Raw genomic sequence first — 57671 nt, 5'->3', positions numbered from 1 at the left:
TACCTCTCCGCCAGTTTTTCTGCTTTTGGCAGGCTTCCTGAAAACCCCCCGACTTTCACCAGACTTTCACCAACGAAATTCTTGGTAAAAAGGAAGGTGTTTTGTTTTGATATCAATGTTGTCTTTTCCGAAGTATTCGAGGATGTTCCAGTAGTCCCTCCTGCTGCCTTGCGCCTTTCCCGCCAATAGAATATCTCTCCCACGATAATCTCATTATCCTCCAGCTTTCGTACTCCATACTAAAAACGTCACTCGCTATTGGCATTATTTATGCGTTTGTTGAGTTCCTATGATATGGCCTAATGTTTCAAACAGGCAGGAAAGCAAGATTATATAATGCATGCCAACTTTTTATAATTTCTGCTAATGCGCGTTTTAACCTAATTTAAATTAAAGTAGAGGTCAGGTCACCATGGGAAAAACTATTGTACGAAAAATCAGGGGAGTTAGCCTTAGAGCTAAGATAGCCTTGATAGCAGGATTTACCATGCTGCTGAGCACCTTTATTTATCAAGGGTGGTATAGCCCGACAAGCATCATGCCGGTAGTGTTATCAAAACCTATGTTTTTACCACCACGTCCGAAAGCTGGACCGGGAATGCCGGCATCAGCACCACCGACACGAATGTAACTACCGGTGGTAATCCTGGTGGCGCGATTCAATCCAGGATTGTCGGCAAAAACAAGCTCAATTCCGCGGCCGGCTGGTACCTCACCGGCATCACCTGGGAGTCTCTCGGTGTCCCTGCCGGATCCATCATCACGTCGGTCAACGCTTCCTATGATTGGAGATGCTCTGAGAATGTGTTGGGTGACCCCACCTCAGAATCTGGTGATTATATTCTGTCTGACGCTACAGATGGCAATCCAACTACCCTCGTTACGGGAACTCCCTTCAGCGCTACCACTTCATGGGCAACACGGAGTGCCACCGGTATTGCTGTCCCGGCTGCCTTGCAGCCATCAAACAGCAGCATCAAGCTAAGTGTCTTAGGGGTACTCGATACTACTGCCGATACCACTGCCGCTGTGACCAGAATGCTTGACAACATCTCCCTCACCATCACCTATTCGACACCTGCGGTCCCGGTTGAGGTTGCCGGCAGTCTGGCCGTTACTCCCTTGTCAGGCAACTATGTGGACTCACCCTTCACCATCACCGAGAATTTCACATCGACTCAGGCCGTAAATTCCTGCCAGTATACAATTAATGGGGGAACGGCCTGGACCAATGGAACGGTAAGTGGAACCGGACCGTATACCTGTACTGCTAGCAATGTGTCATCCACCAACGGAACTGCACTCAACATCCAGATGCGGGCTTCTAATACCAATGGTGCCAGCTGGAGCACCATCTCAGCATCCCTCAGCAAAACGGTGGATACGTTGGTCCGATCGATGGCTCTCTTATTGCCACTGCAGCTAGCAGCAGCCAGATAAGCCTTAACTGGACAGCAGCCGGCGATAGCGGGTCCGGGCTTAATACCACCACCTCATACAAAGTGGTGAGAGCAGATGCTACGACAACGCCTCCTGCTGACTGCTCTGGAACGGCCATATATCAGGGAACGGCAAACAGCTATAATGACAGCACAGGCCTCTCTGCAAGTACAGACTATGCCTACAGGGTCTGCGCATACGATGCGCTAAACCATTCCTCAGCGGGTGCCACGGCTACAGCCACGACACAGGCTGGTGGCACATGTACGACAAATATACCGGAACTGGCTGTTAATCCTTCATCGTCTCTGGTCGCAGCTGGTGCCAACATGCTCTATACGGTCACCGTGACCAATAGGGACATCGGCACAAGCTGTGGCAATGTAATCTATAATCTTGGTCTTGCCAACAGCAACACCACAGATTTCTCAGCCACGGCACTTTCATCAACATCTCTCACCATTGCAGCCGGAAATCAGGGGACGGCTTACTTTACTGTCACAGCAGGAGCAGCAGCACCAAATGGGGCTGTCAATACCTCAACAGTCAGTGCCAGTGCAGACCTTCATATTGCCCCACCCGATGCCACTGCTATAACGACGGTTAATAGCAACAATTCACCTTTAATGCATAGCAGTACCAATCTTGACCCTACAAATGCCAAAGGTTACGGTTCCTGGGGTACAGGATTTACTTGTGCAACATGTCACAACAAGGGCACCAGCAACGTCAAAATAGTTGCCGGACAGATTGAGACTTCCCTTGGCAGCAGGCCTGTGCTTTTCTCGCGCATGACAGCATCAATTGCCAATACCCAGGGGATTTTTGGTGATGATCTCAGGACCACCTATGCCAATGCTTCCCGCAACGTCTGCGAAGTATGTCACCACAAGACCCTGTATCACCAGTACAGTTCGACAAAGATTGCCAACCGGAGCACCGATCCCCATTATAACCGCCAGGATTGTGCTGCTTCCTGTCATCCACACAGTGCAGGCTTTAAAGGGTCCGGTTGCGACGGCTGCCACGGTAATCCACCTGTCAGTACGGCAACACTGGTAACCAGCCCCGAGGCGACACTGGCCCTGGGCGCCCCCCCGACCAGCGGAGGTTCCCATTCAGCACACGTGACAGGTGAAGGAATGAAGTGCACCACTTGCCACAGCGGCAATACCATGCCGGCGGTGAGCAAAACCATCCAGATTGGCTTCGATATCAACAATAGCAACTGGCCCGGCTTTGCCGGACCAGTTGCATTCGGCTCCTTTAGCGGACGTTCGCCCCTTGGCGGCACTCCTGCCTACAGCTTTGTTTCCAGCAAAACCGGCACCGTCGTCAATACCAGCACCAGCTACCGTACCTCCTGCAATGTCTATTGCCACGGCCAGTGGACCGGCGCCAATGGCTCAATAAATCCATCGTGGATTGTTACCGACGGCAGCCAGTCGGCCTGCGGTGCCTGTCACGCCGCTTCAGCGGCCAATGTTCCTGCAACCGGAAAGCATACTACCCACGCCAGCAGCAGTGCCGGCAACTATGGATTCTCCTGCACCAAGTGCCATCCGGGTGCAAGCAGCTTCAACCATGTCAACGGCAGCGTCCAGTGGCGGTTAAGCTCCTCCACCACCGGTCTCATCGGCTCTACCTCCAGTTATTCCCCGGCTGTTACCGGAGCCGATCCGGCAGGAATCAGCGGTAATACCAATAAATTAGCCCCTAGTGCCACCTACGGTACCTGCACCAACATCTACTGCCATTCCAATGCCCAGTCAAACACCGGTGCTGCTACACCTGTTGCCTATACATCACCAGGGTGGAACGATGCCTCCCTTGGCTGCGGTGGGTGCCATCTGGATATGGATAGCGATACATCCGCCCCCGGCGATCACGTCAAACACGCCCAAGGAACAGCCAACTTCACCTGTGCAACCTGTCATAACAGCTATACTGAAACATCAGTTACAACCTCTACCCATGTGAACAAGACCATAGAACTCTCCTTCAGTGGCACCTATGCCACCGGTACCGTTTATTCCCAGGGAAATGGCGCCGTCGGCAATGGCTTCGGCAACTGCACGGCAAGCAAATGCCACGGCCAGGGTGCACCGGTTTGGGGCGGTGGCTTGTACTCGGCAACCGTTCCTTGTGAGAACTGTCACGGCTCGGCCGCAACCAGTCCGTTCTACTCCACTGCGGCTACCGGTGCTGCGCCGACAAAGGTGACGGCTGAGAATGATAGCAAGGTCGGCGCCCATGTTCCTCATCTCACGGCACGAGCGGCATATACCGGCATCGTTGCTTGCGGGGATTGCCATACCGTTCCAGCTACGATTACTGCCGTAGGCCATATGAATGGTGTTTCAGCGCCTGTCTTTTCCGGCGATGCGGTACTGAACACAGCTAATCCGACCTATGCATCTTCAACCTGCACCGCCACCTACTGCCATGGCGGAAAGATGATCAACGGCTCAAGCAACGGAGTAGATACCAGCCCGACCTGGACCAATACTGCCTATCTTACCGGTATTCCGTCGAATACGGGTGATTGTGCCATGTGTCATGGCTGTCCCCCTACCGGTTATACGGGCAGTTCCCACAGCGGCACAGAAGCCTTGTCTGCATGTAACGGCTGCCATTCCCATGTCAATGCAGATGGCACATTTACTGCCGGCGCCAATCGTGCTCTACACATTAACGGTATAGTCGAGGCATCCGGCGGGGACTGCCTCGGTTGTCACGCCGGCCTCAAAAATAACACGGGCAACGCCGATATCGATAATAATGGTGTTCGCATAATCACAGCAGAATTTTCCAGAACCTCACACCATGTCACCGGTGTGACCTTGACCGTACGCCACTGTGCCATGTGCACATGGAGGGGGATACCAGCGGCGTCAAGGGAACACTGCATGAAAACGGCCAGATTGACCTGCGTAACGTGGACACCAACACCGCTATTGTCTGGACCGGTTCCGAGCATACCAATATGGATAATTTCTGTTTTGCCTGTCATGACAACAACGGGGTCAACAATACTACTGTTCGAAGCATTACGGGTGGAACGGCGACCAACCCCTTCAACGACACCCTGAAAAACAGTTACGATCAGGTCACACGCCCTGGGGTAATCGATGTCAAAACGCAATTCACTACCACCAACTACTCCCATCACGCCGTGTCCGGCCAGAAGTATACATCGTCGACACCACTGTTCTCGGCAAGTCCAAACCGGTTCGTATCCACCTTCACCCCACTCGGAGGTAGCGTTTCCATTCGCGATACCTCGACAATCCACTGCGGTGACTGCCACACCAGCGGTAAGTGGGCGACATCAGGCGGCATCGGCGCTCACGGTTCTACCAACGAATATATGCTGCAGACCGCTAGCGGCACGGACACAACCCATACATCGACCGATTATGTCTGTTTCAAATGCCATGTCGGATCTATCTACAACGATTTAGGTGGCAAAACCCTGGGCGGTACCGCTGCTCACATTACCGGCGGTAACGGGAGCGATTATACACACACTGCAGGGACAACCGGCCTGTCTGCCCGTACGAATGGCGATGGACACATCACCGGCATGACTTGCTCGGGCTGCCACAACTGCGGCCAAACCGGATGGGGGGGCATTCACGGTGGCAATGCCAGCTACACGGACGGTAACAATACTTCTCAGCAGACGAGGCGGTTCATGCCTGGTATGGGAAACTCCAAATACATCCCTGGGGGCTGGACATCGGGAACCGGTGCAACCTGCTATACGCTGAACAACTCAAGCTGGAGCACGTGCAATCAGCATCCTTCCGGCGGAAAATCTGTCACCAGAACGCCACGAGCAATCACCTATTGACTTCTAGCGCATTGTTGCATGAAAGGGGCCAGGCAACCGGCTCCTTTCTTTTATTTTCCTGTTTACTACGAGTGGAGATGCAGGTAAACGAAAGGGTGATGCACACAACCCTAAATCACTTTTTAAATTTATGATGACACGCATCCGTTTACTGGTTTCTCTGGTCGTTATCTCGCCACTTGCTTTTGGTGTATTCCTCATAATTCCGCTGGCGGTGGTTCTCCAGCGCATCAGCGGGGGAAGTTCCATCTCCCCGATAATCCTGCTGATCAACAACCTGCTCTGTCTGGCCTGGCTCCTTGCACGCCTGTTCATTGATGTGAGACGATTCCGTTCCGGGAAACGATATGGTTCAGAAGCGCTGTTTCGAGGACGGGCCGCAACCGTACCTTTTAGCCGGGAACAGCTACGCGAGCATCTCGTACGAACAGGCTATACCCTCGATGAATCCGGGCGTTACGGAGAGCGGCCAGACCGGGGGTATTGGGGAAGGCTACTCCTGCTGGCAGGGCTGTCATTCACCCTTCTGGTAGGGACCTACGACAACGTTCGCCAATTCTCCGGCACCATTCTGCTTGGGGTCGGCGGGCCGCTCAAGCTCTTCGAAGCCTCCTCCTACGGGATTCTCACCAAGGGCGCACTCTCCTCGTTCGATGAACTGCCGGTCAAGCTTCAGATAACCCGTCAGATCCTTCCTGATGGCAAGTATCCTCAAGGCGCTACCGACATCGTCATATGCGACCCGGACGGAAAGGAACTGCAGCGGGCGACCATCAGTCCAGGCTCTCCCCTTGGCATCGACGCCTTTGAGATCCACATGGCCCGCTTTTTGTTCGATGCCTGGCTGGTCGTCACCACCACATCGAACCACATCGTCTTCACCAATTTCGTCAAACTCCTTCCCTTGGACAAACCGAAAGAGGGATATACATTCCATGGCGAAATCGATGATGATCATTTCGAGAAGGTCAAGGGAGAGGCATGGCTCCGGCCACAGGACAAAGCCATGAAAGTGGCAGTGGACTACAAAGGATCTCGTATAGTGGATACCGAACTATTCCTCTGGGGAGAGAACAAAAAGGAATCGGCCGGCTATGTTGCCAAGCTCGAAGGACTGGGGCAATGGAGCGAGATCCATGTAACCCGTCGCCGCCACAAGAGTGCCCTGTTTGCCGGTGCGTGGACTGCCCTGCTGGGATTGTTGATACGTCTGAGCTGGAGGCCTCGACGGGTCTGGATTACAGAAACGCCCGACGGTATCTCTTTGCGCACTACGGATGCGAAAGTACTTAAAGCCATCAACGACTCAACCGTTGACATATAACCATCCCATTCACCTACCCACATTACAGGACCCAACCTATGACATTCAGATGCCTTGTTTTTTTCTCACTATTCATCACTATGGCCCTTGCTGCGTGCAGGCAGGAGACGGAGCCTCCCTTACAGAAAGGAGAGGCAGTGCGCCTTCTGGTAAGGCAAAACGGCAAATTCGGCTATATTGACCAAAGTGGAAAACTGGCGATCCCGGCCCGATTCGAGAACGCGTCACTTTTCTCCGAAGGGCTGGCGGCAGTGAGGATTGGTGGCAAGGATGGCTATATCGACACATCCGGCAAAATTGTCATCGAACCCCGGTTCAAGGCGGCTTCTATCTTTAACGAAGGGCTGGCGGCAGTTCTGGTTGGTGACAGGTGGGGGTATATCAACAAGGTCGGCAAGATGGTTATCCCCTCAAGCATTGTTTCGACCTTTGCTTTTACCGAGGGTTTGGCGGTAGTCGTGGCCGTCACCAAAGATGGTTACAAGGCCGGGTTCATGGATACAACGGGCAAGATGATCATTCAGCCGCTTTACGAAGATGCAAGGTTCTTTTCAGAGGGTTTGGCGCCAGTGAAGAAGGGAAAAAAATTCGGCTTTATCAATCGTTCCGGGACCATGGTGATCCAGCCGATGTTTGATGATGCCACCCCCTTCCGCGAAGGGTTGGCTGCCGTGAAGATCAATGGCAAGTACGGCCAGTGGGGCTTCATCGATACCAATGGCGTCTGGATAGTAGAGGCAAAATATAAAAACTGCCTCCGGTTCAAGGAGGGCGTGGCCGCAGTAGAGCAAGAAGGCGCCTGGCGGTTTATTGACCGGCGGGGCGAGGATGCCGTGCCGCTGACAATGGACGGACCATCGCTCTTTTCAGAGGGGCTTGCGCCGGTCAAGATCGGGGGGAAAGTCGGTTACATCGATCGCCAAGGACGAGAGATCATCCTCCCCGTTTCGAGGCTGCAACGATTTTTATCAACGGGTTGGCGGCTGTGCGCCAAGGGGACCTGTGCGGATACATCGACAAAAAAGGGAATCTGGTCGTTCCTCCCACCTACGAGTGGTACCAGCCAATTATCGACCAAGTGGTCACCTTCGCGGCAGAAATTGAGTAAGTCGTGACGAAATGCTAAAAGGCTGAAGGTTTAACAGGTTTACTTGTTAACGGGTGGCATGATATTTTAATCAAATCGGCAACGGTGCCGAAATTTGGAGGTTTCTCACTGTGGCACCTCTTGAGTCAATCCTTGTCTGGATATCCCTCTGTGGTTACGGAATCATCAGTGGCCTGTACATTTATGCCTTCGTCTTCAGGAAAGAAAACATCCTCCAGAAGATCATCTACCCCATTGCTGCGGTATTTCTGATCCATACAGCCTCCATCATCGCCAGGTATGTTGCTGTCGGGAATCTGCCCTGGGCAGGGGATTACGAATCTGCAACGGCAGGTTCCTGGTTCGTGGTGCTGTTTACCATCATCTTTATGTGGAAACACCGCAGCCTCAGTGCCATCGGCGTCGGCACTATTCCGTTCTCCCTGCTCCTGTTCGGTTTCGGTGTCATGCGTTCTCCCCAACTTATTCCCATGTCGGTTTCTTTGAAGTCTTTCTGGCTGGGAATCCATGTTTTATTTGCCTGGCTGGCTTTTGGCGCCTTTGCCATCGCCTTCGGCCTGGGAATCATCTACCTTCTTAAGGAGAAGAACCCCCGGAAGGAGTTTTACGCAAAATTCCCCGATCTGCCGATGCTCGATGAATTGATGTTCAAATATGTGGTCTTCGGCTTCATAACCGATGCCGTGATGATCCCGTCCGGAGCTATCTGGGCCAAGGATCTGTGGGGGAACTATTGGTCATGGGACCCGGTTGAGACTTGGTCACTGGTGACATGGCTGATATATGGTTTCGCCATTCACCTGCGTCTCACCATGGGGTGGCGAGGCCGCCGACTGGCCTGGATCGTTATTTGGGCATTGGCTGGAATGGTCATTACCTTTTTCGGCATTAATTTCTTTGTTTCATCAAGCCTGCACCTCTTCCGTGCGATGCAGGGGCAGTAGGAGCAGGCGTGCTGAAAAACTTACTTGCAGCCCTCAAGTCTTTGAAGGTCACTGCCGCACTGATCATTGCACTGGCGATGCTCTGCCTGTTGGGAATCATAGTGCCCCAGAAGTCCATTCTCGGCAGGGAGGCGTACTTGGCATGGCAGCAGGATCATCCCACTCTGGTCGCCTTGCTTGAGACCTTCAATCTCACGGAGTTCCATTCTTCCCCCCTGATGATGGCCCTGTGGGTGCTGTTTTTCGGAAACCTCCTGTTGGTCATGATCGACCGGCTGCCTGGGATCTGGAAACTCTGCAGGGAGATGCGGCTACCTGATAATGCCGGGTTCGTGCAAAGCTACCGCTGTTCCGCTGAGCTGAAAGGTGCATCGCTCGATAATATTGCATCGGTCCTGGACAGTCATGGCTATCGGGTGATACGTGACGGCGCGGCGTTGGCCGGCATTCGTAATCGCTATGCCCCACTGGCCACTTTGCTGTTCCACCTGAGTTTTCTGCTGCTGCTGGCGGGAGGGGTGCTAACAATCTATACCAAATTCCGCGCCGAGGTTGATCTGGCTGTCGGAGAGCAGTTTGACGGGAATTATAAACAAATTTTTACACGCCCCAAATTCGGTGCCGTGCCGTCCTCGAAATTCACCGTAACCGCTGTGAAACCGACCTACTACAATCAGGCGGTGCCGGTTGACCTGGAAGTTGATCTGGAGACCCGTCAGGGAAGGAAGAGCATCAGCATCAATCGCCCTTACTATGATGGCCGGTTATCCTTTCTCATCAAGACTGTCGATGTCGCCCCTCTTTTTGTCGTTCAGGATTCTGCCGGCAAAGAGATCGACGGTGTGTTCGTCAAACTCAAGCTTCTGAACGGTGATGAAGATGGCTTTTCTCTGCAAGGGTATACCGTCCGCGCCCGGTTCCATACCGACATCGTCGCCGAGCAGAGCCGGACGAGGGGCCTGTCGTCAAACCTGCCCCAGGCGCTGAAACAGCAGCCGAATGACAGCTCATCCAAACAGACCAGGGAAATCGTCAATCCAGCCATGACACTCTCCCTTGAAAAAGATGGGCAGAGGCTGCAGACCGTAACCCTCCGCCCCCATGAGTCCGTCTTGTTTGGCAATGGGCAGCGCCTGGTATGGCAGGACTACACCTACTGGATCAATTTTTACGTTGGGCAGGAAAGGGGGCTCATGATAATTTACGCCGCTTTCGTGCTCATGACCATTGCGCTGGTCATCCGTTTTGGCTTCTATCGCCGTGATATTCGAGCCCTGGCAGAGGAAGAGACGGTATTTCTTGCCGGCCGGTCCGAATACTTCCCGGTCATGTTTAGGGAAGAGTTCGCCGGACTGAAGGCGGCAATGCAGCTTCCCGGAACAATAGAGGTACAAGACGAGCCATGAAGCTGATTCTTGTCTCACCCCCATTCGGTGAAAAAGGGCAGAAATCGAAAGGACTTCCCATCGCGCCGCCGGTGCTGGAATATCTTGCCGGGCTGACCCTGCAGATCCGTCCGGACGTGACGGTTGAGCTGGTAGATGCCAACAAGGAGCAGTTCAACCCGGACCAGACCGATGCCGACCTGATCGGGTTTACGGTGCTTACCCCCCAGGCTCCCTGGGTCTATCGCATGGCTGACCGGCTGCGCCAAATGGGGCGGCAAGTGCTCCTTGGCGGCATACATGTGACGGCACTGCCCGATGAGGCGGGTCGCCATGCCGATGCTATTGTCCTTGGCGAGGCTGAGAAGATTTGGGGAGCACTGCTGGACGATGCTGAGAAGAGGCGATTGAAGCCGGTATATCAGGGCGGATTCCCGGAGCTGAAGGGGCTCCCCAGGCCAATCACCAACCTGTGGAAGACCAACTACGTTTACGGCTATTTTCAGACTTCCCGCGGCTGTCCCCATCGCTGCACCTTCTGCTCGGTTCACGAATTCTTCGGCGGCCGGGTGAGAACCCGCCCGATTGACGAGGTGGTTGCCGAGATTGCCCAAAGCAAACGGCGTCTGTTCTGGGGGATCGACGACAACGTCTGGGGTGTCAACATGGACTATACCATCGAGCTCTACCTGGAGATGGGGAAGAGCCTACGGGGCAAGTCCTGGTTCGGCTCAGGCGACTTGGTTTCGGTGGACCACCCCCGGGCGGGCGAGCTTTTGACCAATGCCCGCAAGGCCGGCTTAACGGCGGTGCTGGTGGGCTGGGAATCCAACAACATCGGCAGCCTGGAGGAGTATAAGGCGGTCACCAAGCAGGGGCGACAGCGGCGGGATGCCATTAAAAAAATCCGGGATCATGGCATCGAGGTCATGCTCTTCATGATGATCGGCGGCAGGCAGGACCGGCGCGAGGATTACGAAGGCATCCTCAAGTTGTGCGATGAACTGAAAGTCTCGGCCCATCCCGTTATGACCACTCCGTTTCCGGGGACACAGCTGTACGAGCTGTATAAGCCTTATCTTGTTCCCGGCCTCGACTGGGACAGCTTTGACGGCAATCATGCCGTCTTTACCCACGATGACCCACTGATGAGCATCGACTACCGGGAAGAGGCAATCGTCAAGCTGCGGGCCGAGCTTTTCACCATTCCACGAATCCTGGGACGTATCCCACAGATCTCCTGGCGCGGGTTTCCAATGTCCCACATCACTTCGTGGATGATACAGTATCCCCAGGGGCGGGCCTTTACCCAGTTTGCACGGGAGCGGGAAGCACTGAAGAAGACCGAGGCACCGGGATAGCGGAACTTGGCCGCGATTAGATCGAGGTTAGATGAAATGCTTGATAAAAGGAAGATCAGTGCCATTGTTCTCGTCTCCTCGTTTTTTTCCGGGGCTGCGGCGCTGATCTACGAGGTGGTCTGGTCACGGGCCATGTCGCTGGTACTGGGGAGCACCGTCTACGCCCTCTCAACTATGCTTGCCACCTTTATGGCCGGACTGGCTGTTGGAGGGTTCATCGGGGGGCGTCTTGGAGACCGGATGGACCCCGTGAAGGCGCTCGGCCTCTGCGAGATCGGTATCGGTATAGGCGGGGTCGCCAGCATTCCTATTATCCATGCGCTGCCGGAGCTTTACGCAAGGATGTACCAGTCACTTCATCTGAATCCTCCCCTGTTTTTCACGGTCCAGATTGCCCTCTGTGCTTTGGTGATGTTCTGGCCGGCGCTTCTCATGGGGGCGACCTTCCCCCTGGTGATCAAAAGCATCACCGGTGAGCTTTCCCAGGTGGGGCGGAAGATCGGCATCGCCTACGGCACCAATACCCTTGGGGCGGTGTTCGGTTCCCTGTCTGCAGGGTTTTTCCTTATTCCCACGCTCGGGATTAAAGGAGCCACCTTTCTACCGGCAGGAATCAACGTGATTCTTGGCATTGTTCTCCTGGTGACGGCACGGTCAGGCTTGCGCCCGGCGATTGGGATATTTACGCTATTTTTAGCCGTGGCGGCCTGGAGTGCCGAGACGAAGGAACGAACCACCCTGGTCAATTTCTACACTGCCAATCGGGGTAGTAGTTGGGCGAAGTTGCCATTGGTGCAGAGCCCTTTTTTGGAATCTGCCCGAGTTTTTTATGAGGAAAACGCCTCCGGTTCGGTAAGGGCCTTCAGGATGCCGGACGGGAACCTGATGCTGCAGGTCGGGGGGAAAATCGAAGGAACACTCCAGCCCGATATCGCCAATACCCGCCTCCTAGCTTATCTTCCCCTTGCGGCCCATACCGAACCCCACAAAGCTCTCATCATAGGTCTTGGGGCGGGCATTACCGTAGCCGCTGCCAAGGGGCATGTACCGGTAACGGACCTGGTGGAAATAAATCCGGCGGTGGTCAGGGCAGTGGCTCATCACGGAAAAAAAGGGCTGCTCGATGGGGTAAATGTCATTGTCAATGATGCGCGACAATTTCTTACGATGAATGATGTCCGATACGACGTTATCTCCTCCGAACCGTCCTATCCCACCGAATCAGAGGTGGCGAGCCTCTTCAGCAGCGAGTATTACCGTATCGCGGCCGGCAGGCTGAATGAGGGGGAGTGTACTGCCAGTGGCTTCCCTATTACGTGCTTGCCAATGATGATGTGACGATGATGATCAAAACATTTGCCACGGCATTCAAGCATGTGATGCTCTGGAAGGTGCCTGAATCACTTGATCTGATAATGCTTGGCCGGAATATCCCGTTCGAGCGCGGAGAGGGAGATATCAGGGAACGAGTTCACCGCATGGCCGGTGAAGATCTTGACTTTGTCCTGTCCCGGACTCCGGAGCAGGTGGCTGAGCTGGTCAAAAACGGGCGTATACCTATAAACACCGATGACAGGCCAATTCTGGAGTTCCTTCTGGCCCGTAATTTTCTTATGGGGGATATTGCCCGTATAGAAAAAGACGAGAACCCTTGAACAAGGTTCAGCGGAGTCTTGCAGAAGCAACTTTTTGTACCTTCTATATTTGACAATGAGTGAGCAAGGAGAAAATCCAATGCAGATCAGCCGGAGCTGGGTGTGGCCATCATGATGAACAATTATTTTCACGATGTGGCCACCGCACTTCTCGCCGCCTCCGCCTTCGTCATTCACGCCATCGTCAGGACCCAGGCAGTTATGGCAAGTCGGGAGGCAAGCCTCTTTTTCCTCAGGACCTATGACCAGATGGTCAAATTCTTCCGCTTTGCCCTCTGGTGGATCATTATCGGCGGCATTCCCCGGACCGTCTTCTACACCAGTTTCGAGTGGCTAACGCCGCGGACAAACTGCAGGTGCCTGCATTGATGGTCAAGCATGTGGTGATGGCAGTGCTGGTCATCTGGGGGGTCTATGCATGGCGCCGGCTCAAGGTGAAGGTTGCAACCCTCAGGCAAAGCGTCCAGGCCGCGCAAGGGTAGGCTCCATTGCTCCTGCGCATACTGAAAAGCTCGTTTCTCAAACGGCCAAAGGCGGTATTGTTCCTGTTGCTCTCCATAACCATGGGCGCTGCCGTGGCAACAGCCTTCCTTGGTATTTACGGAGAAGTATCCCATAAGATGGCCCTTGAGTTACGCAGCTACGGCGCCAACATTCTCGTGGAACCCGCCGTTACCGATGGTGCGGGGGAACTGGCCGAGGCCGACCTGAAAAAGATCAAAACCGTTTTCTGGAAGTACAACATTACAGGCTTCGCACCATACCTCTTTGGTATCGTCGAGCTGGAAGCCGGCGGCAGAAAAGAGCGCGGCGTTGTCAGCGGTACCTGGTTCGCCAAGGAACTGCAGGTGGAAGGGGCAGAGCCGTCAACCCAGGGGGTACGGCAGATTGCTCCATGGTGGGAAATAGCCGGTGAATGGCCTCAAGCTGCAGACGAAGCAATAGTCGGCGTCTCCCTGGCGAAAAGATTCGCCTTGAACCCGGGGAGCGAGATCATTGCCCGAAAGGACGGCAGAAGCCGGCGGTTCAAAATCTCAGGGGTCGTGACCACTGGCGGTTATGAAGAGGAGCAGCTCTTTGCCCCGCTGGCGACAGTGCAGGGACTGCTGGCAAAGGAAGGGCGCATCTCAAGAGTTCTGGTCAGTGCCCTGACGGTGCCCATGGATGAGTTCGGCTCCAGGGATCCGGCGACCATGAACAAGCTTGAATACGAAAAATGGTACTGCACCGCCTACGTCACCTCGGTTGCCAAGAATGTGGAGGAGGTAATGACCGGGAGCAGGGCCAAGCCGATCTGGCAGATAGCCAGTGCCGAAGGTTCCCTGCTTGAAAAATTCAATCTGATCATCATCCTTCTGACCTCCCTGGCGCTGACGGCATCGGCCATTGCCGTCTCCACCAGCCTCATGGCATCTATGGCCGAAAGGCAAACGGAGGTTGCGCTGATGAAAACCCTTGGCGCTGACCGCTTCCAGGTAATCGCCATTTTTATCGGCGAGGTTCTGATCATTTCCGTGATTGGGGGGCTGCTCGGCTACCTGCTGGGGGATCAGCTGGCAGAATTGATCAGCCGTGTTGTGTTCAACTCCAGGATCAAATCGCCCTATGGCTTTTCCCCACTGCCATCCTGTCTGCGTTTGCCGTTGCCGTGGCCGGGAGCGTAGCTCCGCTGCGAAGGGCGTTGCTCATTAAGCCGGTGCAGGTAATAAAGGGGTGATATGAGCAGGAAACGCTGGTTTTTTCATGTGGTAACCCGCTCCCTTGCCCATCGCAAGGGTGGCACGCTGCTGCTGTTGCTTGTTCTGACCATGGCATCGAGTCTGGTTACCGCTCTGGGGATTGTTTCCTTCTCCATGGAGAAAAAGATCGCTGAGGAGATCAGGCGGTATGGCGCCAACCTGGTTGTTGTGGGAGACAGTGCCGGAATGGAAGTGGGAAGTGGTGGCATGAATTTCGGTATGATAGCTGAACCGGCTTATGTAGCTCAGGGACAGGTGGAACAAGCCCTATTGCAGGATCGTACCGTACGGGCGGACTATTCCCCAAGCCTGCGGGGAACTTTCAATCTTAAAGGCAGAAATGTTGCTGCGGATGGCGTTGAGTTTTCAGCGGTACGCAGGCTCTTCCCCTGGTGGCGGGTGAGTGGCGGTTGGCCGCAGGCACACGAATGCCTTATCGGGAATGACATTGCCCTGCGTCATTCCGTAAAACCGGGTGATGAGCTGACTTTGACGGGTTCGGCCGGAAATCTGGTTGTCAGGGTTGCGGGAATTGTCTCCAGCGGCGGCGAAGAGGATGGGCTGGTTTTTGTTAATCTGCAGGCCCTGCAGAAGGCGCTGGGAGTGCCCGGGCAGGTAACGGCAGTCAGAGTTTTGGCTTCGGCGTCGGGTGAGGATCTCCGGCGGTTTGCGGACAACCTGCAGAAACGTCTGAATGGGGCTAAGGTGAAAGAGGTCCGCCAGGTTGCCAGGACCAGTGAGTCGTTGCTGAAAAAGGTTCAACTGTTGATGCTGCTGGTGACGGCGGTGGTGTTGACCGCCTGCGGCGGCAGTGTTGCCGGCACCATGGGCAGCAGTGTGCTGGAACGCGGCAAGGAGATCGGCCTGCTCAAAGCAATCGGCGCCTCCCGGAAAGAGGTCCTGCTGCTTTTTGGGGCAGAGTCTGCCTTCTTGGGTCTTACCGGAGGAGTGGCAGGATATGTTGCCGGCTATGCCATTGCCTTCCTGGTTACCGAAACGGTCTTTTCCGTGGCTGCCGACTTTTTGCCTGTGCTTTTCCCGGTTGCCTGGCGGCCAGCTGTTTCTTGGCCCTCCTTGGCAGCACGGGACCATGATCGCCGTCTACCGTCTCGATCCGGTTTGCAGCCTGAGGGGGGAATAGGGGTGACATCCGTGAAAACTGAGTCTTCGATCATCAAGACCGTTGGATTGACCAGAAGCTACGGCGAAATTTGTGCCTTGGCGCCTCTGGATTTGCAGGTAACCGAGGGGGAATGGCTGACTATCATGGGGCATTCAGGGTCCGGTAAAAGTACTCTGCTGAATCTTTTGGGGGGCCTGGACCGCCCAACAGCCGGCACTCTGCTGGTTGACGGGGAGAACCTCCTTTCCCTCAGTGAAGACCAGTTGGCCAGGTTCAGACGGGAATCCGTCGGCATTATCTTTCAACAGCACCACCTGATTCCCTATCTCACCTCATTGGAAAACGTGATGATGGCCCAGTATTTTCACAGCATTCCCGATGCTGTAGAAGCCCGTCTGGCACTGGAAAAAGTGGGGCTGGGCAAGAGGCTGGCCAACCGGCCGGGAGAACTGTCCGGGGGGGAGCAGCAACGGGTCTGCATTGCCAGGGCTATCATTAACAATCCGAAGCTGCTCCTTGGCGACGAGCTGACCGGCAATCTCGACCACAAAAGTACCCAATTGGTTATGGAATTGCTGAAAGAACTCCATGAGACGGAACGGTTTACCCTGGTGCTGGTTACACACAATCAGGAGGTGGCCGGCTGGGGACAGCGGACCATCTTCATGGATGACGGCACAGTGGTAAAGGATGTGCGGCAGGGGAGGAGTAATTGATGCCGATCCTTGCCAAGGGCTTGACGTTGCTGATTCTCTGGGGTGTCCTGGTAGTTGGCCTGACACGGACCTTTGCCGCGAGAAAGAGTGCGCTGACGGCCGGTTCCGTGCTTGGGCTGATTACCGGCACTGTTGCCGGTTTCCTGCTCTTCAATTCTTTCACCGGCGAACTACCCTTTGCCATCATTAAATCTCTGGTTGCCGTTGCCTTTATTTCCCTTTTTATCGTAGCCGCTTTTGCCTGGCACAAGGCGCCTGCACCTGCGATAACGGAGTTCTCTCCTTCTCTGTCCGACCATCCTGCTGTCACCGCAATGGCAGCCTTTCTCTCCGCTACGGTTTTTGCCATCCTGGCTGTCTGTCGTCTATCCAACAGCGGCGATAATGCACAGTGCTTGCAGTATGCTTCATTCTTCCGGCAATGGTGGAACTCTGGCTGGTGGTTTACCGGCTGGAGCCCCTCCTGCCATCGGTCCTCAAAATGCCCAGGGGAGGGCTACCCCTTCTGGCCGTCTCCCTGTTCCTGTTTATCGCTTCCTTTTCCCCCCGGCTCGACCTTTTTTCGCCCCTCAGCATGAAGGTGATGAAGCTTATCCATACTTCGTCCACCAGTTTTTTGAATCCATGCTCATTCCGGACCATCCCTTTTTCCGTACCGATGTCTGGGACTATATAGGAATGTTTTTCAGCAACAGTGTCGGTTTCTGGGGGGGGCTTATCATCTGGTTTATTCCGTCGGCTTTGATAGCAATTGCCGTATTCCGCCAGCCCCTTCCTTCCGTTGCCCATGTGCGACAGGCCGCCACACGCCGCAAGTTGATCGCGGGCCATCTCCGCGAACGGCGCTGTCTGCTCTTTTTTCCGTTTTTTGCAACTATATTGATGGCAGTGGCAGTATATGAGAGTGGCCACCCTTCAGTTGAATACTGGGACCCGAAGCCTATTGCCGTAAAAGCAGATGGTGCAGGCACGATTCACATCCCTGTCAAGGATGGTGAAACAGACCTTAAGGATGGGAAACTTCACAAATATATCTTCCTGCAGGGTGCAAAGAAGGTGCGCTTCTTCGTCCTTTACCGTTCAGATGAACTGACCGTCGTCCTCGATGCCTGCTCCATCTGCCAGCCGGAAGGGTACGGACAGAGCGAAGGTACAGTCATCTGTTATTATTGCAAGACCTTGATCCCGCTGGAGACGGTGGGCAAGCCGGGAGGCTGCAATCCGGTACCAGTCTCATTCACCGCCGACGCTGGTGGTGTGCATCTTTCTGCCGTGAGTCTTATCAACACCTGGAATGAACAGGTTCAATCGGCGAAAAAAGTCCCAGGGGGGCCAGAATGAGGCGCCTGCTCCGAGCTTTTCACAGTATCATCGCTTCACGTGCGGTAACTCCCATCATTCTTGGATGTTTCGCTCTCATCTACATTATCATCGCCTTTTACACTGACGAGACCTTGGTCGCTCTTATGGCCCTTGTCAGGAGTAACAGCCCCCTTATCCTGCTCCTATCCTGCATACCGGTAAATCTCCTTGCCGTTCTTTGCCGCGAAACGGCCCAGTTCAGCGACAGAAGGCATGCAGTAAGGCTTTCAGCGAAAGGATTACCCGTCGGGACTTATCAGGAAAGGGTATTTCTCGGCACAGTTCAGACAGGGCTGTTGGAGAAAAAAATTGAACAATCAGGCTATCATTATCGAATAAAAGGAGACTCTTGCGCTGCATGGAAGGGAATAAGCATTTTTCCCGCTCGATTTCTGTTCCTCATGGGCAGCTTTTGTCTCTTTGCGGGCATATTGGTCAGCCTGACCACCAGGGTTTCTCTGCGGGATGTCGTTATCGAGGGGGAACCCTTGCCCGAGGCAGTCGGGGTGAGGGGGCGAGTAGAGCAAATCACTCTTCGTCAACATAATGGCATCATTTTGTCCCATAGCCTCGACATGAACATCGCCTTAGGGGAGGGCGATGAAGCGAGCGTGAGAAAATTCGGCGTTTACCCCCCTGGCCGGATTAATGGTATCTTTTTCTATCCCCGTTACCTCGGCCTTGCCCCACTTATCGAATTTACTCCCCCTGAATCCGGACAGGTTTTTTCCAGCTATATCAAACTAATGATCTACCCTCCGGGAAAAGAGGATGGCGTCCAGATTCCCCGGTCTCCTTACAGGATATCCTTTACCATCATCGAGCCCATGACCGGGGCAGAGCCGTATATCACAGGCAAGTTCAATCTGCGCTTCAAGGTCTTGAAAGGCAACGATCAGGTTTCGGAAGGAACGCTGCCACTGGGGGGGACCGTGAGCAGGGGAGAGTACACACTTTCTTTTCCTGATGCAAAAAAACTTGTTGCTGTAGATTTTGTCAAGGACCCTGGCCTGCCGCTGCTGTGGATCGCCGGCCTTCTCTTCCTGGGAGCAATTGTTGCTTATATTCCTATCAGAATGTTTGCTCCACGCAGGGAGATTATCTTTATTCAACGTAATGGATCAACAGAGGTCTTTTCTCGGGCAGAAGGACGAGCAGCAAAACATCGCGGCATCCTCCACAATATGCTCGATCACCTCTGCCAAAGTCAGTGATTTCACATTTTTTCAGCAACCAGTATTCCTGATGGCCGGCAATTTTCTCTCTGTGAAGTTGCACAAGATGCTAAAATGCTGCTTGTAAAAAATTCAGGCTGAATAACCATGCAGGGGAGTGGAAATTGCAAAACAGAGGGTGGAGACAGTCCATGGAAGCAAGCAGAGCAAAGAAGATCCTTTTTGTCACCCCTCCGTACCACTGTGGCGTGGTGGAGGTCGCCGGGCGGTGGATACCGCTGAACTTCGTCTATCTTGCCGGTGTTGCCCGAGAAGCCGGTCTGGATGCGGAGATATACGATGCCATGACCAAGGATCATGGGTATCCGGAGATCGAACAGCGTTTGCGGGCCTCTACCTTCGATGTGGTGGCCACGACAGCTATTACTTCCACCATCAATGACGCTCTCAAGACTCTGCAACTGGCGAAGCAGATCAATCCCAATGCCGTCAGCATCATCGGCGGAGTCCATCCCACCTTCTGCTATGAGGAAGTTTTCAATACAACCGATGCGGTGGATTACATCATCTGCGGCGAAGGGGAGACAACCCTTAAAGCCCTGCTGATGGCACTGGAAAAGGGAACTGACGTGGCCGAGGTTCCGGGGATTGCCTTCAAAAGGGATGGCCGCGTCATCAAAACCGCCAAGCGCTGCTTTCGGGAGAATCTCGATGATCTGCCAGCAGCCTGGGACCTCCTTGACTGGTCTGATTACAAGTACTTCGTCATCCCCAATTCCCGTTTAGGCGCCATCAGCACCTCCAGGGGCTGTGATCACGATTGCATCTTCTGCTCACAGCAGAAGTTCTGGGAGCAGTCGTGGCGGGGTCGGGATCCGCAGAAGGTGGCAGACGAAATCCAGCACCTCTTCGAGATCTATGGGGTAAATGTCTTCCTCATTGCCGACGAGTACCCGACAAAAGACCGGGAGCGGTGGGAAGCCCTGCTTGATATGGTCATCGCAAAGGACCTGCCCATTTACCTTCTTATGGAGACAAGGGTTCCGGATATCATCCGTGACAGGGAAATACTCTGGAAGTACCGAAAGGCCGGGGTGGTTCACATTTATATCGGCATAGAAGCCACCGATCAGGAAACCCTCGATTTCATCAAAAAAGAACTTGATGTGGACCAGTCCAAGCTGGCCCTTGATCTGATCCACGAGCATGGCATCATCACCGAGACCTCTTTTGTTCTCGGCTTTCCCGATGAAACAAAAAAGAGTATCGAAAAAACATTGAAGCTGGCCCAGTACTATAACCCCGACAATGCCCATTTTCTTGCCATAACGCCCTGGCCCTACGCCGACATGTTCAATGACGTCAAGGACTACATCAAGGTCCATGACTACGCCAAATACAACCTCATCGATCCCATCATCGAGCCGAAACGGATGAGCCTTCTCCAGGTGGACGTGGCCATTGTCGACTGCTATCGACGTTTTTACATGAAGAAGCTACCTGAGGTCTTCAGCATGAAGGACCCGTTCAAGCGCGATTACTTGATGAAGGCGATGAAACTTATCATGAACAGTTCTTTCATTATCAAAAAACTCGGCAAAGGTACCTTAGGCAAGGTGCCGGCAATGATCGAAGAAATGATGTGCAAACTGTCCTGAAGAACGTGGTTCACGATTAGGAGGAACACCAGGTTAAGTATCTCCAGGAATTGGGGCTGAATCTTCCCCAGCAGAAGCCACAGTCTGCAATATTGCGTGATGCTTTCCAAATCTATCCAGCACAAATTAAAAAGCCCTCGGTAGCGCCGAGGGCTTTTTGTTTTGGTCGGAAGATTTGCGCTTTGTGTGCAATGGCCATCCAACTTCTGTTGAGTCGGTCTGTACCAAAGAACCCTCCCTTTTTATTTAAGATTAATATTGATTTATATTATTTATTGTTCATCTCATCAAAATTGCTTACCTAATCAATTTCTTAACTACCTGATTTTATAATGCTTAGCAAAGGCACTGTAAAAAAAATTTACAACTGTAAAAAATCTTTACACTTAATTAATGTTGATTTGTTAAGCGCATTAGTTTATGAAGGCAAACAAGTTTTGAACAATGATAAGAGGTTAATCGAAACGGCAAACCCTCGGGTAACCAGGGGACGCAAAGCCACCTATCCAGGCTAATGGAAAGAGGGGTTGTCGAAGTGGCCACACAAAGCCTACCCATTTCGACGGTAGGCTTTTCTCGTTTTTCAGTAGATCTATAACGGGAAGAGAAGAGGCACATGAAACATTAATTGGTGGTTTCAATGGATCATTGCTTTGCAGGTTATGCTCCTGCCGCCGCCCTTGACAGTAGGTAGCGCTTTAGCATCGGGCAACTTGTGGCTTGTTTTTGTGGTTTTGGCGTAGGGTTATTTAATTGCGATTGGGGTGATCCTCTTGAAAAAGACGAGACGCTTTATTGTGGGAGTGGGATTTTTTAGCGTAATCCTGTTCGGAATGCTGCTGTTGCAGTTTCGTTCTGCCGCTGCAGCGACCACCGTAGGTGGCAACATTGGGACAAATACGGTTTGGGCTGCGGCAAATGGACCATATGTAGTTACTTCCAATCTGACACTTATAGGCTCCGCCTCTTTGACTGTTGAAGAAGGTGTGACCGTATATTTTAACGCTGGCACACAATTAACGGTACTAAACGGCTCACTGCTTGTATCCGGTACTGCGGCAGACCCTGTTTTGTTCACCTCTTGGCGGGACACCTCAGGCGGGACACCGGTGGCTGGAGACTGGGGCGGAATTCATTTTCTCGACGGCACTCTCGATTCTGCAACTATCATCGAATATGCAACCATCAGATACGGAGCCACAACGACACTCGCTTCCGCTTCCCCCACATTCAATCACTGTCGTTTCGAGAGTAACAGCGGTTATGCCCTTTCCCTCGACCTGGCTTCGTTCCCACACGGCGCAGGAAACAGCGCAGTTAAGAACGATCATGATGCGATCCGGGTTCCTGCCGGAGAAATAATTACTTCCGGCGCATGGGATCTAACTTCCATCCCTTACTACATGGAAGGGGATCTGTCCATCGGGGCTGCGCCGCGAATCACCACGATGCAGCCGAGCTACCTTGAGCAGGGAAGTTCGGTAGCTGCAATCATTGCCGGAACCCGTCTTTCGGGTGTCAAGGCGGTCACATTCGGCAATCCTGGAATAACTGCCGCTATTCAGCCTGGCGCCACCGACACGTCGATCCCTGTGCAAATCACGGCCGACAAATCGGCTCCTTTTGGAGTGGCGAACGTCGGGCTATCCGTTGCGGCCGGGGATGCCACCCTTGCAACAGGAATCACGATCATCCCGCCGACACCGCATATCGACGGTATTGTTCCCGGAACCATATACGCCGGTCATTCGGAGACCATGGAGCTGACCGGAAAGAACTTTACCGCTAATTCCATCGTCACAATCGATGGTAACGACATTCAAACGAGCTTTATCAGCGCCTCTACCTTGCGGATTTCGCCTTCCGTGGCCACTTCGGGAACAAAATCGGTCCAGGTGAAACTTCCGGATCCTCGTGCTGCTGGAAGCTTTATCATCTCCAATACCGCTGCTCTGAACGTTATTGTGCCTTCTTTCACCATCACCCCTACTTCTGTGACGCTGAGACAGGGCGAAATGGTGCCACTTACACTTGGCATCCCATTTGCCGCGCCCTTTGGCGGCGTAACGGCGCAAATCACAAGCACTAATACCCAATCGGTCACTGTTCCCGCGACAGTAACCATTCCGGAAGGGGGGACGTCGGCTGTCATAAACGCTTCCGCAGTTAATGGCGCCAGCACCCGCGACGTAACGGTCGACATCAATGTCAGCCAATTCGATTGGATTTGTGCCAAGACGACTTTGACGGTCCGTCCCCAGCCGACGGTCAACCTCACCCCGACCACTCTCTTATCCGGCCAGGGCTTCTCCTTCTTCCTGACCATCTCCCTTACCGATCCTGCGCCGGCCGGCGGTCTTACCATGGCGCTCTCCGCCAGCCCCGCTAATGTCCTCTCATTCCCCGCGACGGTAACCGTTCCGGAAGGAGCGACGCAGGCACAGGTAACGGTCGTCAATTCCGGCACCGGCAGCAGCACCATCACCGCGACACCTGCTGCCGGCAAGGGGTTCATCGCTGGAGACATTTGCGCAGTTACCGTGAAGCCCGTTCAGACTTACAACATCGGCCCAACCCTGTCGCCGTCCGTTGGTGTTCAGGTGGGTACGCCGCCAGTGCCGATTGTCCCGCCGATTTCCGTATCTCCTCTTTTCAGCAATACAGTTGGAGTTGCGGTGGGTGCGGTAATAAATGGCGTCATCCCTGATCGGGCCCAGGTCGGTACCCAGAATCTCGTCATTCGCGTCTATGGTTCAGGACTTGCCGGAGCTACCGACATCTCATTTGCCCCAGCAGACGGAATCACGGTACGTGCCGGCACCCTGACAAGGGCTACCGATGGCAGCTATGTCGAGGTGACGGTCGACATTGCTGCAGATGCCGCTACAACTCCACGTGTGGCGGTCCTCAGATCAGGGACGACCACTGCCTCGCCTGCATCACCGGGAGCCGCCATATTTCAGTTAACCTATCCTGCGCCTGAAATCGGGTCGCTGATCCCGAACAGCTCTGTTCCGGGCACCTTCACCCTACAAATTAATGGTCGAAACCTGTTCAACGCTTCGGCAGTCACCTTTGAACCACCCGATGGCATTGCGGCTTCCAGCACGATTACGGTTTCGAGCGCTGGGACTCTGGCATCGCTGCCGGTTACGGTTGATCCGGCAGCGGCAAAAGGGAGGCGACTTGTCAGGATAACCACCCCAGGCGGGACATCGTCAGCGACAATGGCCCCCGCCAACGCCTTCGGCATTCTGTCGGCTGCGGGCGATGGTTTCACCCCGGTCGTTGCCCCACAGGTTGGAGTAATCGTACCAACGACGCCGGTAACCGAAGAAAATAGAACGTACAGCCCATTTACGTCCCTGCCAGTTGGTATTTCTGTAGGACCGGTGATGAACGGAATTATTCCGGGATCGGGTGCCATCGGCAGTACAGATCTTGTGTTACGTATTACCGGCAAAAACCTTGCTGCGGTTGATTCGGTCGCCTTCTACCCGGTCACCGGCATTACGGTGACAAGCCTCACATCGGCGGGTGATGGTTCCTTCGTGGATGTCCATATTGCGATTGCCGCCGATGCCCCTACAAGCGCCAGAAGCGTGATCCTCAAGGCCGGTGCGTATACAGTTCCGCCTGCGGCACCAGGGTCAAACATCTTCCGCGTTACCCTGCCGCAGCCGCTGCTTTACGGCATATCCCCCATCAGGGGCATGGCCGGCAGCAGTTTCACCATGACCCTCAGCGGAACGCTCCTGTCCGGTGCCACTAATGTTTCATTCATTCCGCCGGATGGAATCACTGTTGCAAATCCGCCGACCGTTTCATCGGGCGGCGCGGTGGCTACAGTGGGGGTTACTCTAGCCGCCAATGCTCCGACCACGGCGCGGATTGTTACAATCACAACGCCAGGGGGGACCACGACCGACACCCCCTCGGTCGCCAACACCTTTACCGTCACGTCGGAAGCGGGGAAGACCTATACGCCGGTAATCGCGAACCAAATCGGCGTAACCGTCGCCACCGCGCCGCCGACGACGGCTCCGTCTACATATAACCCGATCATTTCATCCCAGGTGGGGATCTCGATTCCGTTTACACCACCACCTCCCAATTCCAATCTGGTCATCGGAGCAATGGTTTCGCCGCAGGTCGGCGTCATTGTCGGGGCATCGGTTTCCAGCGTATCCCTCACACGCATGGAGCCGGGCACCAGTGCATCGGTAACCATCACCGGCGTAGCACTCGACAATGTCACCAGCCTCAAGGTTGCCCCCGCAGCCGGCATCACGGTTGGCGCCTTGACCCCCTCCGCTGACGGGACAACGTTGACTGTGCAACTAACTGCCGACATCACGGCCCCCCGAGGTCTGCGTGCCTTGGTGCCGATGGTTGGCAGTACTGCCGTATCGGCCCCGGTTCGGGGCACCAATCAAATTTACGTTGGTATGAGGCCGTCAGTAATTTCTGTTTCGCCGATCCTGCAGACCGTAGGGAATACCTTTACCCTGACCATCAACGGCACCAGTCTTGACGGGGCTACAACGGTCCGCTTTGAGCCCATGGACGGAATAACTGTCGTAAACCCGCCTGCCATCAATGCGGCCGGTACCCAGGCCACCGTCACGGTGATCATCGATGGGATGGCGCCAGGAGGACAGCGGATCGTTGTTATGGATGGACCATACGGCTCTTCAGACAACACGCCGGGTGCCAATAACATCTTCAACGTCAGTCGACCTGTAGTCCAAGCACCGGCATCGGTCAAAACGGCCAGCCAGACGTTGCCAAAGCCGCTGACTGAGGCGGTTGCTGGCTGGCCTGCCGATCCTAGGCTGCTAGCCTTTGCAGATGGGGTAATGCCGGCAATAACCGCCTGGCGCCAGCTTCCTGTGCCGGTATTCCACGAACCCCTCCTTTGCTTGAATACCATCGGGCACCATGACGAAAAAGAAGTGCAGCAGGGGGTAGAACAGTTCCCGCTGCAGGTAATGGCAAGCTCCGGCAGAGGTTACCGCGGTCCCCCTAAGCGGCTTGGCGCATGATCGGGAAAGAGATTTAAATACAGTTTTTCACTTAACAGAGTAAGGAGAATAGAAATGCAAAAAACCAAATCGAACCAGTTTTATCCGGTCACGCTGATGATGGCCGCGCTGCTGGCCTGATCGTCCTCACAACGGGAAACGATGCCATTGCGGCATTCGAAAGCGGCAGTACCTGCGGGGTCGCCTTCCACAACTCCACCACCTGCCAGGGAGCGTTCAGCCCTACTGTGAACACCACCGTGCAACTTCCCCCCAGCGGTATTCTGGATTACACCACCTTTACGGTGCCTCAGGGGGTTACGGTCAGATTCGCGAAGAACACCAACAACACCCCGGTCATTATCCGCACGAGCAGTAATGTCCTCATCGAGGGGACCATCGATGTCAGCGGCTCCACAGCTGCTTGTGCCGGGACCGCTTGTGATGGCGTCCTCGGTGACGACGGGCAACCCGGACTTGGTGGTCCTGGCGGATATGACGGCGGCTATGGGGGACGCACGACCCTGTTCGGCGGATCGTCGGGCCAATGCAGTGGGGCGGGCAAAGGCCCTGGAGGTGGTTATCATGCCTGCAGCACCTACAACGGTAGTGATTTGAGGGGTGGCTGCGGTGGCGGCGGCTCCTATGCTGACGCAACAGGGACTAATTGGTGGGCGTCCTCCAGCGGTGCCACCTACGGTCAGGCTAGTCTTCTTCCCATTGTCGGTGGTTCCGGGGGAGCAGGCGGCGCGGCGGGGGGAAATTTCAACGGCGCTGGTGGGGGCGGCGGCGGTGGCGCTATCCTCATTGCATCATCGGGCACCATTACGATAGGCAAGCAGAATGTCGGCGGTGCCGGAAGGATTTTTGCCGACGGAGGTACCGGCGGACAGAGTTCAGGCGATTGGTGCGGCGGCACCGGCGGCGGCGGATCGGGCGGCGCCATCAGGCTCATGGCAGATACGCTCACCAGGATTTATGATGGATGGGTCGGCGCCCGTCGCGGAGGCAGCAGCGCATCATGTCTCTGCACCGCGAACAGGGGCGGATACGGCAGGATCAGGCTCGAAGCGAACAATACCAACTGGTCCGGTTATACGGATCCGGCCTATTCCTGGAGTACGCCACCGGGCAAGGTGCTTGTTCCCAATAACCCGACCTTGGCCATCGTCAGCGTCACCGCCGGGGGGAACACCCAGCAGGTGCCGGCCAATCCGACCGGTGTAGGGGACATTACTTTGCCCCAGGGTACCACCACTGCCACAGTTCAGCTTGCAGCCACCAATATTCCCCGGGGAACAACGGTAACCGTATATGTGGTCCCAACCGTTGCCGCCAATCGCTCGTCCGCGCTCAGTAACGCACTTGACGGTTCTTCCGATGCCAGTACTACTGCAACCGCTACAGTGACTCTAAGCAACGGCAACAACGTGCTGCTGGCATCGGCCAGCTATACGGTGACCGAACTGGTGGCGATGAGTCTGCCGCAGTTCAATGGCGAGTATGTGGCCAAGGTTCGGGTGGATGCCGAAATGGATGGCACATCGAAGGTCACCTATATTACCGCCTCTGGCAAGGAATATCCTGCAGATGGAGTGGTGCGGAAGGCTTCCTAAACCTGATGCCGTCCAACTTGGATTTGTACGACGTAATTTAACTATTCAGATGGACCACCCCACGACCTAGCGGTGGGTGGTCCATCTGATACCTGTATTCACCATAGTTTGGCTATGCTCCTGCAGTTCATGAACGCTGCAATTTCTGGAGGAAGTTGAGTATGCGCAATTTGTCTAGTGTAAGTTTCAGGCGGCAATGGCGAGGTATTGCTATGGGGCTTGCACTATTTCATATATCCATTTCTTCTACATTCGGATATGGCGCAACACTGACTATCGCCAAAGGAGTTGTGGTCCAGGCCGGTGAGCAGGTGCAACTGGTCGTCAGGGATTCGCTCAACGCCCAAGAGGCTGAGATTACAAGCGGCAAGACGGCTCCTTCGCCGGGAGACTGGCGGGGGATACGGGTGTATGGCTCGGCGACCGTCGTCGGGTTCAGCGGCACGACAATCAGTTATGGTGGTGCAGCGGATGGAGCGGCCCTCGATATCAGTGGCGTATCTCCGGCAATAAACGGTGCGCAGATCAAGAATAGCGCTGGTGCCGGCATAAAACTCAGGGAAGGAGCTTCCCCGACTATAAGCAATGGAGTTATCTCGGGAAACGGCGTCGGAATCGAAGCGTCAGGCGACGGTAACCCGGTTCTCAGTAATTCTTTTATCACCGGGAACTTATACGGCCTGAGAAATCTCAACCCCGCTCATCCCATCAAAGCTGTGCAAAACTGGTGGGGAGATACGAGCGGGCCGCTTGATGCTTCCGATGATACAGCGGGGGGAGGGTTATACAACCCCGGCGGGCTTGGAAACCAGGTAAGCGACGGAGTGGTGTATTCGCCATGGTCCAATTTGATCCCTATTCTAGGCGGTTCATTCACCATTTCCGAGGGGGCGATCACAGCATCACCGGGTATAACGATCAATCTTTCCTGCATGACCTGCAAAGAATTCAGGATCAGTGAGGATCCATCATTTGCCGGGGTATTATTCCAACAGTTTACTTCTACGTTACCATTCAGCCTTTCGACTAACGATGGTCTGAAAAAAGTTTACGTGCAGTTCCAAACCAGTACCGGGAATTCCAGTCAATTGTCGAGCCAGATCATCCTCGATACCACCAAACCGACGGTCACGGCAATGAGCCCAACGACTCCGGTCAAAGCAGGCGACATAACATTAACCCTCACCTTCAGTGAAGCAATGAGCACAGGCACCCAACCTACAGTCACTGTCACCCGTCCAGGTTTCCTGCTCGAAACCAGCTACACCATAACCGGCGGCTGGCATAACTCCACGACCTGGCGCGGTAGCTACAGCTTCACCGCCAGTAGCGGTGATGCGACATACGTAGTTAAAGTAAGTGGCGCTAAAGATCTTGCGCAAAACGCCATGGCCGACCAGCAAGCGGGAAGCTTTGTCCTCGACACCACCCCGCCGACAACTCCTGATCTGACATCGCAGGTTACCACTCCCACCAAAGTGGCTAACCAGACCCTAACCGGCAGCAAAGAGGCCAATAGCGCCATCATCATCAACAACGTCCAGCGCGTTCCCCTAACTGCCGACACCAACTGGAGCTACAGCTATCCACTCGCGGAAGGTGCCAACCCCCTGGCAATCTTCGCACGTGATGCCGCCGGCAACGACTCTACCCCATTAGCCCCGCGCCGGTCATAACCCTCGATACCACGCCGCCTCTTTTTACCGTGGACGTATACAAAAATCCTGCTCCGACGGCCACCCAGACCATCTCCGGCAAAAAGGAGCCGGGATCTATAGTTACTCTGAAAAATGGTTCAAGTGTTACCACTATCTTTGATGCCACTGATCAAAGCGCCACCTGGTCGTATCCCATAACCGTGACCGACGGGATCAATAATCGTTTAGTCTTTACTGCGGCAGATGCCATCGGCAACGTCACGACCAAGACCATAGACATCCTGTGCGATACGGTGCCTCCACAGCCGTTGGCAAGCGGGATGCTGGTTATAGACGGTAGCGGAAAGGGGACTGAAGTCACTCTTTCCTGGCCTTCGTATGTGGAGTTAGCCGACCTTGCTTACTATCGGGTATATTTCAGTGGGGCAGATTTTACAGATACATCTGCTCTTACCCCTGTCGGCACGGCCAATAAAGGAAATAAATCATTCAAAGTGACCGGCCTGACCCAGGGTACCCGCTATTATTTTGCAGTCGTACCGGTAGGCATAAGCGGCAATGCTGATCCTAGGGTCAACACGGCTCAAGGTGTCCCGGCAGATACATTGCCGCCCGAGGACGTTACCGGTCTTGTTGCATCGGCAACATACTCCGTTGCCGACGGCAATACTGCCTCCCTTACCTGGACCGGCAGTAAGAATTCCACCGAAGACCTAACTGACCAGATGGTCTATATGGATGCAGGACAGGGTTACGATGCCGGGACAGCAGTGGGTAAGACCGCTATCACCTATGCCCGGAAAGGGCTCAACGACGCCACACTCTACAAGTTCAAAGTGACCACCAAGGATACCCAGGGCCACGAGAGTGCAGGAATCGTGGTAACGGCGGTTACGAGGCTGGCAAATCCCGCCGGCCTTGCTGCAACGCCTGGAAGCCAGAAGGCCACCATCACCTGGAATGCGGTCAATTCTCCTTACGTCAAGGCCTACAATATCTACCGCCTCCAGTCTGACGTTCCCCAGACCGACGCGACCTCCATGACCTTGGTCAAGAGTCAGACAGGGACCAGCTTTACCGATACCGGTTTAACCAACGGCCTGACCTACCAATATGCTGTTACCACTCTCAACACATCCGGCGCCGAGCGGACCAGTGTCCAGAGTATAGGGACAGCGCCGCGGGGCGATACCACCGGCCCGGTTATCGCGGGGCTCAATCTGACGGCTAACCAGGTTATCACTGCTCCTATGACCATCATCGCCTCAGCAACCGACGCGGAGAGCGTCGTGACAAAGCTTGACCTGTATATCGACGGAAACCTGGTGAAGAGCCAGAACGGCACCTCCATCAGTTACGCCTGGGACGTGGTTCAGGCAGTCGACGGTAATCACACGGTGAAGGTAGTTGTCTACGATGCGCCGGGGAACAGCACAGAGAGCGTGATACCGGTAGTGGTGAGCCTCGCTCCGCCGCTTGCGCCGGTCATCACAACGACCTTTAGCGGTCCCATCACCCAGAATGCAGCCACCATCAACGGTACTGCACAGACTGGGGTCAACGTATCGTTGCGGGTCAACGGAGTTGTCGTTTCCTCGGTCGCTACCTCCGACTCACGCTTCGGCTTTGCAGCTGTTTCACTGGTTGAGGGGGACAATGTCGTGTCAGTCAAGGCGGCCAACCGTGGTGGCGAAAGCGCCTGGAGCACCGACTTGCGGATCACCGTCGACAGCGGCGCCCCGGTTGCCCCGGCTGCCTTTCTGCCAAGCCCCTGGCCGGTGGCTCTATCCAGTTCAATTGGCAGATGGGAACGGGAGAGGTGCCGACCGGCTACAACCTGTACGAAGGGACTCAATCCTTCAGCACCAAGACCGATGCGGGCGTGCGGAAAACCAACAGTGCTCCTATCCCATATCTCCTAAAAGAATACATTCCGGCCGACGACGCCACCCGCTACTACGCCGTTACCGCTTTGACGGAGCCGGGAACGAAAGCCCTGTTTCCAACATTATTCAGATCGCATCCGACCGGCTCCCACCCTCGGTGGCCTCTGTCTCATTGTCGAATGCCTCAGGAGGGACTCCGGTGGACAACTCCTTCGGGCCGGGCTCGGTGACGGTCAAACTGGCTGTGACCGAGACGCTGAAGGAACTACCCTTCATGAGTCTCGAACCTCAGGCCGGGTCACCCATCGTCATTCCAATGTGGAAGGTGGACGACACCCATTACCAGGCGAGCATTACCCTTGACGCCAACTCACCATCAGGGCCGACGACGTGGAAGTTTTCCGGCAAGGACCTGATCGGCAACCGCGGCAACGGCAGCGGTACCGGACCGACCATTGATGTGAAAGGGCCGGTAGCGACCATCAACGCCCCGCTCACCATCCTCAAGACTACCGCAGGGCCGGCCACGGTCGCACTCACCTTCGATGAGCCTTCTGTGTCCACCCCGGTCCTGGAACTTCGCTCCGGCACAACTTCAGTGCCGGTCACAGGCCTTGTCTCCGCTGATGGCGGGATCCATTGGTCCGGCACGCTAGATCCTTCTTCACTGCCGGAAGGAAGCGCAGCTTTCGTCCTTTCCGGATCGAAGGATCGCTTTGATAATGTTGGAAGCACCATAAAGATTGGTGCATCAATCATTCTCTACAGGGATAATCCACCAGCCCCGACAGTTCCTGAAGGATTAACGGCAAAGAGCCTTAAGGCCGGGGCAGTTGCTCTTGATTGGGGCCGGTTCGGCGATGCGAGAATTATCGGGTCTATCGCAGAGGAGAAGGAGAAACCTCTTTCGTTGCAGTTGCCGACATCTTCGGATCACAATCGACTTACACGGATACTCCGCCCGCTGACGGGACGTGGCTTTACAGCATATCTGCCTTGGGCTCCTCGACAGCGAGAGCGCCAAGAGTACGGAAGTCGCCGGTCTTTCTGATCGGAACGGGCCTCCGGCACCGACAGGTCTTGCTCTTGCGCTCACCGGCAACGGCATACAGGCTGCGTGGGATGCGCCAACAGCCGGGAGCGAGGTGCCGAACGCCTATCGTCTTTACCGCTCCGACACCCCCATCACATCCATCAGTGGCCAGACGTCTCTGATCACCATTAAGGCCTCGCCTGCCGTGGATACGTCTCCGACCTCCACCAAGCGATACTACGCTGTGACGGCACTTGATTCCCTTGGCAACGAAAGTACACCGTCCGTCACCGAGGAGATCACATTCCCGGTTGCACCAGTACGCAACCTCATCCTCACCCTGGTGGACGGCGGCAAGCCTGCCCTTTCCTGGGAAGGGGGCGAGGCGAATCTGCAAGGGTTCTACATCTTCAGAAACGGCAACAAGGTGAACCAGATACCCACCCCCACCACCACGTACAGCGACAGCTACTATGCAGGCGACTCCGTTACCTATGGCATCACGGCCGTAAACGTCACCGGTACCGAGAGCCCGGTGAAAGAAGCGACACTCCCTGCATTCGCCATTGGCCTTAAGGAAGGGACCACCCTCCGGCGGGGGATGCTGGAGACCGTGCCGGTCGTGGTTGCCCTGCCTGCCGATGCCGCCGGGAGCCTCACCATCGATGCCATCTCTCTGAAGATCGGTTCCCTCCCGGAAAGCACTCTTGCCGGTCCGTTCACCGTGACCCCAGCTGCACTGCTTGAGGTCCAGAAGGTGGCCGCCACCGAGGCTGCCGCACCGCCGCAGGAAGCTGTTGTGGTCTCCGCCATCATGAATCCGTCCCCCGGCACTACTGTGCGGGTTACCAAGAGCTCAGTGGCCTCTGTTCTCGGCTCCGGCACGGCCCTGGAAATCTTCAACGATCCGCTGGTCCGGGGCACTGAAGCGGGTACGGCTCAAAGTGAATAACCTCGGTTCCGCCCAGTTGTCGTTCCTCACATCCGAAAACAACGGCCCGACTGGCCAGGTGAAGCTCTATCTCAAGGACCAGGACGCAACGTCCTCGCCCAGGCGAAACTGAACCAGCGCACCGGTGCTGTCGTCAGTTCCGGCTCTTACGCCACAGCCCGGATCGAGCCGGGGGGAAGTTTCCTCTCCGACCCGATCACCCTTGCCGTTCCGGCTACCGTACCTGCGCAGGTGGTTCTCGAGGCTGTGATCGACAACACCTACTATCACTACAACCAGCCCGATCAGGTCGTGGCTCCTGGTCTGAAGCAGTCGCTGGCAACGACCATTACCGACGTGCCGTACACGGCGCAGGCACAGGTGGATAAAGCTGTGTACCACCAGGGCGAGACGGTGACGATTACCGGCCATGTGACTTCCACCGCTGACGGCACCCCCACGCCGCAGGTTCCGGTGAAGATCGGCGTATCAGTCGGCGGCTTCGACCGCTTCTTCACGGCAACCACCGATCAGTCCGGGAATTTCCGATACATATTTACCCCAGGCTCTTCAGAAACCGGCACTTACAGTGTCTGGGCGATTCATCCCGACTTGGGCGACCGCACCGTGCAGGCCCAGTTCTCCATCATCGGCATGCAGGTTTCCCCGAAAGTCGTAAATGTCACCACGACTCGCAACAAGCCGGTGGACATCCCGGTAACCATCAAGAACCTTTCGGGCACGGAATTAAGTGGATTGTCCCTGGTTACCGACTCGGCCAGCGGGATCACCGCCACAATCATAAATGGCGGTGACGATAAGTTATCCGGCAGCGAAAGTCAGACCGTGACCTTCAGGATTTCGCCGCAAACGAGCGCTCCCGATTCCGGTTATGCCAATCTCACCATCGCCACCGCTGAAGGGCTATCCGACAAGGTGACCGCAAATATTACCTTGGTCAGTGCCTTGCCGGTAATCAGGACCAGCCCTTCCTACATCGATACGGGGCTGATGCGCGGCAACCAGAAAATCGTGAGCTTTACCTTGAGCAACACCGGCATTGAGGCCCTGAGTAACGCCCGGATAGAAGGGCCGTCTTCCACATGGATGTCTCTTACCATCGACAAGAACCTCGCGACGTCGGCGTCGGCCAGAGCAAGGAAATAGGCATCCTCCTGCGTCCCGGCGACTCACTGCCCCAGGGGGTCTACAACGACAGGATAGTCATCTACGCCGACAATCACATCCCCTATACTTTCAACATCCAGGTGACGGTGAGCAGCAGCGCGGTGGGGAACGTCCAGTTCAGCGTGCTCGACGAGATCATGCGCGACGTGGCAAACGCCAGCATTACCGTCCAGCACCAGTCTGCCCTCGATCTCATTTACACAGTAAAGACCGGAACTGACGGAAATGCATTCCTCTTCGACATCCCGGAAGGGCGGTACACATATAACATTAGCGCATCCGGCGCGGCTTCCTATTCCGACTCATTTGTCATCGAGCCGGGAGTGACCACCACTGTCCCTGTTGCGCTGGAACTCAAACTTGTTACCATCGAGTGGAGCGTTACACCGACGGTGATCCAGGACCAGTACCAGATAACCATCAGCCAGACATTCGAGACCAACGTACCCACTCCCGTACTGGTCATGGAGCCGCCGAACGTGACCCTTCCCGACCTGCAGCCGGGCCAGGTATTCAACGGCGAGTTCACCGTAACCAACTACGGGTTGATCGCTCTCGACAACGTCGCCCTCAACTTCCCATCCAGCTTTGACGGCTACGATGTGGAAATACTGGATTCCACGATTCCGAAACGGCTCAATGCGATGCAGAAGATCACCGTGCCATACCGGATCACCAGGAGCAGTCGGTTGCTTTAAACACAGGGGAGGGATCAAGTAATCTTGCTTCTCTCTGTGAAGAGGTAAGAGGGTTTGGTGGGTCGACCTGCTACAAGTCTGTGCCGCTGTTCACGGTTCACGGGACGGCGATCATATGTCCGAATACTCCTCAAGCAAGGACGGTAGATAGAAGCACGACCTATTATGGGCTTGTACCCTATGCTTGCCCCAGTGGAGGAGGGACAGGAAGTGGAGTAGGGACGGGAATTCCATACTCCTATACAACTTCAGTTGGTTCAGGGACTGGAGGTTCGCAAAGTTCAGGGACGAGAGGGCCAGGGATAAGCACGCCGTTGCCGTCAACTAATCCCTGTGATTGTAAGCCTGATGATACGCCGTGCGCTACAGGAACAACGATGTGCTGGAAGGCAGTCTGCAAAAGCGGCAATTGTACGGCAGTTCCTGATGATTCACAGGTACCACCTCAAAAAGCAAATGGAGACTGCAAGAAGGAGAAATGTCAGGGGGGTGCAGTTGTAACGGTTAACGATGATAATGATGGATGTGATGATAGTAAGATGTGTACTTCATTTACGGGAGAGCCAGGAAAACTTGGTCCAGACAAGTGTAGTGGCGGAACTTGCAAAGGAAAAAAGATTGAGGATGAGTATTTGAATCCTGAAATTACATTTGCAGGCTTTGACAAACAAACATTGAAGTCGTTTGGTGCAAAGGCATTGATGCGAGGATGTAGGATGGTGGGTGACCTTAGCGTGTCAGGTGATATCAAAACCCGACCAATGAACAAATGTTGTGAAGGAAAGGGATTTAGACAAGGTAGCGATGTTACAGGTACGCTTACATTGTCGTCACCAAGTATTCAGTGTGCCACTTCTCCAAAATTCTTGATGTTGGGGCCTGTTCCAATCGCTTATGTGAGAGCTCTAGGGGAACTTTTAATTGATGGCAGCGCTAGTGCATCTGGTGGATCAAATGCCTGTGCAGAAACCTGTGATTGGAGTGTTGGCATTGAAATTGCCTCGAAACTAACAGGCACTGTTGAAGCTGCGTTAATCACAAGTATGGTAGATTTGGACATATTAAAGGTGGCAGGGGATGTGACAGGCAGCGGATCCTTTGAAGGAACGGTGGATTGTCATGGTGACTGGAGTTTCGAAGGGTGCTTTGGAAAAGTTACTTCGGCGGTAAAAGTATTTACTCTAGGTATGCAGCCCATAGGTATATCAGTTACGTTGAATGATGGGTGGTGTTTGTAAAGAATTAAATTAAAGGGGAAATGCATGATGAAGATCATAGGTGAGGTTAAGAGTATAGCTGTTGTGATAGTTTTTGCCCTAGTCATTTTTAAACTACAAGATGCTTTTGCTGTGAATGATATTTCATTTGATTTGCGCCCAGTCAATTCAACATCGAGCACCAACACAGTAAGAATATCTTTTACAGGCAAGCAATACATAAATGACTTATGGTTTGACGATATTACGAAAAACAATTTATCTTTGGATGCAGATGAAAGATTTGTGTTTAACTTGATAGCGGCCAACGCGACTGGAACCCAAACGGAACTGTTAAATCTATGGGCACCTGATGAAAGAAGCAGTATAAGCGAGATAATATCTGATAATGAGATTTATACTTTAAACAAAAATCGGTACAAGCAGATTCAAAATTCTATATTTTTGGCTAAAATAGATTTTGGTGAATACACAGTATTTTTTATGCAACATGTATTTAACGAAATAACAAGCATAGTTAAAACATACACGATAAAAAAGGTAAATGACAACTTTTACCTAACAGGCGCTTTAGGTTCAGACCCAATATATAACTATGTAATGATGTCTTATAGAGGCACGTTGCCACAAAAGAAAAAAAGTGATTCAGTAATAATGTATTATGGGCATGTTACCTGAAAATTTTCACTAAAAGTAAGGACCAATGATATGACTGCCCTGCCCAAGAGCATAAATGTTACAAAAAATGGCAGAAACACAATCATCACGTATAGGTGGTTTCATATATATATAGCAAAGTTCTTAGGTGCTTGCATAATATGGGATATCTTCATGATTTGGTTCTTTTGCACACATGTTTTCTCTAATGAAAACAGCTTCTGGCCTGTCTCATTATTACCACTTCTTGGAGGTCTTGGTATGACATATGTCACCTTGATGCATTCAATAAATAAAACCGATATCGCTATAACCGATGGAACAATCAACATTAAACATTATCCTTTTCCTTGGTACTCATATCATAATAGATCCATGCTCCTTGGGAACTTAGTAAGAGTTGAAGTTGATACTGGCCCAGGTTGGATGATGCCCAACAAGTCTGCATCAGTGAATGGAGTGGCTAGAGACGGTAGCAAAATATTAATCGTCAAGAACCTAAGGTCAATGGAGCAAGCCAAGTTTATCAAGCAAGAAATAGACAAAGAATTGGATCTAAAACAGAATAGTCTGTAATGTTTGCAGTTATCTTTGATCCGATGATTATTTAGATTGTAAAGCCAGAAAAGTATTAGCATAGATATAGAACCAAGAGAAGTACATAGCCCATTTAAGTACAAGATAAAGGCCATACATTCACAAAATATAAGTCAGTCTTCAAGTAACTATATAAGCCGTTACTTGTCTAATAGTGAGTATAAAAAAATGAAAATCATAACCTTAGTCTTATCAATTCCCCTGTTCCTTTCTTCGTCACTCTGGGCTAAAAGCATCTACCTCAAAGACGGCAGTGAGATAGAGTGTCAGTCGTATCGACAAGAAGGGGACAGTATTATTGCCCAAATTAACAGCGAAACTGCACTTGATTTTGCCCTAGAAGAAGTGGATTTCACCAAGACTGCCAAAGCGAAGGTAAGCGTCGGAAAAAAGAAGCAAGAAATAAAGAGGACTGCCAATGCTAATCCTGAGATGTATACCTTGCAGGAGGCTAATACAACTGAACAACCGCCCGAGGATATTACATGGTGGGGTGCGGGAAAAACGCCCGACGGATATAATCCTGGCACTCCCGAGGTTCAGAAAGAACTCTTCCAGATGTTTGAGAAATACAATCAGGCGGCGAGATCCGGTGATTTCACTGCGGTGGCAAGGTACATGACGACCCATCAGGCTCAAGGCACATTGGCTGCGTTGGCGAAGGTAAAGGACAAGAAGGTGCTTCAGCAGAGAAGGAAAGTCTTGCAGAGTTTGGCGGTTAAGGATTTCCATGTGCAGAAATGTGCAGTATCTCCTGACGGCAAGATTGCTGCGCTCGCCGGAGTCGGCAAGAAACAGCAAGGAGGAACTTATCAAGAAGCAAAAGGGACTATCAAGTTGGTCAAGGAAAGCAGCGGATGGAAGGTTGCCTTACAAGTATGGTGATCTTTAACTATGACATTTGGGGATTACGGCTGCGCATGAGGAAGTATCTATTTTTAGTTCTATTGTTTCTGCCTACGTTGGCACATGCTTCCGTGGAATGGACGCTGAAAAATCAGATAAACCTTGAAGCCTCACCAATTGCAATGGTCTCTGCCCCAGACGGAAGAACGTTTATATCCTCGTTCCCGGGAAGATCCTTGTTTTCTCCCAAGCAGAAAACCGCGTTGTTGACTTCATGCCGATTGATCGCAAGTTTGATCATTTTACAGTCGCTGGTAAAGGGAAATCGTTCCTGCTCTCTAGCAGTAAGGACACGTCACTGAGTATTTTCGAGGTGAAGAAAACACTCGACTTATCAGGGCTTCCCTACAAGGGGCCACCTGACGCCCAAGTGGTGGTAGCCGTCTTCAGCGACTACCAATGACCGTATTGCGGCCGACTTGAGCCGCTACTCCAGCAGGTGCTGGAGAAGTATCCAAAAGAAGTGAAGCTCGTTTTTAAGAATTACCCTTTGTCGTTCCATAGCCATGCTCGTAAGGCGGCGACCGCTGCCCTGGCGGCCCAGGAGCAGGGAAAATTCTGGGAATTCCACCATAAACTGTTCGATTCTAGGAATATTAACGATCAGAAAATTCAGGAACTGGCTAAAGAACTGAAGCTTGACCTAAACAAGTTCAATGAAAAACTGAAGGACCCGGCAATCCAGAGAATAATAGATCGGGATATTGCCGAGGGAAAAGACAACGAAGTAAGCGGAACACCGACCATCTTCGTCAACGGCAAGGAACTTGGGGACAGGAGCCTGGAAGGGTTCTCCCTGATGATCGATGCCGAGTTGAGGAAATAGCAATGCATGGCCTGATGCCTGCTTGCACAACACCAAGAGGGAACCATGAAGGTCAATAGCGTAATCGTCCTCGCAATCATGTTCTTTTTGCCTGTAGCACTCCATGCCGCAGATGTACAGGTATCGGTGGGCGAGGTGAAGGACAGCCGTTCGACCAGCCAGTTTTTAAACGAATTGGAAATCAAGCTCAAGCTGACCGGAGATGACGTACCTTCCATCAGGGGAGTGAAAACCACGTTCACCACAGCGATCGACGGCACCGGACGAAGCATCCTGAAAAAAGAGGGACAGACCGCGTCTTTCGAGCCTTTCCGCGATGCCGCATCCGGACTGGCCGAGGTGACCCTGAAACTGAAGAACCCGGCCCGCAAGGCGGCAGTGGTGAGCGAGCTGTCCGGTGAGTTGCAACTTTTCATGCCGGAACGTGATCCAGCATCGATTGTGGTGGTGAAAGGGTTTCTGGCGAAAGCCGGGAAACCTCTCGGGGCTGTATCTCTAGCCAAGGCACGGGTCGAGGTGACGGTGCTGACTAAAGCGGATTACAATGCGACGGTCAAGCGCCAGGAAGAGGAGAGGGTTCGAGCAGAGGGGGCTAAAGAGGGACTTTCGGGCGCAATGATGCAGATGGTTGAAGGGTTCATGGGTATGTTTCTCGAAGTGGGTGAACATGACGTGATCTTCAAATTGGCGGACCCGGCGGAGAAGCTGATCGACATTGAGGTCCTGGACGGCAAGGGTAACGTAATGCAGACTCAGGGTCGATGACATCGGAAGGGGTGAAGGTCCTGAAGTTCAGCAAGCCCCTCCCGTCGGATGCGCAACTGCGAATCTTCATTGGGACCGAAAAGGCGTTGGCGGAGGTGCCATTCAAGCTGAGGGATATCGCGCTGCCGTGACTTCCCATCGCATAGGTGAAACAATGGCCGCAACTACAGCAAAAAGGTCCCTGAATTACCTAAGGGCAACCTTCACTGTCCTACTGGTGATTTACGGTTTTATTTGTGCGCGGAGCGCGGAAGAGGGAAGTTTTCTCGACAGAGTGGACCTTATCGCCCATGAGGCAGGGCACCTTCTATTTGGATACTTTGGTGAGTTTCTCATGGTCATCGGCGGAACTCTGGGACAACTCCTAGTACCGGTAGGAATCGGCTCCTACTTCATCCGGAAACGTGAATTCTTTTCCGCTACTGTGATCCTCTTCTGGCTTGGACAAAACATGTTCAACATGTCGGTCTACATCAAGGATGCGGCGGTCATGGAATTACCGCTGGTGAATATCGGCGGGGGAGAGGGGATACACGACTGGAATTGGTTGCTGCTGAAATTTAATATTCTCGCTTACGACAAGACTATCGGCAATGCCGTTCACGGGTTGGGAGTGTTAATCATCGCGGTTTCGATCTTGTTGGGGTTCTATTTCTCATTCAAGAATGAGGAAATCCCTGAAGAATGAACCAATACGGTTGTCCTTGAAGTGAGACTGGATTGATGCTCAGAATTTTCTTTTCGTTCTTGCTGATGTTGCTCCTTGAAAACCCTGCTTTTGCCGAGGAAGAGCTGCAAGTCCGCTTGGCCGAAATACTTCCCCGCACTGCCCGTTGGGCGGTGGTGGCGCTCGACCTGAAAACAGGGAAGGAAGTTGCCTCAGCCGGCTCATCGCTGAAGGAGGCGCTGATCCCTGGATCGTTGGTGAAGCTCATTACCGCCGGAGCGGTGCTCGAATGCGATGGGCTTGACTTGCGAACGATCATCCTCCACGACGGGAAGATCGAGGACGGGATACTGTACGGGAGTCTTTATTTCCGCGGCCAGGGCAATGCGTTCCTTTCAACGGCTGATATATATGCGGTGGCCCACACCATTGCTGCAAAGGGGATTAAGCGGATAACCGGAAACATCATTGCTGACGATTCGCTTCTCGACCCGAAGGGACTGGAGCGGAGCCATACGGGGCCTGGGTATGCTCCGGCCGGGGCGCTCGGGGCCGATCTACACACGGCAGCAGTGATTGTTTCGCCTGCCGAGCCAGACAGGCCGCCGGCGATATCTGTGGACCCTCCCAACGCTGCGGTGCGGTTAGCAGTTGAGGCGAGAACGACGACAGCGCAAACCGGCAACATCCGGGTGACGCAGATCGATGACTTGGCGTACCGGGTTACAGGCAACATCTCGACGGGCTCCAGGCCGCTGAAATGGCGTTTCGCACTTCATGAGCCGGCACTCTATGCCTCGGGAGCGCTGAGAGCAGCTCTGAATCAGGCCGGGGTAAAGGTGGAGAATATCGGTAGAGGAAAAACATCAAAAGACGCGAAGACCCTTGCGGAAATCAAGGGACCTGACCTGCGGGCACTGCTTCGCGATGTGAACGTGAACAGCCTCAACGTGGAGGCGGACAATCTTTTCCTTCTCCTCGGAGCGGAGAAGTACGGTGTACCAGGGACGCGGGAAAAGGGAATGCGGGCAGTGAATGATTTTCTCGCAACTTTTGGCCTTCGCAAAGGGGAAGCTGCCATCGGGGACGGCTCGGGGCTTTCGATAGAAAACCGGCTGACGGCGGGATTCCTGACCCGTTACCTATACGCAGTCACGAAAAGGCCCTGGTTTGAGAGCTTCCGTAGCTCTCTCCCGCGGGCTGGAATCGAGGGAACGGTGAGAGACATGGGGCATAAAGATGAACGGTTTCGGGTAAAGTCCGGCAGGCTGGAAGATGTATATGCTTTGGCAGGATACGGAGTCGATGCTCGGGGACGGGAAGTTGCCTTTGCCTTTATGGTAAATACACCCGGCGCCGCTGTTTTTAATATGGATCGAAGTGGAGATGAAGTCATGAAATACCTTCACACAGAGGTCATACAATGAGAAAGCTCACGGTTCTGCTCTTTTGGGGAGTGATACTGCTTTGTTCAACTGCATTTGCGCCCAAGACAGAGGCTGCATGCGCCAAAGTATCCATTGAAATACTCCAGGAACTGACCTTGGAGCGGGTCGCCTTCGATGCCAAACTGGTCATTACCAATGGGGTTCCGGACCAAGTGCTGGAAAATATCCGGGTGGATGTCTTCGTCAAAGATAGGGAAGGGGCCTCAAAGGATGCGCTCTTTTTCGTAAGAAACCCGAGCTGAGCGGGATTACCGGGGTGGATGGCTCGGGAACGGTCGGCGCGGGTAGTCGCGGAGAGGCACATTGGCTCATCATTCCTTCGCCGGGGGCGGGAGGGGAGTTGCCAACCGGCGTCGACTACTGGGTGGGAGCCAACCTGTCATATACTATCGCCGGCAAGCAGGAAATTGTCCCTATTACCCCGGACAGGATCACGGTCAAGCCAATGCCGATATTGGTCCTGGACTACTTCATGCCCTTCAGCGTCCTCGGGGACAACCCCTTTACTCCTCAGGTAGAGCCGCCCATTCCATACCCCTTGGCAGTGCGCGTGATGAACGATGGCTACGGGACAGCCAATAAGCTAAGGATTGATTCCGCCCAACCGAAGATCGTGGAAAACAAGCAGGGATTGCTCATCGATTTCAAGCTCCTGGGTGCTTCGGTGAATGACGGAGCGGTCAGCCCGTCCCTCACAGTGGATTTCGGTGACCTCCCGAGCAAGAAGGCAGGCACCGCTGCCTGGCGGATGATCTCCACTCTTTCAGGCCGGTTCATCGAGTTCAAGACCAGCTTCACCCACGCATCGGAGTTGGGAGGGGATCTCACCTCCCTCATCAGAGAAACCAATCCCCATTACCTGACCCACATGGTCAAGGTTAACCTGCCGGGGAGGGACGCGAGATTGGATTTTCTCAGCTATGAGACAGATCTCGCGAACAACCCGGACAAACTACCGCAATTTATTTTTGAGTCGGAGATACCAAATGGCTCCTCGAATATGGCCGAGGCCAAGTCTCCGGTAACAGTAGAAATCCCCTCGGTTTTACCTCCCGTCCAACCCCGGCAGCTCCGGACGTTTCCATGGTACTCCCGAACGGACAACTCGGCTGGGTCTATACCAGACTTCCCGATCCTTCCCAAGGATTATTGCAGCTCATGGATGTGGTGCGCGCCGACGGTGTTCGCCTTGACCCCCACAACTTTTGGGTGGACCAGGGGCTTGACCAGAACTACAAGAAAACCTGGACCCTTCAGTTTGTCGATTACCGTGCCGACGCCAACACCACCGGCGCGTATACCCTCAAGTTCGCTCAGCCCGGCGTGGACACTACCCCGCCGGTTACCAGCCTGGTCTTCGACGGCCCGGCTACCGGCGCCAATCCGGCCTATGTTACGCCCCAGACCCGACTGTTGCTCACGGCCGCCGATAACGAGGGGGGGAGTGGAGTAGATGGGATGTTTAAAAAAGAAGCTGGTATCGATAACGACTTTGCCCCTGCTTTCCCGTTTAACTTGACGACGGCGGGCAGCCACACCATTGAATACTACAGTGTGGACTTGGCCGGTAACGTGGAGGAGACCAGGAGCGCGGCCGTTGTGGTGGTGGATGCCGCGCCGGCCATTAGTGCATTCAACGTTGCCCCGGCCTCCTTCGCTCCCCAGGCGCCGCGAGGGGTAGCGGCGGTTCGCAGTGCCGATTTCAGTCTCACTGCCACGAGCGGGGTTGCTTCTCTTCCGGTGGAGATTGCAATCTCTCCCGGCTCAATCTTCCAGGCAGGTCAGGTAGTCAGGACCCTCAAAGGCACGGCAACTTCCGGCGCGGAACTGCGTCTTACCTGGGATGGCAAGGATAGCAGCGGCAAGCTCCTCAGCACCGGCGTCTATACGGCCCAGGTGAAAGTTGCCGATGGCCTCGACAATCTCCTCGACGCCAATGCCCCCAGACACAATACCACCGCCGTGGTAACGGTAACCATCGAGGACTGGTTCAAGGCACAGCCGGTGATCCCAATCCGGCAGCGGATCAGCTCCATCCTCGCATTTCCGGGGCAAAAGCGGTCTGGCAGGATATGCGTAACGGCCGGTGGGACATCTATCTGAAAGACTGGCCGGCGGCTCTTCTACGCTGATTCCAAGCGCAAGCCCAGACCGGCAGCGTCCGGCCATCGACGGCAACCGCATCGTCTGGCAGGATGGTCGAAATGGCAACTGGGATATTTATGGCTATGACCTTGCCAACAGCGCCGAGTTTTCCATTTCAACCGCATCGGGAGATCAGACGCAGCCGGTAATTGCAGGCAACTGGGTTGCATGGCAGGATCACCGGAATGGCAACGGTGACATCTACGCCTACAACCTCACAACCCAGGAAACTGTCCAGGTAACTTCCCACGAGCGTGACCAGCTCCATCCGGCCATTTCCGGCACGACCATCACCTGGGAGGATTATCGCCACGGTTTCGGGGAGATTTACAAGTACGATCTGGCAACCCGCACCGAGACGCAGGTTTCCTTCGGGCCGGCCGATGAAACCCTTCCGGCTATCTCGGGTTCGACGGTCCTGTGGAGTGACCGCAGAAATGGCCAGAACGATATTTATACCAGTGATCTGACGCGCGGAGCCGTCCGCCTTACCTATGGCCCTGGCGACCATAGCCAGGCTGCGGTCCTTGGCGATCTTCTTGTCTATACCGACTACGAATCGGGTGAAAATGACCCCAATCTATCCTTCCGTCTTCTTTCCAGTGGTGTCGGTGAACGGCTGGTAGCTAACCCGGCCCGCCAGGAAGAGGCGGCTATCGGTACCAACCTGATGCTCTGGCAGGATAACCGCGACGGCAAGTATCAGATCTATTATGCCCCCTTTGCCACCGAGGATCTTCCTGTCGAAGTGCCGATCAAGCCGGGCTTTAACCTGGTGACAGTGGGGAACTGGCTGGCTGGGCAGTATCCTTCTGCCTCTGCCCTTATTGCCGCAAAAGGTGAGGAGCTGGGAATAGAGCGGCTGCTCCTCCACGACCCACTCCATAATACTTATACCGAGGCCAAGGTCTCTGGCGGAGACTTTACCCTGACAAAAGGGGCAGGGCTTGTTGTCTATGCGCAGAAGTCCGGTATGCTCAAGGTTGCTGAAAGCGGGGAAACCGCCACATACACGCTGCTGCCCGGTACCAATCAGATCGGTATTCTCATGGTGCCGTTCGGCTACAGTGCTTTCGACTTGGTGCGATCGCTCGGCTTTGACAATGTCCGGAGCGTCCGGCGTTTCGACACCACGAGCGGAGCCTGGCAGACGGTTTCGGTGCGAACGGCGACAACCGGAAATGAACTTGTCGGTCTGAATTTCTCGATTGCTCCTGGAGACGGCCTCCAGATAACGATGAAAAGCCGGGTGGATGGATGGACACCCTAAATGCAGTGAATGGGGAATAGTGAATGGTGAATGGTAAGAGCGGCATCTTCGTTTGTCTTTCGTTGTTTTTTATGCTTCTGGCAATGCCGGTGTTGGCAGTAGCGGCTGGTTGGCAATGGATTACCCCCCAGCGGGTTACGGCGCTCGTGAAAGAAGGGAGCGGTCTGTGGCTCGTGGATGTGCGGAGTGAAGCAGCCTTTGCAGCCGGGCACATTGAAGGGGCTGTGCACATTCCGGCTGCGCTTTTTGCCACCAAGCATCTTCCCCAGGAAAAAATTATCGTTCTGGTGGACGACAGCCTGGGGGTGCGCAAGGGGCGGGAGTGTGCCGATGCTCTGCTGAAAAAAGCTGCGCCAGGGTGTTCGTGCTTACCGGCGGTCTGGTGGCCTGGCAAGGTGAAGGATATACAGTGGTCGGAAAAGAAGGGGGCCGGGTTTTCCGTAGTGTCATGCCCGAGGATATCCAGTGGCTCAGGCCAATCACATTACGTTGAAGATCTTTGACCTGCGGGAAAAGGATGAGCAGGCGCGGGGACCGGTTGCGCAGGCACAGCCGGTGGAGGGAAAAACACTGGCTGAACGGGTGGAGAAGGCTAAGGAATTAATCGGCAATGGCGGGAACAAGGGCTTGGCTGCCAAACTGGAAAAACCGGCGACCACCGTGCTGGTCTTCCCCACGGTTACCGATCCACGTCCTGTTTTGGAGCGTTCGTTCCAGACCCTTTCAGCGGATATACGATTCCTGGAAGGTGGGTATGCGGCGTGGGCAGCAAAGCCGGACAAGGAAATAAAGACGGTTGGAGTATGTCCCACCTGTTCAGGCGGGGCTTCTGGGGGTAAGAAATGATCAGGAATTTATTCATCGCCATGGTACTGGGGCTGCTTGCGGCAGAAAATGCTCTTGCCGTTCCGGAAACGGTCAGCGTAAGGGTAACCGACGTGACCACCTCATCCTTTGCCGTTGTCTGGCTGACCGATGTGGCAGCTATGCCACAAGTGGAGGTATACACCGATGCGGCGATGACAAACCGGCTTACGGAGACGATAAGCTTGTCTCCCATGCCGGATGCGCCGCAGGAAGTGGCAGCTGCCGCTCGCAGCAAAGGGATCATGAAGATCCGGGTCACTGGTGTAACTCCGAATACCACCTATTATGTGCGGACCGTTACCGCCGATCCCGCCGCTGCGGACAGCATCAGCTATTCGGGCGTGCAGGGGGTTAATACCGCTGCCGAGGTGGTACCGTATCAAACGGCGGAAGATGGTAGCTCCAGGGCTTTGCCAACGACATGATCTCCATGAAGGTCTACCTGAGACCCAGTGATGTGGAGGGTATTCCGGGACTGGGGGACTTGATCCTTGTGGAGACTCAGTTCTCTGCATATCCGGTGAGCGCTTTTGTCGGAGCTGGAACCGCCGCGCCGGAAGGGGTCGTCGACCTCAACAATTTATACGGCATTGACAGAACCACCCTGCGCATCGCAGGAGGGGAAAAGTCATTGCTGCGGATTTACCGGGGGGGTACGCTTTCCACGCTGTTGCACTACCGAAGGTTCCCGGCAAGTGACGGTAATGTGACAGTGGCGGAACCGGTGAAAGGATTTTTCGCCGACGTCAACCTGGACGGCAGGGTGGATGAAGAGGATTTCGCAGAATTCCGCAAGCAATACCGTAGCTTGCCCGACGACGTCGCCTACAATCCCGATTTCAACTTCCTGGCCGATCCGGCGGGAAAGGTGGATGCCCAGGATTTTGCCAGGTTCGCCAAAGAGTACGGCCGGACCGGTGTCCAATAGCATAAACCGTAGTGCCTGAAGTGTAAGATGGGCCTAAACAGAGTGTTTGTCGCTGCAGGCCACCAGCTGATCATTGAATGTTGTTCTGAATTTTCCGTTGCTTTACCAGGAGGGACAGATGGCCGTGTCGCGGACAGTCCTAATAATTTTCCTCTCTTTCTTCATTGGTATGCATATCTTCTGCGGCAGCGCCACCGCCGCCGGCATCAGGGTGGTTCCTTCAACCAGAGGGTGCTGCCGGGCGAGGACTTCTTCTTTGACGTGGTTGCCGAGGGAATACCGGCAGAAGGCCTGGGAGGGGTGCAGTTCCGGCTCAATGTGGCTGTGCCTGGAGGGACCGTTACCGGTGTAAGCGATCTTGGACAGTCCGGTGCCGAAGATGTGGCAATTGCCACACCGCTGCTCGTTTCGCCTGCGACCCCGACCCGGTCGGGAATCGGCGATTTCTTCTGGAACAACCGGGGCAACAACGGCATCCTCATCATGGATAATGAGCAACTCACCGGCGGCTCGGCGCTCTATACCTTTGCCCATACCAATGGAGCAACTCCCCCCGCCGGGAGCGGTTCGGTGGCCCGCTTCATGGTCCGGGTCGGCAGCTCGATCAACGCAAAAGAGATCACTGTAAGTCTCAACGACGTCATGCTCCTGGACGGCGGTCCGGCTTATCCCCTCGACTACAATAACGGTGCAACGGTGCAGATCGGTTGCTTCACCAGGATGCCCGATCTGGCAGGGCTTTCCCTGGCCGAAGCAACCGCCCGCCTTGCCCAGTCCCAGCTTGTGCTGGGCTCCGTATACGAAATAGACAATTTCAGCGGAAATCACTCCCTTGACGTGGTTCTGGAGCAGTCAGCCCAAGCTGGAAACGAGCTTCTATGCGAGGCTCCCATTAATGTGGCACTGAATACCGCACCTTCAGAAGTGACCGCCGGCAATGCTTCCGACAAGGCTGCAGACGATACGGGCAAGGTTACCCTGTCCTGGACCCCATCCCCATCCTCAGACACGGCCGGTTACCGGATTTACCAGGGAGCAACGCTGCTCGCGGAAGTCAAGGATTCTGCAGCGCACGGCGTAGAGATTGGAGGACTTGTTACCGGCGTGGCTTCTCAACTAAAGGTAACGGCATATGACACCCACGGCAATGAGAGCCGGGGTGTGACCGTGGTTGCAACTCCGATTGACGACGTTGCGCCGGCCGTTGCCATCGCCGGAGTATCGGAAGGTGCCTTTTACCGCAGTGACGTGACGCCGCAGGTTTCAGCTTCAGACACTAATCTGGCGGCCCAGGTCGTCACGCTGAATGGTGCTCCCTACGCAATGAGTCCGATAAGTGCCGACGGCGCCTACACGCTGACCGTTTCCGCCACGGACCGCTTTGCCAATCAAACGACGCAGAGCGTACATTTCACCATCGACAAGACGCCGCCGGCCATAACGGTCAGTGGTGCGGCCAATGGCGATTTTTACAATCGCGACGTGACCCCATCGATTACCGTAACCGATGTAAATCTCAAGGAAAACAGGGTGACCTTGAACGGTCAATCCTTCATTACCGGAACCGTGATAACTGCAGAAGGGTTGTACACACTGGTTGTATCGGCTGAGGATCTGGCGGGCAACACTGCTGCCGAGACCATAAGTTTCGTTATAGATAAAACCTCACCAACCAGCACCGCGGATCTGTCTGTTCCCCGGTATACCGCCGGAGGGGTTGTCTACATCAGCGGCCAGACCCCTCTGGCCATCAGTGCCATGGACCCCGGCCTGGCGCCTTCAGGTGTGGCCGGAATAGAATACCAGCTGGACGCGTCACCAACCCTGGTTCCATATTCGGTTCCGCTAACCTTTGCCGGATTAGCCGACGGAAGTCATACCGTCGCCTACAGCGCCAAAGACAGGGCGACGAATCGGGAGAATTCACAGGCCTTGACGTTGATCGTGGATAATACTCCGCCGATCACCTCCCTGAGCATGAGCGGACCAAGCTATCTTCTGGCCGGCGGCGCTTATGCGGCGACCTCTGCCACTACCTTCAACCTGCAGGCAACAGACCTCCTTGCCGGTGTCGCCAGGGTTGAGTACCGGCTTGATGGTGGCCAGTGGCTTACCTACGCGCCTTTTGCATTTACCGGCGAAGGATCGCACACCATCGAGTACAGGGGTGCCGACAACCTGGACAATCTGGAGATAATCAAGTCCCAGGCTGTCCTTATCGACAATACCCCGCCGGTGACGGCGGTAGCGGTCGGTTTGCCCCAACATGCTGCGAACGATGGCACCCTGTATATTCACGGAACCTCGCCCATTACCCTGACCGCAACTGACAATGCCGCAGGGGTGCAAAAAACAGAGTACCGTGTCGACGGTGGAAACTGGAACACTTACCAAGGGGCCTTGGCGGTGGCTGCAGCAGGTGCTCATACGGTCGCTTACCGTTCCATGGATGTGGTCGGCAACCTGGAGGAGGTGAGGAGCGTCGCGGTCGTCGTGGATAACACCCCACCCGAGACCATCATCACGGTCGGTGAGCCGAAATATGCCGGAGCCACCCTCTTCGTCAAGAGCTCGACCCTTTTCACCCTTTCCGCCACCGACGACCTCTCCGGCGTGGCAGCAACACAATACCGGGTCGACGGAGGGGAGTGGACTCCCTATGCGCCCTTTACCATAGCCACCGAAGGGACACATGCCGTTTCTTACCGTAGTAGCGACAACGTGGGCAACAGTGAAACAGAGAAAAGCCTCGTCGTCATCATCGACAACACGCCGCCGATCACGGCAATTACAACCGGCGCTCCGAACCATACAGCATCCGCTGGCGCCCAGTACGTCACGGCGACAACTCAGTTTATGCTGACTGCCACCGATAATCTTGCCGGCGTTGCTGGAACCGAATATCGGGTCGATGGGGGAGCCTGGCTTAGCTATACGCCCTTTACCATTTCCACCGAAGGGAGCCATGTAATCGCCTACAGGAGTACCGACAACCTCGGCAATCGGGAAGTGGAGAAGAGTGTAACTGTTATCGTCGATAACACGCCGCCGTTGACGGTGATAACAGCCGGTACCCCCAAATATGCAGCGGCAGACGATACCCTCTATGGGACTTCCGCCACCACCTTTACTCTGACTGCGACAGACAACCTGTCAGGGGTCGCCGTAATTCAATACCGGATCGATGGCGGGGAATGGATGACCTATGCGCCATTTACCATTGTCCTTGAAGGTAAACACATCATAGGTTTCCGGAGTACCGACAATGTCGGCAACATCGAAACAGAGAAGAGCCTTGCAGTCACCATTGATAACATGCCGCCTGCGACAGGGATAACTACAGGCACGCCGCAGTACATTGCTGCCGACGGCACTCTGTATGGGACCTCAGCCACCAGCTTCACCTTGACGGCTACAGACAGCCTTTCCGGCGTTGCAGGAATCGAGTACCGCATCGACGGTGGCACATGGATACCATATACCCCCTTTATACTTCCCACAGAAGGAATTCATGCCATAAGCTTCCGGAGTACCGATAATGTGGGAAACAGGGAAATCGAAAAGGTGCTGAAAATCTTCATTGACGATACTCCGCCCGTTTCCGCGGTCACCATCGGCAGTCCACAGTACACGGCTTCTGGCATTCTCCATGTGAGTGGCAGAACCGGCATAACCCTTGCCGCCACCGACAACTCCAGCGGTGTAAAAACCATCGAATACAGTATCGACGGCGCACCCTTTGTCACTTATGGCGAGCCGTTCAACCTCGCCGCATATGCCGACGGCAGCCATACCATAACCTATCGCTCGTCGGACAACCTGGGCATTGTGGAGGTTGCAAAGCAGCTGTCCCTGGTCCTTGACAAGACTACACCCACCACCGCCATTGAAAGCTCGGATACGCTGAGACAGGGAGTAACTAATACCATTTCTCCGTCCACCACATTCACATTGACTGCAACAGACAATCTCTCCGGGGTGAGGGATATCTGGTACAGGATCGACGGAGACCAGTGGCAGCGCTATGACGGCGCCTTCACTTTGGCAGGTTTCAAAGCGGGCTCACACACCATCGCCTACAGTGCAGTGGATAATGTGGAGAACGAGGAACTGCAGCAGACTGTCACGGTAAGGTTAATCTCCTTCGTGTTCAAGAAGTCGGAGTCCACCGATCCGGTCGTCCTCCTTTTCTCCGGGAAGAATGAAGACAAGGATAAGAAAGAGGCGCAAAGGATAAAGAAACAGTCGGATTCGCTCGCAACACTGCTCGAGTCCATTGGTGTGTCCTATTATCGAGCCATTGACGAGGAAGATTTCGAACTGGCCAGCCGGTCCGGCAGATACAACATTTACCTGTTGACCGACGACGGGAAAGAGGAAGCCGGTGCGGAAATCCGCGAAGCAGTTTACTACGGAGACGGCATACTCTTCATCAAGACCCGGCCCGATGACGATGACCATATAAGCGACATCTTCGGCGTCCAATTCACCGGCAAGTCTACGAGCAGTGATCTTGTAGTCACTATTCCGGAAGGTCCGTTGGGAACAGCTGGTTCTTTGCAAGCTACGGGCAAAATAGCGAGAACAACAGTAACCTCTGCTACCGCCCAGGTCTTGGGTACGGTGACGGATAAAAACCAACAGCTGCCGGCGCTAATTTATAATGAATATGGCAGAGGGAAAGCTTTGCTGATGACCTTCGATCTTGCCGATTCACCCGATGGCATAAAAGCGGCAGACCTCCTGGCCAAGTCTTTGAACCTGCTCAAGCCCCGGGAGCATTACCTGCGCCCCCTCGGCAGCATTCCCATATCTATCGAAATCGTCAACTCCACCGATGCTTTCGGCCTTGAGGTGGAGGAGAACATCCCGGCAACGGCCACTGCCGATACCATCACCCCGCCTGGAACGCTGTTGGACAGCATTATCACCTGGCGCCAGTATTTTGGGGCCACGCAACGGCTGACCCTTGCTACTACCTCAATCTGCCGACACCAAGGGAGAATATACTACCAAAACCGCATTCAGGTACGCCAACTACGGCACCTACGCCTCTATGCCGGCAGTGAAATGACCTTTACCCTGGAAAAGGACTCTACCGGGCTTCTGCAATCTGTCATCAACGATCTGTATACACTCTCAGTCACCGATAAAAAGGACCGGAAGCGAGTGGACGAAGCCTTGTCGGAACTCTACGGCATCCGCCAATTTGTTACGAATCGGGATGCAGCTGAGGACAACCTGGAAAGAATTGTCGAAGCGGTTGAAGAAGTGTCGGAACTCAGCCTGGAAGCGACGGAAATACACGTCAAGCTGGGCGAACTGATGAAGATATGGCAGCGGAAGTGGTACCTGCTGACGGATGAACAGAAGGACTGACTACCGCAAGATTTAACCTCCAACGTAGGAACTTGAAAAGCCCTCGGCAACTGTCGAGGGCTTTTTTGCGCAAATCTATCTCCATTGCCGGACGAAAGCGCAAGAGATCCACGGCAATGCTTCCCGGCATTTGAACTGGTCCCTGTCAATGATAAGCTTAAAAAAGAAGGCGCACCAATCCCAGGAAAAGGAGGTACGGTAATGGCGGAAAAAGAAACCAGAGAGTTGTCGCGGCGTGTGCCGCAACGCCCATTGAGCCCCTTCCACGAAATGGAAAGGATGGAGAGGATGTTCGAAGACTTTTTCCGGCGGCCGTTTTCGCTGCTTACCCCATCCCAGTGGATTACCGGCGCTCAGGGATGGGAGGAAGTCGCAGGCCCGAGCGTGGACGTTTACGAGGAAAGCGACAGCATTATCGTCAAAGCGGAGATACCCGGAATCAGAAAGGAAGATATTGACGTGACCTTCAGGGAGAATATGTTGACGGTTTCGGGTGAAAAAAAGAAGGAAGAGAAGGTAGAGAATAAGGATTACTACAGGCTGGAGCGATCCTATGGGAGCTTCAGCAGGAGCATACCACTGCCGGCGGAGGTGGAAACAGACAAGGCTTCGGCCAGTTTCAAGGATGGCATCCTCGAAATAAGGATGCCGAAAACTGCGTCATCGAAGGAGAAGGTAAAGAAAATAACGGTTCAATAATACCGTGGAGGAAATGAGACGTGTGAGAGCCGGAAAACTTTCCATGGAGGCTCGGCAAAAAAAGGGGTTACGGATCTACGCCGTAGCCCCTTGCCGTTTCCCCTGTCAATGTTGAAGAAGTGCTCCAGGGTATTCATTTCCACGCTTTTTCATGGGTAACACCTTTCCTGTCGAATGATTTTCTTCCATCAGGCGATCTTCGCCAGCCGTCCATAATCCACCTTGCGTTATGACGCCGGTCAAGGGGGATTTGGGCCAGCAGCCGCACCTGGTCAAGGTCTGCCCAGCCAAGGGCAGCCCGCACTGCATCCAGATCCAGGTCTGCTCCCTTGGCCGCCTGTACATAGAGGATGCGCTTGGATTCCCGGCCGATTAGGGCGGCCCGCAGTACGCCAGGGAGCTGGCGCACGGCACACTCTACAGCAAAGGGATAAAGTTCGCCATGGTGGTCTTTGATAACCGCCGAAGTTCTCCCCAACAACCACAGCCTTCCCCTGTCATCGAAATAGCCACTGTCGCCGGTGCGATGCCAGATTACCCCGTCAACCCGGAACTTGGTCTCCCCGTCGCCAATGCCGTTCAGATAGCCCTTCAGCACATGTCCGCCGCTGACGACGATTTCGCCCGCTTTCCCTGCCGGCAGGCAGATGCCGGCGAAGGTCGTCCCATCCAGTATCCCCAGCGGCGTGCCCCACTGGGGGTAATTACCCGTAGGCAGATTTCATCTACCGGCACCCCGGTCAGGAGACCGGCGCCGGCGGACATGGCCGCTTTGTCCTTGTTGGTCAGTTCCTGCGCGGCAATGTGGGCAATGGGTTCTGCCTCGGTGGAACCATAGACGGCAACTACCTTTGCATCGGCAAAGGTGGCGGTGAACCTTTCCAGATGATCTGGAAACACCGGAGCGCCGCCGGTGAAGACATAACGAAAGCCAGCCACGGTCCGGTTGGATTTCAAACAGGCTGTGGCAATGCGTTCTAAAAAAGCCGGAGATGCCACCACGGAAGCGGGTCGAAAACGCTCGATCTGGCGCAGCACCGGTTCCGCCTCGCTGCTGCCGGGGCGGCGCAGGTCCGCATCGGGCAGCAGCGAGGTGACCCCCGAGCCAGATTGGCCAGGACGAAGACCGGCAGGGTGGTCAGGTCAACGGTATCTGCGGTCAGGTGGATGGTCCGCTCCAGAACCCGGTGCTGCTCAAGGAGAAAACCGTGGCTGCGTACCGCCGCCTTGGGCTGGCCGGTGCTGCCGCTGGTAAAGGTGATCAGGGCCGGTGTGTCCCCATCGCAGGGGGTGATGGGCAGATGGGGCTGCAGCCGATAACTCCGGTTCCAGGAGATGGAGCCTGGTACATATGAACCCAGGGAAAAATGCTGGGGAATGCGCCGCAGGGCAGGCGAGATCAGCCGTAACAGGTGGGCCTTGGGGGAGGCAATCAAGGCCGCCGGTGGCCTTATGGCGCAGCATTGCTCCAGATGCGCCCTGCCGGCTGATGGGTCGAGGAACATGGCGGTCATGCTAGCCCGGAAGAGCGCCATCAGGGCAATGTAGAGCTCCGCCGACATGGGCTGAAAGACCAGCACCGTGTCGCCGGTGCGCAATCCGCTTGCCAGCAAGAGGGCGGCTCCCCTTGCCGATGCCCTTTCCAGCCCGGCAAAGGAGGTGCTCCGGTCTTTGCCCCGGTAGACATCGATGATTGCCGCGGCATCGGGCCGTGCTTCCGCCTGATTGTGCAGGATAGCGGCAATATTCATGGGAGCTTCCTTGAGTAGAGGGTGTACTGGCGAATCTCCCGCCCATAATGGCCACTCATTCCCCTGGAGCGGTTGTTCTCGTGCATCAGGGCATGAATGGAGCGTTTGAAGCCCAGCAGATGGGCGTTGCCTGAAACCTGGGCCATGAGCAGGGCTCCGACCCCTCTCCCGGCCATTTCCGGCAAAACTGCCATGGATTTGAGGATAACCGTGTCAGCGGCATTGCCGTTCTGAATCCGGAGCATGTCCGGCAGGGCAAAGATGAAACCGACCGGCTTTCCAGCCAGTTCTGCCATGAGGACCAGTTCGGGTTGCACATGGGGCCGCACCCTGGCATACATGGCGATAAATTCCTCTCGGCTGATGGGGGAATAGAGATAGTTGTCCCTGAACCCGGCGAGAGAAATACCATGGATGCATGACAGCTCGTCCATAAATGCACCCGGGTCAAGGTGCCGGATGCTGATTCCTTCACGGTCAAGGTGATGGCGCTGCCCGGTGGGGAGAGTGACGCTTCTGCCAGGTCATCATTGAGGATGAGTAATAGCGGGCCAAGGCTTAAACCCCGCCGCCTCAAAATAGTGTGGGTAGGCATCGGGGTTGTCCGGCTCCAGAAAGAACGGCGGTTCCTCCCCCCTCTGGGTTACCAGGCGATAGCGGCGCCAGGTGTTTCCGTCCAGGGGACCGATGGCCATTGAGGCCCCGTGGCTGGCGAGGGTGCCGCAGGCTTCCTTCAGCAACTGGGCAGCGTCAGCAGCTTCCATGGCCGCAAAATGACCGACGCAGGCTGGCCGTTCGTCGGCAATGAGCGGCACGGAACTCCACCAGAGGGAGCATCTGGCCCGCAGTGTGGAGTTTTCCACCAGAACAAGGTGCAGATCAGGTTTATGGGCGACGAATTCTTCTGCCTTGAGCCCATCGATGCCGTCGCTGGCGGATTGGTAAGGCAATTCCTCTACAGTTGCGACGTGCAGAATGGTTCTCATGGCGAACCCCCAATGAGGCATGACAGGTTTGAAGCCAAAAAAGGCGTGACGAAGAAAATCCGGGAGAGCCACCAGGCCGCCAGGGATGCAGCGAAGGCAATAAGCCCGCGGATCATCCAGCGGCCATATGAGGCTTCGTCATCACCATAAGAGCGGATTACCCGCTGATGCAACAGGGCGACGCCACACAGCAGGGGAAGAAAAATACCGGCCATGAACGCTCCCTGGCAGATTTGCAGCGGGGTGACCTGCCGGGCAACTCCCCATCCGATCAGGGTTGGCAGGAACAGCACCGGCAGAAACACCAGCCAGGTCAGGGACACGGCCTGTATCAGGTTCTTCCGTAGCGACTGATCAGGTTTGGTGTAGCCAAGCTGCGTCATGCCGATCATGACCGAGTGGGCAGCGTAGGAGACGGCAAAGGGCTCCAGGAATCTGCCCGTACGGTTACTTTGCACCATTACCAGCAGCCAGACCATCCCCGGAGCTGCCACTGAGGCCACCGCCCGCACCGTATGCACCGGCGAGGCGTTTTCCTCGCTTTTCGGCCAGAGGCGGACGTAGGTCAGGAAAAGGACCAGGGAAACTGCCAGCCATTGCCAGCCACCCAGAGCCCAGTTCATGTATCCCACCAGGGCTGCGGCCAAAAGGCCGCTCTCCCTGAGGGTGGTGCGCCTTCGCCAGGTGAAGACCACCAGCGCCACCAGGCAGATGGCAGCCAGCCGGAAAATCAGTTCGTCTGCCTCCAGTGCCAGGTAACGCCGGAGGAGGCCATAACAGCCCAGGGGAATAAAGAGGTTGTCCAGCCCCCCAACGGAAACCGCTTCGAAGAGCATGACCAGGATTCCCAGCATCAGGCGATCAGCAGCGATTCCGCCCGGCCGGTGTTGCTCAGCAGCAGGAGCGGCAAATGGGCGCTGAGAAAGGCTACCGCGAAAAAAGCCAGCGACCCTTCGGCGCTCTTGGTTCCCTCGGAAGTGGCGTAGCGGTGCTGGCCGTAACGGACACCCACCAGGGCGGCCACCGCATCGGCCAAAGTCAGGGTCAGCAGGGGAATGACGTACAGCAGAGGGCTGCTCTCCGACAGCAGGAAGAGGGCGGCCACCGCCAGGGGGAAATAGAGTTCTCCCCTTGAGCTGCGGGCAACGCCATGGAGTACCCCGCCGAACTGCTCCCGCAGGGGGCCGATCAGCCGGGTCCCCATCAGGGCGGCAACGGCGATGCCCGCCAACAGCAGCACCGGCCACGATTCCTTGAAAAGCCAGGGGAAAGAAAGCGTCACCAGCCCCATGAGGATATGGACTGACTTGCGGCTGCTTTCCGGATGCAGGTTGCAACGGGCGCTGATCAGTTTCAGACCTGCCATGACGGCGCCTAAAACCACCGTTACCAGGAGTATGCCGAGCCAGGGCGAGGTCATCACAGGATCTCTTCCACGACGAAGGCGCTGTAGAAAAAGGCTTTGTCCTGGTTAAAGAGGCGTGCCGACATTTCAGGCAAGGCCTTCAGCCTGTCCGCCAGGCATTCAGGGCGGCTGCGGGGTGCCAGCATGTTCCAGTAGGCGAGCGTCCACCTGCTCTGCCGCTCTCCAGCAGTCGCTCAAGCAAGCGCTGATAATTCTCCCCGGACATATATTCAAAAATATCGCTCAGATTGAAACGATCGATGGAACCTGCGCCTTCC

At 54.7% G+C, this 57671-nt stretch carries 49 protein-coding genes, 1 pseudogene and 1 riboswitch; of the genes and pseudogenes, 42 read left to right on the top strand and 8 right to left on the bottom strand.

From position 1 onward, the window contains the following. Window positions 1–807: 807 nt before the first annotated feature. The 23 genes from JCM15764_RS12895 (at window position 808) to JCM15764_RS12780 (ending at window position 33015) form a co-directional block, all read left to right on the top strand. Entirely contained in the window at window positions 808–1440 is a 633-nt protein-coding gene (locus JCM15764_RS12895; RefSeq protein WP_243688938.1) for a hypothetical protein, read from the top strand. Window positions 1441–1502: 62 nt separating this feature from the next. Then, window positions 1503–4532 carry a CxxxxCH/CxxCH domain c-type cytochrome gene (locus JCM15764_RS12890; protein ID WP_243688937.1) on the top strand — a complete coding sequence of 1010 codons (3030 nt, stop codon included), beginning with the start codon at window positions 1503–1505 and terminating at the stop codon, window positions 4530–4532. Beyond that, entirely contained in the window at window positions 4427–5296 is an 870-nt protein-coding gene (locus JCM15764_RS23560; RefSeq protein ID WP_243688936.1) for a hypothetical protein, read from the top strand. Before JCM15764_RS12890 ends, JCM15764_RS23560 begins: the two co-directional genes overlap by 106 nt. 130 nt (window positions 5297–5426) lie before the next feature. Further along, window positions 5427–6620: a cytochrome c biogenesis protein ResB gene (locus JCM15764_RS12880; RefSeq protein WP_054696358.1), complete on the top strand. Its 1194-nt coding sequence runs from the start codon at window positions 5427–5429 to the stop codon at window positions 6618–6620. 137 nt (window positions 6621–6757) lie between these two features. Next, window positions 6758–7735 carry a WG repeat-containing protein gene (locus JCM15764_RS12875; RefSeq protein WP_054696355.1) on the top strand — a complete coding sequence of 326 codons (978 nt, stop codon included), beginning with the start codon at window positions 6758–6760 and terminating at the stop codon, window positions 7733–7735. Window positions 7736–7838: 103 nt separating this feature from the next. Further along, window positions 7839–8672, top strand: coding sequence for a cytochrome c biogenesis protein CcsA (gene ccsA / locus JCM15764_RS12870; protein ID WP_054696352.1), 834 nt, complete (start codon window positions 7839–7841; stop codon window positions 8670–8672). Between the two features lie 8 nt (window positions 8673–8680). After that, on the top strand, window positions 8681–10078 hold the full coding sequence (locus JCM15764_RS12865) for a cytochrome c biogenesis ResB family protein (protein WP_054696350.1): 1398 nt from the start codon (window positions 8681–8683) through the stop codon (window positions 10076–10078). Further along, window positions 10075–11418 carry a B12-binding domain-containing radical SAM protein gene (locus JCM15764_RS12860; protein WP_054696346.1) on the top strand — a complete coding sequence of 448 codons (1344 nt, stop codon included), beginning with the start codon at window positions 10075–10077 and terminating at the stop codon, window positions 11416–11418. The genes JCM15764_RS12865 and JCM15764_RS12860 overlap by 4 nt, the downstream gene beginning before the upstream one ends. A 36-nt stretch (window positions 11419–11454) precedes the next feature. Further along, window positions 11455–12756, top strand: coding sequence for a spermidine synthase (locus tag JCM15764_RS12855; RefSeq protein WP_054696343.1), 1302 nt, complete (start codon window positions 11455–11457; stop codon window positions 12754–12756). Continuing rightward, the gene (locus tag JCM15764_RS12850) at window positions 12708–13073 is read left to right on the top strand and encodes a hypothetical protein (RefSeq protein ID WP_243688935.1); all 366 of its coding nucleotides are present in this window, start codon (window positions 12708–12710) and stop codon (window positions 13071–13073) included. Before JCM15764_RS12855 ends, JCM15764_RS12850 begins: the two co-directional genes overlap by 49 nt. Window positions 13074–13175: 102 nt before the next feature. After that, window positions 13176–13442 (top strand): hypothetical protein, encoded by a 267-nt coding sequence (locus JCM15764_RS12845; protein WP_243688934.1) that lies wholly within the window; start codon window positions 13176–13178, stop codon window positions 13440–13442. Window positions 13443–13561: 119 nt separating this feature from the next. After that, on the top strand, window positions 13562–14737 hold the full coding sequence (locus tag JCM15764_RS12840) for an ABC transporter permease (protein ID WP_243688933.1): 1176 nt from the start codon (window positions 13562–13564) through the stop codon (window positions 14735–14737). 54 nt (window positions 14738–14791) lie between these two features. After that, complete coding sequence (locus tag JCM15764_RS29840) at window positions 14792–16651, top strand: ATP-binding cassette domain-containing protein (RefSeq protein ID WP_243688932.1); 1860 nt, start codon at window positions 14792–14794, stop codon at window positions 16649–16651. Continuing rightward, window positions 16651–17229, top strand: a complete 579-nt coding sequence (locus tag JCM15764_RS12825) for a hypothetical protein (RefSeq protein WP_054696333.1) — start codon at window positions 16651–16653, stop codon at window positions 17227–17229. The genes JCM15764_RS29840 and JCM15764_RS12825 overlap by 1 nt, the downstream gene beginning before the upstream one ends. Window positions 17230–17275: 46 nt before the next feature. Continuing rightward, entirely contained in the window at window positions 17276–17992 is a 717-nt protein-coding gene (locus tag JCM15764_RS12820) for a DUF2318 domain-containing protein (RefSeq protein ID WP_054696330.1), read from the top strand. Then, window positions 17989–19227, top strand: a complete 1239-nt coding sequence (locus JCM15764_RS12815) for a hypothetical protein (RefSeq protein ID WP_054696327.1) — start codon at window positions 17989–17991, stop codon at window positions 19225–19227. The genes JCM15764_RS12820 and JCM15764_RS12815 overlap by 4 nt, the downstream gene beginning before the upstream one ends. A 152-nt stretch (window positions 19228–19379) precedes the next feature. Then, the gene (locus tag JCM15764_RS12810; RefSeq protein ID WP_054696324.1) at window positions 19380–20846 is read left to right on the top strand and encodes a B12-binding domain-containing radical SAM protein; all 1467 of its coding nucleotides are present in this window, start codon (window positions 19380–19382) and stop codon (window positions 20844–20846) included. Window positions 20847–21302: 456 nt separating this feature from the next. Then, a riboswitch (cyclic di-GMP riboswitch) is annotated at window positions 21303–21381 on the top strand. A 298-nt stretch (window positions 21382–21679) separates the two neighbouring features. Continuing rightward, on the top strand, window positions 21680–25891 hold the full coding sequence (locus JCM15764_RS12805) for a beta strand repeat-containing protein (protein WP_500778430.1): 4212 nt from the start codon (window positions 21680–21682) through the stop codon (window positions 25889–25891). 227 nt (window positions 25892–26118) lie between these two features. After that, window positions 26119–27486, top strand: coding sequence for a hypothetical protein (locus JCM15764_RS12800; RefSeq protein WP_054696318.1), 1368 nt, complete (start codon window positions 26119–26121; stop codon window positions 27484–27486). A gap of 212 nt (window positions 27487–27698) precedes the next feature. Then, window positions 27699–29162, top strand: coding sequence for a right-handed parallel beta-helix repeat-containing protein (locus tag JCM15764_RS12795; RefSeq protein WP_243688931.1), 1464 nt, complete (start codon window positions 27699–27701; stop codon window positions 29160–29162). A 29-nt stretch (window positions 29163–29191) separates the two neighbouring features. Continuing rightward, window positions 29192–31066 (top strand): Ig-like domain-containing protein, encoded by a 1875-nt coding sequence (locus tag JCM15764_RS12790; RefSeq protein ID WP_054696312.1) that lies wholly within the window; start codon window positions 29192–29194, stop codon window positions 31064–31066. Window positions 31067–31229: 163 nt separating this feature from the next. Beyond that, window positions 31230–32081 carry a hypothetical protein gene (locus JCM15764_RS12785; RefSeq protein ID WP_054696309.1) on the top strand — a complete coding sequence of 284 codons (852 nt, stop codon included), beginning with the start codon at window positions 31230–31232 and terminating at the stop codon, window positions 32079–32081. Further along, window positions 32005–33015 carry a fibronectin type III domain-containing protein gene (locus JCM15764_RS12780; protein WP_243688930.1) on the top strand — a complete coding sequence of 337 codons (1011 nt, stop codon included), beginning with the start codon at window positions 32005–32007 and terminating at the stop codon, window positions 33013–33015. Before JCM15764_RS12785 ends, JCM15764_RS12780 begins: the two co-directional genes overlap by 77 nt. 66 nt (window positions 33016–33081) lie before the next feature. On the opposite strand, the gene JCM15764_RS23550 is transcribed toward JCM15764_RS12780, so the two are convergent. Then, on the bottom strand, window positions 33082–33285 hold the full coding sequence (locus JCM15764_RS23550) for a hypothetical protein (protein ID WP_243688929.1): 204 nt from the start codon (window positions 33283–33285) through the stop codon (window positions 33082–33084). On the opposite strand from JCM15764_RS23550, the gene JCM15764_RS12775 reads away from it, so the two are divergent. From JCM15764_RS12775 to JCM15764_RS12680, 19 genes and pseudogenes are all read left to right on the top strand, one after another. Then, a complete protein-coding gene (locus JCM15764_RS12775; RefSeq protein WP_054696302.1) occupies window positions 33262–34161 on the top strand; it encodes a hypothetical protein in 900 nt (299 codons plus the stop codon). The genes JCM15764_RS23550 and JCM15764_RS12775 overlap by 24 nt on opposite strands. Next, window positions 34098–34880, top strand: coding sequence for a carboxypeptidase-like regulatory domain-containing protein (locus JCM15764_RS12770; RefSeq protein ID WP_054696299.1), 783 nt, complete (start codon window positions 34098–34100; stop codon window positions 34878–34880). The genes JCM15764_RS12775 and JCM15764_RS12770 overlap by 64 nt, the downstream gene beginning before the upstream one ends. Window positions 34881–35257: 377 nt before the next feature. Then, window positions 35258–36118, top strand: a complete 861-nt coding sequence (locus tag JCM15764_RS12765) for a hypothetical protein (RefSeq protein WP_054696296.1) — start codon at window positions 35258–35260, stop codon at window positions 36116–36118. A gap of 24 nt (window positions 36119–36142) precedes the next feature. After that, complete coding sequence (locus JCM15764_RS12760) at window positions 36143–36775, top strand: hypothetical protein (RefSeq protein ID WP_054696293.1); 633 nt, start codon at window positions 36143–36145, stop codon at window positions 36773–36775. Window positions 36776–36805: 30 nt separating this feature from the next. Continuing rightward, entirely contained in the window at window positions 36806–37330 is a 525-nt protein-coding gene (locus tag JCM15764_RS12755) for a hypothetical protein (RefSeq protein WP_054696291.1), read from the top strand. A gap of 189 nt (window positions 37331–37519) precedes the next feature. Then, complete coding sequence (locus JCM15764_RS12750; RefSeq protein ID WP_054696288.1) at window positions 37520–38236, top strand: hypothetical protein; 717 nt, start codon at window positions 37520–37522, stop codon at window positions 38234–38236. A gap of 436 nt (window positions 38237–38672) precedes the next feature. Further along, window positions 38673–39083: pseudogene (locus tag JCM15764_RS12745) on the top strand (DsbA family protein); the annotation flags it as partial. A 45-nt stretch (window positions 39084–39128) separates the two neighbouring features. Beyond that, window positions 39129–39848, top strand: coding sequence for a hypothetical protein (locus tag JCM15764_RS12740; protein ID WP_054696281.1), 720 nt, complete (start codon window positions 39129–39131; stop codon window positions 39846–39848). A gap of 154 nt (window positions 39849–40002) precedes the next feature. Next, the gene (locus tag JCM15764_RS12735; protein ID WP_243688927.1) at window positions 40003–40536 is read left to right on the top strand and encodes a hypothetical protein; all 534 of its coding nucleotides are present in this window, start codon (window positions 40003–40005) and stop codon (window positions 40534–40536) included. Window positions 40537–40571: 35 nt separating this feature from the next. After that, a complete protein-coding gene (gene dacB, locus JCM15764_RS12730) occupies window positions 40572–41942 on the top strand; it encodes a D-alanyl-D-alanine carboxypeptidase/D-alanyl-D-alanine endopeptidase (RefSeq protein ID WP_054696275.1) in 1371 nt (456 codons plus the stop codon). Continuing rightward, window positions 41939–42205, top strand: coding sequence for a hypothetical protein (locus JCM15764_RS12725; protein ID WP_054696272.1), 267 nt, complete (start codon window positions 41939–41941; stop codon window positions 42203–42205). Before dacB ends, JCM15764_RS12725 begins: the two co-directional genes overlap by 4 nt. Window positions 42206–43046: 841 nt before the next feature. Then, window positions 43047–44066 carry a FlgD immunoglobulin-like domain containing protein gene (locus JCM15764_RS12715; protein WP_243688926.1) on the top strand — a complete coding sequence of 340 codons (1020 nt, stop codon included), beginning with the start codon at window positions 43047–43049 and terminating at the stop codon, window positions 44064–44066. After that, on the top strand, window positions 44050–45378 hold the full coding sequence (locus JCM15764_RS12710; protein ID WP_054696262.1) for a TolB family protein: 1329 nt from the start codon (window positions 44050–44052) through the stop codon (window positions 45376–45378). Before JCM15764_RS12715 ends, JCM15764_RS12710 begins: the two co-directional genes overlap by 17 nt. 23 nt (window positions 45379–45401) lie before the next feature. Next, window positions 45402–45881 carry a rhodanese-like domain-containing protein gene (locus JCM15764_RS12705; RefSeq protein WP_054696259.1) on the top strand — a complete coding sequence of 160 codons (480 nt, stop codon included), beginning with the start codon at window positions 45402–45404 and terminating at the stop codon, window positions 45879–45881. Then, a complete protein-coding gene (locus JCM15764_RS12700; protein ID WP_243688925.1) occupies window positions 45844–46224 on the top strand; it encodes a hypothetical protein in 381 nt (126 codons plus the stop codon). The genes JCM15764_RS12705 and JCM15764_RS12700 overlap by 38 nt, the downstream gene beginning before the upstream one ends. Next, window positions 46221–46670, top strand: coding sequence for a hypothetical protein (locus JCM15764_RS12695; protein ID WP_054696254.1), 450 nt, complete (start codon window positions 46221–46223; stop codon window positions 46668–46670). Before JCM15764_RS12700 ends, JCM15764_RS12695 begins: the two co-directional genes overlap by 4 nt. Next, window positions 46667–47173, top strand: a complete 507-nt coding sequence (locus tag JCM15764_RS12690; RefSeq protein ID WP_054696251.1) for a hypothetical protein — start codon at window positions 46667–46669, stop codon at window positions 47171–47173. The genes JCM15764_RS12695 and JCM15764_RS12690 overlap by 4 nt, the downstream gene beginning before the upstream one ends. A gap of 27 nt (window positions 47174–47200) precedes the next feature. Then, a complete protein-coding gene (locus JCM15764_RS12685) occupies window positions 47201–52552 on the top strand; it encodes an OmpL47-type beta-barrel domain-containing protein (protein ID WP_054696248.1) in 5352 nt (1783 codons plus the stop codon). A gap of 201 nt (window positions 52553–52753) precedes the next feature. Beyond that, the gene (locus tag JCM15764_RS12680) at window positions 52754–53251 is read left to right on the top strand and encodes an Hsp20/alpha crystallin family protein (protein ID WP_054696246.1); all 498 of its coding nucleotides are present in this window, start codon (window positions 52754–52756) and stop codon (window positions 53249–53251) included. A 133-nt stretch (window positions 53252–53384) separates the two neighbouring features. Here the strand turns inward: JCM15764_RS12680 and JCM15764_RS26800 are convergent, their stop codons facing one another. From JCM15764_RS26800 to JCM15764_RS12645, 7 genes are all read right to left on the bottom strand, one after another. After that, a complete protein-coding gene (locus JCM15764_RS26800) occupies window positions 53385–53849 on the bottom strand; it encodes an AMP-binding protein (protein ID WP_054696243.1) in 465 nt (154 codons plus the stop codon). Beyond that, entirely contained in the window at window positions 53843–54289 is a 447-nt protein-coding gene (locus JCM15764_RS26795) for an AMP-binding protein (protein ID WP_279384431.1), read from the bottom strand. The genes JCM15764_RS26800 and JCM15764_RS26795 overlap by 7 nt, the downstream gene beginning before the upstream one ends. Continuing rightward, complete coding sequence (locus JCM15764_RS26790) at window positions 54229–55002, bottom strand: AMP-binding protein (protein ID WP_054696237.1); 774 nt, start codon at window positions 55000–55002, stop codon at window positions 54229–54231. Before JCM15764_RS26790 ends, JCM15764_RS26795 begins: the two co-directional genes overlap by 61 nt. Continuing rightward, window positions 54999–55436 carry a GNAT family N-acetyltransferase gene (locus JCM15764_RS12660; protein ID WP_054696234.1) on the bottom strand — a complete coding sequence of 146 codons (438 nt, stop codon included), beginning with the start codon at window positions 55434–55436 and terminating at the stop codon, window positions 54999–55001. The genes JCM15764_RS26790 and JCM15764_RS12660 overlap by 4 nt, the downstream gene beginning before the upstream one ends. 93 nt (window positions 55437–55529) lie before the next feature. Then, complete coding sequence (locus tag JCM15764_RS12655; RefSeq protein WP_054696231.1) at window positions 55530–55988, bottom strand: hypothetical protein; 459 nt, start codon at window positions 55986–55988, stop codon at window positions 55530–55532. Beyond that, window positions 55985–56842: a DUF92 domain-containing protein gene (locus JCM15764_RS12650; protein ID WP_054696228.1), complete on the bottom strand. Its 858-nt coding sequence runs from the start codon at window positions 56840–56842 to the stop codon at window positions 55985–55987. The genes JCM15764_RS12655 and JCM15764_RS12650 overlap by 4 nt, the downstream gene beginning before the upstream one ends. Beyond that, a complete protein-coding gene (locus JCM15764_RS12645; protein ID WP_054696225.1) occupies window positions 56842–57408 on the bottom strand; it encodes a diacylglycerol/polyprenol kinase family protein in 567 nt (188 codons plus the stop codon). The genes JCM15764_RS12650 and JCM15764_RS12645 overlap by 1 nt, the downstream gene beginning before the upstream one ends. Window positions 57409–57671: the final 263 nt, after the last annotated feature.

Origin of the sequence: Geotalea toluenoxydans JCM 15764, assembly GCF_001311985.1 — a bacterium.
Taxonomy (GTDB): Bacteria; Desulfobacterota; Desulfuromonadia; order Geobacterales; family Geobacteraceae; genus Geotalea; species Geotalea toluenoxydans.
The sequence above is the reverse complement of the archived record's forward strand: the minus strand, read 5'-3'. Positions and strand labels throughout refer to the sequence as shown.

Bases quoted from the DNA above. Each gene is read 5' to 3' on its own strand.
- JCM15764_RS23560 (WP_243688936.1), top strand. From the start codon at position 4,427: ATGGATAATTTCTGTTTTGCCTGTCATGACAACAACGGGGTCAACAAT.
- JCM15764_RS12880 (WP_054696358.1), top strand. From the start codon at position 5,427: ATGATGACACGCATCCGTTTACTGGTTTCTCTGGTCGTTATCTCGCCA.
- JCM15764_RS12860 (WP_054696346.1), top strand. From the start codon at position 10,075: ATGAAGCTGATTCTTGTCTCACCCCCATTCGGTGAAAAAGGGCAGAAA.
- JCM15764_RS12855 (WP_054696343.1), top strand. From the start codon at position 11,455: ATGCTTGATAAAAGGAAGATCAGTGCCATTGTTCTCGTCTCCTCGTTT.
- JCM15764_RS29840 (WP_243688932.1), top strand. From the start codon at position 14,792: ATGAGCAGGAAACGCTGGTTTTTTCATGTGGTAACCCGCTCCCTTGCC.
- JCM15764_RS12825 (WP_054696333.1), top strand. From the start codon at position 16,651: ATGCCGATCCTTGCCAAGGGCTTGACGTTGCTGATTCTCTGGGGTGTC.
- JCM15764_RS12820 (WP_054696330.1), top strand. From the start codon at position 17,276: ATGCTCATTCCGGACCATCCCTTTTTCCGTACCGATGTCTGGGACTAT.
- JCM15764_RS12815 (WP_054696327.1), top strand. From the start codon at position 17,989: ATGAGGCGCCTGCTCCGAGCTTTTCACAGTATCATCGCTTCACGTGCG.
- JCM15764_RS12810 (WP_054696324.1), top strand. From the start codon at position 19,380: ATGGAAGCAAGCAGAGCAAAGAAGATCCTTTTTGTCACCCCTCCGTAC.
- JCM15764_RS12805 (WP_500778430.1), top strand. From the start codon at position 21,680: ATGCTGCTGTTGCAGTTTCGTTCTGCCGCTGCAGCGACCACCGTAGGT.
- JCM15764_RS12795 (WP_243688931.1), top strand. From the start codon at position 27,699: ATGGGGCTTGCACTATTTCATATATCCATTTCTTCTACATTCGGATAT.
- JCM15764_RS12770 (WP_054696299.1), top strand. From the start codon at position 34,098: ATGGATGTCTCTTACCATCGACAAGAACCTCGCGACGTCGGCGTCGGC.
- JCM15764_RS12765 (WP_054696296.1), top strand. From the start codon at position 35,258: ATGTGCTGGAAGGCAGTCTGCAAAAGCGGCAATTGTACGGCAGTTCCT.
- JCM15764_RS12760 (WP_054696293.1), top strand. From the start codon at position 36,143: ATGATGAAGATCATAGGTGAGGTTAAGAGTATAGCTGTTGTGATAGTT.
- JCM15764_RS12755 (WP_054696291.1), top strand. From the start codon at position 36,806: ATGACTGCCCTGCCCAAGAGCATAAATGTTACAAAAAATGGCAGAAAC.
- JCM15764_RS12750 (WP_054696288.1), top strand. From the start codon at position 37,520: ATGAAAATCATAACCTTAGTCTTATCAATTCCCCTGTTCCTTTCTTCG.
- JCM15764_RS12740 (WP_054696281.1), top strand. From the start codon at position 39,129: ATGAAGGTCAATAGCGTAATCGTCCTCGCAATCATGTTCTTTTTGCCT.
- JCM15764_RS12735 (WP_243688927.1), top strand. From the start codon at position 40,003: ATGGCCGCAACTACAGCAAAAAGGTCCCTGAATTACCTAAGGGCAACC.
- dacB (WP_054696275.1), top strand. From the start codon at position 40,572: ATGCTCAGAATTTTCTTTTCGTTCTTGCTGATGTTGCTCCTTGAAAAC.
- JCM15764_RS12725 (WP_054696272.1), top strand. From the start codon at position 41,939: ATGAGAAAGCTCACGGTTCTGCTCTTTTGGGGAGTGATACTGCTTTGT.
- JCM15764_RS12715 (WP_243688926.1), top strand. From the start codon at position 43,047: ATGGTACTCCCGAACGGACAACTCGGCTGGGTCTATACCAGACTTCCC.
- JCM15764_RS12705 (WP_054696259.1), top strand. From the start codon at position 45,402: ATGGTGAATGGTAAGAGCGGCATCTTCGTTTGTCTTTCGTTGTTTTTT.
- JCM15764_RS12695 (WP_054696254.1), top strand. From the start codon at position 46,221: ATGATCAGGAATTTATTCATCGCCATGGTACTGGGGCTGCTTGCGGCA.
- JCM15764_RS12690 (WP_054696251.1), top strand. From the start codon at position 46,667: ATGATCTCCATGAAGGTCTACCTGAGACCCAGTGATGTGGAGGGTATT.
- JCM15764_RS12685 (WP_054696248.1), top strand. From the start codon at position 47,201: ATGGGCCTAAACAGAGTGTTTGTCGCTGCAGGCCACCAGCTGATCATT.
- JCM15764_RS12680 (WP_054696246.1), top strand. From the start codon at position 52,754: ATGGCGGAAAAAGAAACCAGAGAGTTGTCGCGGCGTGTGCCGCAACGC.
- JCM15764_RS26790 (WP_054696237.1), bottom strand. From the start codon at position 55,002: ATGAATATTGCCGCTATCCTGCACAATCAGGCGGAAGCACGGCCCGAT.
- JCM15764_RS12660 (WP_054696234.1), bottom strand. From the start codon at position 55,436: ATGGACGAGCTGTCATGCATCCATGGTATTTCTCTCGCCGGGTTCAGG.
- JCM15764_RS12655 (WP_054696231.1), bottom strand. From the start codon at position 55,988: ATGAGAACCATTCTGCACGTCGCAACTGTAGAGGAATTGCCTTACCAA.
- JCM15764_RS12650 (WP_054696228.1), bottom strand. From the start codon at position 56,842: ATGCTGGGAATCCTGGTCATGCTCTTCGAAGCGGTTTCCGTTGGGGGG.
- JCM15764_RS12645 (WP_054696225.1), bottom strand. From the start codon at position 57,408: ATGACCTCGCCCTGGCTCGGCATACTCCTGGTAACGGTGGTTTTAGGC.